Origin of the sequence: Streptomyces sp. NPDC058464 (assembly GCF_042721035.1) — a bacterium.
GTDB lineage: Bacteria > Actinomycetota > Actinomycetes > Streptomycetales > Streptomycetaceae > Streptomyces.
In genome coordinates this window covers 1-57,671 of sequence record NZ_JBHXMA010000025.1, presented here as the reverse complement: position 1 = coordinate 57,671, position 57,671 = coordinate 1, and the positions used below count along the sequence as shown (strand labels likewise).

42 protein-coding genes and 1 pseudogene (1 of these 43 running past the window's edge) are annotated in these 57,671 nt (G+C 70.8%); 20 read left to right on the top strand and 23 right to left on the bottom strand.

Annotation, left to right across the window (positions count from 1 at the left end):
• The 5 genes from ACFWPQ_RS29940 to ACFWPQ_RS29920 form a co-directional block, all read right to left on the bottom strand.
• Positions 1 to 815: the 5' portion of a LacI family DNA-binding transcriptional regulator gene (locus tag ACFWPQ_RS29940; protein ID WP_384041398.1), read on the bottom strand. It extends 250 nt beyond the left edge of the window; only the first 815 of its 1,065 coding nucleotides appear in the window; the start codon lies at positions 813 to 815; its stop codon lies beyond the left edge, outside the window.
• A gap of 199 nt (positions 816 to 1,014) precedes the next feature.
• On the bottom strand, positions 1,015 to 2,628 hold the full coding sequence (locus ACFWPQ_RS29935; protein WP_384041395.1) for a family 43 glycosylhydrolase: 1,614 nt from the start codon (positions 2,626 to 2,628) through the stop codon (positions 1,015 to 1,017).
• Positions 2,625 to 3,530 carry a carbohydrate ABC transporter permease gene (locus tag ACFWPQ_RS29930; RefSeq protein ID WP_384041392.1) on the bottom strand — a complete coding sequence of 302 codons (906 nt, stop codon included), beginning with the start codon at positions 3,528 to 3,530 and terminating at the stop codon, positions 2,625 to 2,627. Before ACFWPQ_RS29930 ends, ACFWPQ_RS29935 begins: the two co-directional genes overlap by 4 nt.
• Positions 3,530 to 4,414 carry a carbohydrate ABC transporter permease gene (locus ACFWPQ_RS29925; protein ID WP_384041389.1) on the bottom strand — a complete coding sequence of 295 codons (885 nt, stop codon included), beginning with the start codon at positions 4,412 to 4,414 and terminating at the stop codon, positions 3,530 to 3,532. The genes ACFWPQ_RS29930 and ACFWPQ_RS29925 overlap by 1 nt, the downstream gene beginning before the upstream one ends.
• A gap of 13 nt (positions 4,415 to 4,427) precedes the next feature.
• Positions 4,428 to 5,756, bottom strand: coding sequence for an ABC transporter substrate-binding protein (locus tag ACFWPQ_RS29920; protein WP_384041386.1), 1,329 nt, complete (start codon positions 5,754 to 5,756; stop codon positions 4,428 to 4,430).
• A 330-nt stretch (positions 5,757 to 6,086) separates the two neighbouring features.
• Here ACFWPQ_RS29920 and ACFWPQ_RS29915 point away from each other — a divergent pair, with 330 nt between their 5' ends.
• The 7 genes from ACFWPQ_RS29915 (at position 6,087) to ACFWPQ_RS29885 (ending at position 17,278) form a co-directional block, all read left to right on the top strand.
• A complete protein-coding gene (locus ACFWPQ_RS29915) occupies positions 6,087 to 7,436 on the top strand; it encodes an extracellular solute-binding protein (RefSeq protein WP_384041383.1) in 1,350 nt (449 codons plus the stop codon).
• Positions 7,433 to 8,431, top strand: coding sequence for a carbohydrate ABC transporter permease (locus ACFWPQ_RS29910; protein WP_384041380.1), 999 nt, complete (start codon positions 7,433 to 7,435; stop codon positions 8,429 to 8,431). Before ACFWPQ_RS29915 ends, ACFWPQ_RS29910 begins: the two co-directional genes overlap by 4 nt.
• Positions 8,428 to 9,291, top strand: coding sequence for a carbohydrate ABC transporter permease (locus ACFWPQ_RS29905; RefSeq protein ID WP_384041377.1), 864 nt, complete (start codon positions 8,428 to 8,430; stop codon positions 9,289 to 9,291). Before ACFWPQ_RS29910 ends, ACFWPQ_RS29905 begins: the two co-directional genes overlap by 4 nt.
• A gap of 33 nt (positions 9,292 to 9,324) precedes the next feature.
• On the top strand, positions 9,325 to 10,857 hold the full coding sequence (locus tag ACFWPQ_RS29900; protein ID WP_384041374.1) for a glycosyl hydrolase family 28 protein: 1,533 nt from the start codon (positions 9,325 to 9,327) through the stop codon (positions 10,855 to 10,857).
• A 257-nt stretch (positions 10,858 to 11,114) separates the two neighbouring features.
• Positions 11,115 to 14,321, top strand: a complete 3,207-nt coding sequence (locus ACFWPQ_RS29895) for an alginate lyase family protein (RefSeq protein WP_384041371.1) — start codon at positions 11,115 to 11,117, stop codon at positions 14,319 to 14,321.
• A gap of 26 nt (positions 14,322 to 14,347) precedes the next feature.
• Positions 14,348 to 15,598 carry an alginate lyase family protein gene (locus ACFWPQ_RS29890; RefSeq protein WP_384041368.1) on the top strand — a complete coding sequence of 417 codons (1,251 nt, stop codon included), beginning with the start codon at positions 14,348 to 14,350 and terminating at the stop codon, positions 15,596 to 15,598.
• Positions 15,599 to 15,718: 120 nt separating this feature from the next.
• On the top strand, positions 15,719 to 17,278 hold the full coding sequence (locus ACFWPQ_RS29885; RefSeq protein ID WP_384041365.1) for a carboxylesterase/lipase family protein: 1,560 nt from the start codon (positions 15,719 to 15,721) through the stop codon (positions 17,276 to 17,278).
• Here the strand turns inward: ACFWPQ_RS29885 and ACFWPQ_RS29880 are convergent.
• A complete protein-coding gene (locus ACFWPQ_RS29880; RefSeq protein WP_384041362.1) occupies positions 17,252 to 18,310 on the bottom strand; it encodes a LacI family DNA-binding transcriptional regulator in 1,059 nt (352 codons plus the stop codon). The two genes, ACFWPQ_RS29885 and ACFWPQ_RS29880, sit on opposite strands and share 27 nt — an antisense overlap.
• Positions 18,311 to 18,473: 163 nt before the next feature.
• On the opposite strand from ACFWPQ_RS29880, the gene ACFWPQ_RS29875 reads away from it, so the two are divergent.
• The gene (locus ACFWPQ_RS29875; RefSeq protein ID WP_384041359.1) at positions 18,474 to 18,743 is read left to right on the top strand and encodes a hypothetical protein; all 270 of its coding nucleotides are present in this window, start codon (positions 18,474 to 18,476) and stop codon (positions 18,741 to 18,743) included.
• Positions 18,744 to 19,240: 497 nt separating this feature from the next.
• Here ACFWPQ_RS29875 and ACFWPQ_RS29870 read toward each other — a convergent pair whose 3' ends face one another.
• The 4 genes and pseudogenes from ACFWPQ_RS29870 to mmuM all read right to left on the bottom strand — a co-directional run bounded on the left by ACFWPQ_RS29870 (position 19,241) and on the right by mmuM (position 25,669).
• Positions 19,241 to 23,536 (bottom strand): tetratricopeptide repeat protein, encoded by a 4,296-nt coding sequence (locus tag ACFWPQ_RS29870; RefSeq protein WP_384041356.1) that lies wholly within the window; start codon positions 23,534 to 23,536, stop codon positions 19,241 to 19,243.
• Between the two features lies 1 nt (position 23,537).
• Positions 23,538 to 23,921: a CU044_2847 family protein gene (locus ACFWPQ_RS29865; RefSeq protein ID WP_384041353.1), complete on the bottom strand. Its 384-nt coding sequence runs from the start codon at positions 23,919 to 23,921 to the stop codon at positions 23,538 to 23,540.
• A gap of 317 nt (positions 23,922 to 24,238) precedes the next feature.
• Positions 24,239 to 24,640, bottom strand: a pseudogene (locus ACFWPQ_RS29860) (helix-hairpin-helix domain-containing protein); the annotation flags it as partial.
• A gap of 111 nt (positions 24,641 to 24,751) precedes the next feature.
• Positions 24,752 to 25,669: a homocysteine S-methyltransferase gene (gene mmuM / locus ACFWPQ_RS29855; RefSeq protein WP_384041350.1), complete on the bottom strand. Its 918-nt coding sequence runs from the start codon at positions 25,667 to 25,669 to the stop codon at positions 24,752 to 24,754.
• Between the two features lie 153 nt (positions 25,670 to 25,822).
• Here mmuM and ACFWPQ_RS29850 point away from each other — a divergent pair, with 153 nt between their 5' ends.
• Entirely contained in the window at positions 25,823 to 26,764 is a 942-nt protein-coding gene (locus ACFWPQ_RS29850; protein WP_384041347.1) for a PhzF family phenazine biosynthesis protein, read from the top strand.
• Here ACFWPQ_RS29850 and ACFWPQ_RS29845 read toward each other — a convergent pair.
• Together ACFWPQ_RS29845 and ACFWPQ_RS29840 are read right to left on the bottom strand one after the other, a co-directional pair.
• Complete coding sequence (locus ACFWPQ_RS29845; protein WP_384041345.1) at positions 26,742 to 28,073, bottom strand: MFS transporter; 1,332 nt, start codon at positions 28,071 to 28,073, stop codon at positions 26,742 to 26,744. The genes ACFWPQ_RS29850 and ACFWPQ_RS29845 overlap by 23 nt on opposite strands.
• A gap of 398 nt (positions 28,074 to 28,471) precedes the next feature.
• Positions 28,472 to 29,233: a DeoR/GlpR family DNA-binding transcription regulator gene (locus tag ACFWPQ_RS29840; RefSeq protein WP_384041342.1), complete on the bottom strand. Its 762-nt coding sequence runs from the start codon at positions 29,231 to 29,233 to the stop codon at positions 28,472 to 28,474.
• Positions 29,234 to 29,322: 89 nt separating this feature from the next.
• Between ACFWPQ_RS29840 and ACFWPQ_RS29835 the strand changes: the two genes are divergently transcribed.
• Both ACFWPQ_RS29835 and ACFWPQ_RS29830 read left to right on the top strand, forming a co-directional pair.
• The gene (locus ACFWPQ_RS29835; protein WP_384041339.1) at positions 29,323 to 30,522 is read left to right on the top strand and encodes an MFS transporter; all 1,200 of its coding nucleotides are present in this window, start codon (positions 29,323 to 29,325) and stop codon (positions 30,520 to 30,522) included.
• A gap of 179 nt (positions 30,523 to 30,701) precedes the next feature.
• Positions 30,702 to 31,814, top strand: a complete 1,113-nt coding sequence (locus ACFWPQ_RS29830; protein WP_384041336.1) for an aminoglycoside phosphotransferase — start codon at positions 30,702 to 30,704, stop codon at positions 31,812 to 31,814.
• A gap of 65 nt (positions 31,815 to 31,879) precedes the next feature.
• Here ACFWPQ_RS29830 and ACFWPQ_RS29825 read toward each other — a convergent pair whose 3' ends face one another.
• Positions 31,880 to 33,994 (bottom strand): autotransporter, encoded by a 2,115-nt coding sequence (locus tag ACFWPQ_RS29825; protein WP_384041333.1) that lies wholly within the window; start codon positions 33,992 to 33,994, stop codon positions 31,880 to 31,882.
• A 207-nt stretch (positions 33,995 to 34,201) separates the two neighbouring features.
• Between ACFWPQ_RS29825 and ACFWPQ_RS29820 the strand changes: the two genes are divergently transcribed.
• Complete coding sequence (locus ACFWPQ_RS29820) at positions 34,202 to 35,611, top strand: RICIN domain-containing protein (RefSeq protein WP_384041330.1); 1,410 nt, start codon at positions 34,202 to 34,204, stop codon at positions 35,609 to 35,611.
• A gap of 18 nt (positions 35,612 to 35,629) precedes the next feature.
• On the opposite strand, the gene ACFWPQ_RS29815 is transcribed toward ACFWPQ_RS29820, so the two are convergent.
• Positions 35,630 to 37,309 (bottom strand): rhamnogalacturonan lyase B N-terminal domain-containing protein, encoded by a 1,680-nt coding sequence (locus ACFWPQ_RS29815; RefSeq protein ID WP_384041329.1) that lies wholly within the window; start codon positions 37,307 to 37,309, stop codon positions 35,630 to 35,632.
• A 187-nt stretch (positions 37,310 to 37,496) separates the two neighbouring features.
• Between ACFWPQ_RS29815 and ACFWPQ_RS29810 the strand changes: the two genes are divergently transcribed.
• A complete protein-coding gene (locus ACFWPQ_RS29810; RefSeq protein WP_384041326.1) occupies positions 37,497 to 38,555 on the top strand; it encodes a rhamnogalacturonan acetylesterase in 1,059 nt (352 codons plus the stop codon).
• A gap of 123 nt (positions 38,556 to 38,678) precedes the next feature.
• Entirely contained in the window at positions 38,679 to 40,376 is a 1,698-nt protein-coding gene (locus tag ACFWPQ_RS29805; RefSeq protein ID WP_384041324.1) for a DUF2264 domain-containing protein, read from the top strand.
• 63 nt (positions 40,377 to 40,439) lie between these two features.
• Here ACFWPQ_RS29805 and ACFWPQ_RS29800 read toward each other — a convergent pair whose 3' ends face one another.
• The 4 genes from ACFWPQ_RS29800 to ACFWPQ_RS29785 all read right to left on the bottom strand — a co-directional run bounded on the left by ACFWPQ_RS29800 (position 40,440) and on the right by ACFWPQ_RS29785 (position 44,341).
• Positions 40,440 to 41,822 carry a hypothetical protein gene (locus ACFWPQ_RS29800; protein ID WP_384041321.1) on the bottom strand — a complete coding sequence of 461 codons (1,383 nt, stop codon included), beginning with the start codon at positions 41,820 to 41,822 and terminating at the stop codon, positions 40,440 to 40,442.
• A 54-nt stretch (positions 41,823 to 41,876) separates the two neighbouring features.
• The gene (locus ACFWPQ_RS29795; RefSeq protein ID WP_384041318.1) at positions 41,877 to 42,845 is read right to left on the bottom strand and encodes an alpha/beta hydrolase; all 969 of its coding nucleotides are present in this window, start codon (positions 42,843 to 42,845) and stop codon (positions 41,877 to 41,879) included.
• 232 nt (positions 42,846 to 43,077) lie between these two features.
• The gene (locus ACFWPQ_RS29790) at positions 43,078 to 43,758 is read right to left on the bottom strand and encodes an alpha/beta fold hydrolase (protein WP_384041315.1); all 681 of its coding nucleotides are present in this window, start codon (positions 43,756 to 43,758) and stop codon (positions 43,078 to 43,080) included.
• A complete protein-coding gene (locus ACFWPQ_RS29785) occupies positions 43,751 to 44,341 on the bottom strand; it encodes a TetR/AcrR family transcriptional regulator (protein ID WP_384041312.1) in 591 nt (196 codons plus the stop codon). The genes ACFWPQ_RS29790 and ACFWPQ_RS29785 overlap by 8 nt, the downstream gene beginning before the upstream one ends.
• A 128-nt stretch (positions 44,342 to 44,469) precedes the next feature.
• On the opposite strand from ACFWPQ_RS29785, the gene ACFWPQ_RS29780 reads away from it, so the two are divergent.
• Positions 44,470 to 45,729 (top strand): MFS transporter, encoded by a 1,260-nt coding sequence (locus ACFWPQ_RS29780; RefSeq protein WP_384041310.1) that lies wholly within the window; start codon positions 44,470 to 44,472, stop codon positions 45,727 to 45,729.
• Positions 45,730 to 45,744: 15 nt separating this feature from the next.
• On the opposite strand, the gene ACFWPQ_RS29775 is transcribed toward ACFWPQ_RS29780, so the two are convergent.
• From ACFWPQ_RS29775 to ACFWPQ_RS29755, 5 genes are all read right to left on the bottom strand, one after another.
• A complete protein-coding gene (locus tag ACFWPQ_RS29775; RefSeq protein WP_384041307.1) occupies positions 45,745 to 46,545 on the bottom strand; it encodes an ABC transporter permease in 801 nt (266 codons plus the stop codon).
• Positions 46,546 to 46,550: 5 nt separating this feature from the next.
• On the bottom strand, positions 46,551 to 47,357 hold the full coding sequence (locus tag ACFWPQ_RS29770) for an ABC-2 family transporter protein (RefSeq protein ID WP_361294671.1): 807 nt from the start codon (positions 47,355 to 47,357) through the stop codon (positions 46,551 to 46,553).
• On the bottom strand, positions 47,357 to 48,364 hold the full coding sequence (locus ACFWPQ_RS29765) for an ATP-binding cassette domain-containing protein (protein ID WP_384041304.1): 1,008 nt from the start codon (positions 48,362 to 48,364) through the stop codon (positions 47,357 to 47,359). The genes ACFWPQ_RS29770 and ACFWPQ_RS29765 overlap by 1 nt, the downstream gene beginning before the upstream one ends.
• 172 nt (positions 48,365 to 48,536) lie before the next feature.
• Positions 48,537 to 49,772, bottom strand: a complete 1,236-nt coding sequence (locus tag ACFWPQ_RS29760) for an ROK family transcriptional regulator (protein WP_384041301.1) — start codon at positions 49,770 to 49,772, stop codon at positions 48,537 to 48,539.
• Between the two features lie 119 nt (positions 49,773 to 49,891).
• Positions 49,892 to 51,145 carry an FAD-binding protein gene (locus ACFWPQ_RS29755; protein WP_384041298.1) on the bottom strand — a complete coding sequence of 418 codons (1,254 nt, stop codon included), beginning with the start codon at positions 51,143 to 51,145 and terminating at the stop codon, positions 49,892 to 49,894.
• Between the two features lie 162 nt (positions 51,146 to 51,307).
• On the opposite strand from ACFWPQ_RS29755, the gene ACFWPQ_RS29750 reads away from it, so the two are divergent.
• The 5 genes from ACFWPQ_RS29750 to ACFWPQ_RS29730 all read left to right on the top strand — a co-directional run bounded on the left by ACFWPQ_RS29750 (position 51,308) and on the right by ACFWPQ_RS29730 (position 57,576).
• Positions 51,308 to 52,315 carry a hydroxyacid dehydrogenase gene (locus ACFWPQ_RS29750; protein ID WP_384041295.1) on the top strand — a complete coding sequence of 336 codons (1,008 nt, stop codon included), beginning with the start codon at positions 51,308 to 51,310 and terminating at the stop codon, positions 52,313 to 52,315.
• 72 nt (positions 52,316 to 52,387) lie between these two features.
• A complete protein-coding gene (locus tag ACFWPQ_RS29745) occupies positions 52,388 to 53,455 on the top strand; it encodes a LacI family DNA-binding transcriptional regulator (protein ID WP_384041292.1) in 1,068 nt (355 codons plus the stop codon).
• 157 nt (positions 53,456 to 53,612) lie between these two features.
• Complete coding sequence (locus ACFWPQ_RS29740) at positions 53,613 to 54,287, top strand: pyridoxamine 5'-phosphate oxidase family protein (protein ID WP_384041289.1); 675 nt, start codon at positions 53,613 to 53,615, stop codon at positions 54,285 to 54,287.
• Between the two features lie 58 nt (positions 54,288 to 54,345).
• Positions 54,346 to 55,674 carry a radical SAM protein gene (locus ACFWPQ_RS29735; protein ID WP_384041286.1) on the top strand — a complete coding sequence of 443 codons (1,329 nt, stop codon included), beginning with the start codon at positions 54,346 to 54,348 and terminating at the stop codon, positions 55,672 to 55,674.
• A 393-nt stretch (positions 55,675 to 56,067) separates the two neighbouring features.
• Complete coding sequence (locus ACFWPQ_RS29730; RefSeq protein WP_384041283.1) at positions 56,068 to 57,576, top strand: cellulose binding domain-containing protein; 1,509 nt, start codon at positions 56,068 to 56,070, stop codon at positions 57,574 to 57,576.
• Positions 57,577 to 57,671: the final 95 nt, after the last annotated feature.

Sequence of the window (57,671 nt, the reverse complement as noted above, 5' to 3'; positions counted from 1 at the left end):
TCGGCCAGCGCCGCGTACACCCCGAGCGCCATCCGGTCCGAGCAGACGAACACGGCGGTCGGCGGCTCCGGCAGGTCGAGCAGCTCGTGCATACGGTGCCGGGCCGTCTCCTCGTCGAAGCCCGCGTGCCGGACGTACTCGACCCGATGGCGCAGCCCCGCCGAGGCGAGCGCCGAGCGGTAGCCGGCCACCCGGGCGCCGCTGCACATCCGGCGCCGGTTGCCGGCGATCACCGCGATCCGCTCATGGCCGAGGGCCAGCAGGTGCTCGGTGGCGGTGACCCCGCCCTGCCAGTTCGCCGCCCCGACGGAGACCACGCCCGCCGGGGGCTCGTGGACCGGGTCGATCAGTACGTACGGGATGCGGTGGTGGTCCAGCCAGGCGTACTGCGCCTGGGTCAGCTCGGCCAGGTTGAACAGCACCCCGGACGAGCCGCGTGCGGTGAGCTTGTCCAGCCAGCCGCGCTCCGGGCGGCCCGCCCGGGCCCGGGCCGGCCCCGCCGACACCACGATCTCGAGACCCGCCTCGTACGCCGCCTCCTCCACCCCGTGCAGCACCGCCCCCGACCACGAGCTGTCCAGCGCCTGCACGACCAGGTCGATCAGTGCGGGTGCCTTCGTCGCGTCGAACCGCGGTCGGCGGACGTAGCCGAGTCGTTCGAGGGCCTCGGTGACCCGGCGGCGGGTCTCGGGGGCCACGTCGTCCCTGCCGTTCACCACCTTCGACGCGGTCGGTACGGAGACGCCCGCCTCGCGGGCCACCACCGCCAGCGTCGGACCGGCCGCCGCCACGCTCGTACCTCCGGCACGGACCATGGGGAACCCGCCTCTCCGGCCCGCCCTTGGGCCAACGAAAGTAACGAAAGTTGCGACCAACGCTGCTTCCGCGGTCTGTGTGCAAGCCGTGCAGTAAGCGCTTCCTACGATAGGTGCGCGTCAACTCGGCGTGAAGACCTGGGAATTCACGGGATCGGCGGGTTCCGGACTTTCGAAACTTCGAACAGAGGTGGTCGTATTAGGCGGGTGTGCAGATGACTCGGAAATCTGTGAAGTCCGCGGTGAAAGAGGCGTCGACGAGGTCTACGGCGTGGATTGCCGCCATTGCGCCGGTGAAGCGGAGGCGGGAGCCGTGGTCGTCGGACAGGCGGGTGAAGTCGAGGGGCGGGCCGATGGGGGAGCGGGCGTCGTCGGTGAGGTGCCAGAACTGGGCGTCGGCGCCGTCGACGGTGACGCCGAGGGTGAGGGGGGCGGCCGCTTCGACCTCCACCTCGGTTACGCGGTGGGTCTCGTTCTCGTCCCGTGCGGTGAGGGCGAGGACCGTTCGGCCGGCGTGCCGCCACTGCTGGCCGTGCTGTGCTTCGCCCTCCGGCTCCGACCAGGTGAGGTCCAGGGCGTAGTAGGCCGAGGTGTTGTACCAGAGGAGCAGGCCGGCCGACTGGGTGAAGGTGGTCGGGGTTGCCTGGAGGGTGACCTGGGCCTCGGTGTGGTGTTCGGTGATGCGGCGGGCCAGGAGGTGGTGGGACCAGAGGGAGTCGGGGCCGTGGTGGCCGCGGAGGCGAAGCCAGCCGGGGCGGGTGGTGGGGTCTGTCCAGGAGGGGGTGGCTGGAGAGCGGAGGGTGTAGTAGGGGGGTGCGTTGTCGGCTGCGGGGCGGTGGGGGCTGGTCGCGCAGTTCCCCGCGCCCCTTACGGGGCGCTCCAGTTCGGGTAGCTCAATCGTGAGCGCGGGACGGGTGTCCCCGTGCCCGAGTCTCGGCCAGCCCTCCGCGTCCCACGTCACCGCCTGGATCGCGGTCTCCCGGCCGAGTGGGCATCGCAAGCCCTCCGGTGTCTTGAGCGGTCGTGCTGCCAGGTGGCTCAAGTACCACTCACCCTCCGCCGTCTCCACCAACTCCGCATGCCCCGCCTTCTGCAACGGCCACTCCGGGTCTTCCCTCGCCGTCAGCAGTGGCCGTTCGTCGAGGTCGTACGGGCCGGTGAGGTCGCGGCTGCGGGCCACCCGTACCCCGTGTTCGAAGCCCGTGCCGCCCTCGGCCAGGACCAGGACGTACCAGCCGTCCCGCCTAAGCAGCTTCGGGCCCTCGATCAGCCGGTCGTGCTGGAGGAGGAGGTGGGTGGTGCCGACGGGAGTGAGCGTCTCCCGGTCCAGTTCCGTGGCGACGATGCCCGCGAAGCGCCGGCCGCCCGGGCGGTGGTCGTTCTGGAGGTTGAGGAGCCAGAGGTGGCCGTTCTCGTGGTGGAGCGCGGGGTCGAAGCCGTGGCTCGGGACGCGCCGCGGGGGACTCCAGGGGCCGGACACCTCGGTGGCCGTACTGACGTAGGTGTCGGCGTCGAAGTACGGGGTGCCGACCGAGCGGACGAGGGAGTACGTCACCCAGAAGCGTTCCCCGTCCCAGCTCAGGGACGGGGCCCAGATGCCGCCCGAGTCGGGGACGCCGGCCAGGGAGCCGCCGGGGGCCGCGCCCTCGACGTGGCCCGCGTACTCCCAGTGGGCCAGGTCGCGGGAGCGGTGGATCGGGATCGTCGGGAACCACTCGAAGGAGCTGTTGGCGACGTAGTACCAGTCGCCGGCGCGGACCAGGGAGGGGTCGGGGGCGAAGCCGCGGATCACCGGGTTGTGGAGCTCGGTCACTTCAGGGCTCCCAGGGTGACTCCGGAGCGCCAGTATCGGCGCATCGCGATCATCATGACGGCCATCGGGACGATGGAGAGCAGGGCACCGGTGAGGACCAGGGCGGTCAGGTCGACGCCGGATTCCAGGCGTTTGCCGGACCAGTTGTACAGGCCCAGGTTGAGGGTCCAGTTCTGTTCGCCGCGGAGCACGGCGAGGGGGAGGAAGAAGGCGTTCCAGGTGTTGACGAAGGCCAGCAGGAAGACCGTGGCGCCGCCGGTGGTCATCATGCGCAGGACGATGGAGAAGAAGATGCGCAGTTCGCCCGCGCCGTCGATGCGGGCGGCTTCGAGGAGCTCGTAGGGGACGGTGGCCTCGGTGTAGACCTTCGCCAGGTAGACGCTGAACGGGTTGATCAGGCAGGGGATCAGCATCGCCCAGGGGGTGTCCACCAGGCCGATCTTCGAGAAGAGGAGATAGAGGGGGAGGGTGAGCAGGGCGATCGGGACCAGGAAGGAACCGACCACGCAGGCGAAGACCAGGTCGCGGCCGGGGAACCGGAAGCGGGCCAGACCGTAGCCGGTGGCGAGGGCGATGAGCGTGCCGCCGAGGGAGCCGACTCCGGCGTAGAGGAAGGAGTTGGCGGTCCAGCGCAGGAAGATGCCGTTCTCGTAGGTGAACAGCTGGTTCAGGTTGGTCCAGAGGTGCCAGCCGGAGAACCAGAGGCCGTTGCTCTGGTAGAGGGCGGTGCGGTCCTTCGTCGCGGCGACGACCAGCCACCAGACCGGGAAGAGGCTGTACGTGCTCGCCAGGGCCAGGCCGACCAGGAGGAAACGCTGGCCGCCCCGGGAACGGGCCGCCGGATCGGGCTTGTTGATGCGGCGGACGGCGTGGGTCCTGGTGCGTTCCTCGGTGAGTGCCATCAGTCGGCCTCCTTCGCGGTCAGCCGGTAGAAGAGGAAGGAGGCGACGCCGAGGATCAGGGCCAGCAGGACCGAAAGGGCGGCCGCGTAGTGGTAGTTGCCCGCGTTGAACGCCTGGTTGTAGATCACCATGATCGGGGTGAAGCTGTCGCTCACCGTCTGGGGCGTGACGTTCCGGAACAGGGCCGGCTCGTTGAAGATCTGGAGCATCTGGATGATCGACAGCATGCCGGTGAGGACCAACGCGCCGCGCACGTAGGGGACTTTGATGCTCAGCGCGATGCGGCGCTCCGAGGCGCCGTCCAGCCGCGCCGCCTCGAAGAGTTCACGCGGGACGCCCTGCAGCGCCGAGTAGATGATCACCATGTTGTAGCCGATGCCGTGCCAGGTCAGCAGGTTGCCGATGGACGGCCACACCATCGACGGCGCGAAGAAGTTCCAGTCGAGGCCGAACACCTTGCCCAGAGGGGTGAGGGGGCCGACGTCCGGGCTGTAGAGGTTGATCCAGACGAGTGCGGCGACCACTCCCGGGATCATGTACGGGACCAGGAGCAGGATGCGGAATCGGCCCGCCGCCCGGGAGGTCAGCGTGTCCAGGAAGAGCGCGAGGAGCAGGCTGATCAGCAGCATCACGGGGATCTGGACGCAGGCGAACACGAGCACGCGCAGGACCGAGTCGAGGAACGCCGGGTCCGTCAGGCCCTGGTGGTAGTTGGCCAGGCCCGAGAACTCGTCGGTGGTGCCGCCGAGGCCGAGGCCGGAGGACCGGGAGCGGTACAGCGACTCGTAGCCGGCGTACCCGATCGGGATCAGGTAGAGGAAGACGAAGCCGAGCTGGAAGGGCACCGTGAAGGCGGCGCCCTTCCAGCGCTGGGAGCGGACCATCCGGGCGCCCGCCTCAGCCCTCGACGCTGATGCCGCGGGACTTGAGGTCGGCGACCGTCCACTGCTGCATGTGGGCGAGGAGGTCGGTGACCTTCTGCTGCTTGCTGACCACCTTCGCCCAGCCGCTCTGCAGCTCCGTGAACATGGCGGTCCAGTCGGGGCCGAAGGTCCAGTCGGTGGTGACCGTGTTCAGGCTGTCGGTGACGACCTTCTTCGCCGGGTCGTAGTTCGAGCCGAGGAGCTTCTGGGAGATCGCCTCGTCGACGTAGGCGTTGCTGTCGGCGAGGGCAGGCATCACGCCGTTGCCGGTGGTCGGGCTGGCCATCGTCTTCACCGCGCCGGAGTCGGTGGACATCCACAACGCGGCCTCGGCGGCCTGCTGTCGGTGCGCGCACTGCTTGGTGACGAGGGTGACGCTGCCGGTGAGGTTGGTGCCGGCCGGGGTCTTCGCGGCCTCGCCGGTGAAGGTCGGCCAGGGGGCGAGGGCCCACTTGCCGAAGGACTTGGTGAAGTTCTGCACCATCCCGGCCATCTGCCAGGTGGAGATCTGCCGGGTCGCGGTGCCGCCGTTGTCGTAGTTGCGCTGCACGGCCGCGTAGTCGGCGAAGGACAGCGTGGAGTCGAGGCCGTTGTCGATGATCTGCTGGATCACGTCGGCGGCCTTCAGGGTGCCCGCGTCCTGGAAGTTCACCTTCCAGGAGTCGCCGTCGATGGCGTACCAGTGGGCGCCTGCCTGCATGGCGAGCACTTCGAGGGTGCTGGGGTCCTCACCGGCGAAGTTGGTGATCTTGACGCCGTGCTTCTTGAGCGTCTTGCCCGCGGCGATGAACTCGTCCCAGGTGGTGGGGGCCTTGAGGCCGTACTTCTGGAAGACGTCCGTGCGGTAGATGGTGAAGTTCGGCGCGGAGCTGGTGGGGACGCCGTACAGCTTGCCCTGCACCTGTGCGGCCGACCAGGAACCGGAGTTGAACTTGTCCTTGGCGGACCCGACGTACGGCGTGATGTCGGCGAGGGCGCCCTGGGCGACCCAACTCGTCACGTACTCGGCGGTGTTCTGCACCAGGCACGGTGCGTTGCCGGCCTTCACCGCGTTGGTGAGCTGCTTCTGCATGGTCAGCTGGTCGGTGACCTTCGTGTACTTCAACCGGACGTCCTTGTGAGCGGCGTTGAACGCCTTCACCACGGCGTCCTGGCCGTTCGCCCAGCCCCAGAAGGGCAGGGTGACCGGGCCGGAGGCCGAATCGGAGCCGCCGGAGCCGGAGTCCGATCCGCCGCAGGCGGAGAGCAGACCTGTCAGCGCGAGGCCCGCGATCGCGGCGCGGACCAACCTGGTGGAGTTCATTGACCGTGTTCCTTCGGAGGTGGGCGCTCTCGGGGAGGAGGGCGGCGGCTCGGCAGTGCCTTAGAAACCGGTTTCCACGGGACAGTAGGACGGCTCGGCCGCTCCCAGCAAGGGGTATGAGTCGGAATCTTTCGGCGTGCGGTCGGTCGAACGGTCCGTGAGCAGCAACCGGTACGCAAGAACAACCGGTTGCCGCTGAAGGGTTTTCGAAAGTTCGTCGCGCCTCTTGACGATGCTCCCGTACGGGTTGAAGCTCCCCTCACCGCTCATAGCAACCGGTTGCCAACCGAGCCGACATCCGGTCACCTCCCTTCAGAGAGTGGGTAGTTCATGCAGACGCACGCCCGTGCCCCGGTCAGCCGGCGCCGTTTTCTCGCCCTGTCGGCGGCGGGTGCCGCGGCCGGTGCCGCGTCGCTCGGCGGCTGTGCGCTCCAGGTGTCCACCGGGGTCAGCAGCTCGGGCGAGACCGTCACCATGATGGTCAAGGCCGACGACCTCAGCCCCGACCTGGTCAAGCAGGCCAAGAAGGACACCGGCGTCACGATCGAGCGGGTGGACTACGACATCACCAAGCTGATCGCGATGCTCACCAGCGGCAGCCCGCCGGACCTGGTGCGCGGGGTGGGCGCCGTGGACGCGGCGTACTTCGCGGCCCGGGACGTGATGCAGGAGCTGGACGAGTACTTCGCCGCCAGCAGCGTCCTCCGGCTCGACGACCTGGATCCCGTCAACGACCTGTGGCGCTACGACGGCAAGGTCCAGGGCAAGGGCCCTCGTTACGGCATGGCGAAGGACTTCTCCCAGGACTCCATGTTCTGGTTCAACACCGCCGCCTTCGACAAGAGGAACGTCAGCTACCCGTCGGAGACCGAGCCCGTCACCTTCGACGCGTGGCTGGACGACGCCCGGCGGCTCGCCCAGCGGTCCAAGGGGCAGACCACCGTCTTCGGCGGCAGCTACAACGGCCTGGTCAAGCTCACCCTCATGGCGACCATGACCGCCTCCGCCGGCGGCAGCCTCTTCAGCGACGACTTCTCCAGGGTCGACTTCACCACCCCCGAGGCTCGCAAGGCGCTGGCCTGGTACATCGACTACTGCGGGTTCAGGGTCGGGCCCAGCCCGGTCCTGCCCGACCCCAACGGCTGGGACGGGCCGACCTACCAGGCCGGACGGCTGGCCATGTCGAACTCCGGCTACTGGATGGGCGGGATGATCGGCACCGACAAGAAGCTGGCCCAGGTCTCCCGGCTCGCTCCCGCCCCGGTCTTCGCGGGCGGCCCGCGCATCAGCGCCTGCCAGGGCGGCACCGGCCTGTGGATGCCGAGGAAGGCGAAGAACAAGGACGCCGCCTGGCGGGTCTTCGAGTGGTTCTTCGGCGAGGCCCCGGCCAAGGCGCGCGCTTCCAGTGGCTGGGGCATCCCCACCCTGAAGTCCCTGCGGCCGCTGATGCCGGCCAAGGAGGAGTACCAGAAACGGACCCTGCGGGCGCAGGAGAACGAGCTCAGGCACTTCTCGGTGGTCTCCCTGTCGCCGTACATCTCGGGGGACGCCTTCGAGGCGCTCTTCAACCAGGTCGCCACGCCCGCGATGAAGGGCGAGATGTCCGTCGACAGCCTCGCCGGACACCTGAACTCGACCATCAACCAGCAGCTCAAGCGCGGTAAGGAGCAGGTGGGATGACCGTCGATCAGGTCTCCTCGGTCGCGGACCGGCCGAGGTCGACCGCGGGCGCCGGCCGGGCCGGGTCCGCCGAGCGCACCGGGCCCTCGATGACGGTCCGCAGGCACCGCGCCTTCTACATGTTCACCTCCCCGTGGATCATCGGGTTCGCGCTGCTGACCATCACCCCGATGGCCTACGCGCTGTGGCTGAGTTTCACGACGTACGACGGCATCTCCCCGAACTGGCACTACGTCGGTCTCGGCAACTACCGCGAGCTGATGGGCGATTCGGCCACCTGGGACGCACTGGGCCGGGCGGGTCTGTTCGCGCTGCTCTCGGTGCCGTTGTCGATCGTCGCCGGGCTCGGGCTCGCCGTCCTGGTCAACCGCCCGGTCAGGGGACGCGGGCTGTTCCGTACCCTGCTCTATCTGCCGGCCGTGGTCCCGCCGGTCGGCGCGGGGATCGCCTTCAAGAACCTCTTCGACCAGAACTCCGGTGCCGCCAACGGGGTGCTGACCTTCTTCGGCTTCGACGCGATCGGCTGGCTGGCGGATCCGTACGCACGCTACGTGCTCGTCATGACGGTCCTCTGGGCGGCCGGCAACATCATGATCATCTCGTTGGCGGGGCTCCAGGACGTGCCCCGCGAACTCCACGAGGCGGCCCGTATCGACGGGGCGAGCGCCTGGCGGACCTTCCGCAGCATCACCGTGCCGCTGCTGTCGCCGGTGCTGCTCTTCCAGACCGTGACCGGGGTGATCGCCTCGGTGCAGACCATCATGCCGATGCTGCTGGCCCCGCTCTCCACCACGGGTGGCCTGACCACGATCCCGCAGTCCAACTACACATACATGATCCACGTGTTCTCCGAGTACTTCGCGCTCGGCCGCTACGGATACGCCTCCGCACTGCTGTGGGTGCTCTTCGTCCTGATCCTCATCGCGACCGGACTCATCTTCAGGTTCACCTCCGGTGTGGTGTTCTACAACGTCGACCCGGAGGCGAAGAAGTGACCGCCACCAGCGTGAACCCCAAGTCCCCGGCCCGCGTGCGGATACGCGCCAACCGGCTCGTCCTGTACACGGTCCTCGTCGTCGTCACCGGCCTGTTCCTCGGCCCGTTCGGCTGGCTGGTCCTCACCGGCCTCAAGGCCCCCGCCGAACTGGCCGCCGCCCCCGTGCACTGGCTGCCCACCCACTTCCAGTGGCACAACTTCGCCGACGCCTACCGGCTCATCGACTTCCTCGGCTACGCCCGCAACTCCCTGATCATCGCCACCGTCTACGCGACCCTCGTCACCCTCAGCTCCGCCTGGGTCGGCTTCGGCTTCGCCCGGCTCACCGCACCCGGCAAGAAGACCCTGTTCGGCATCCTCATCGGCTCGATGATGCTGCCCCAGATGATCACCCTGCTGCCGACCTACCTGATCTTCGCCAAGCTCGGCATGGTCGACACCTACTGGCCCTGGGTGCTGTGGGGCCTGTCCTCCGCCCCCTACCTGGTCTTCCTCTTCCGGCAGTTCTTCGCCGGACTGCCCCGCGAACTGGAGGAGGCGGCCATCGTCGACGGCTGCGGTTACGCCGGGATGTTCTGGCGGATCTTCCTGCCGCAGTCCTGGCCGGTGCTCTCCGCGAGCTTCGTCATCGCCTTCACCTGGACCTGGGGTGACTACATCGCGCCGCAGCTCCTGCTGTCCACCGACCGCTCCACCCTCGCCGTCGCCGTGATGACCACCTACGTCTCCTCGGCCGGCACCCCCATCACCAACCTCCAGGCCGCCGCCTCCGTGATGTACGTCGTCCCCATCCTGCTGGTCTTCCTGGTCGCCCAGCGCGGCTTCGTGGCTGGCCTGTCGACGTCCGGCCTCAAGTAGCCCGCCCCGCACACCCGTTGCAAGGAGTCACGCATGACCGCGCCCTTCTCCCGCCGCACCGCCCTGCAGGCCGCGGGAGCCACCGTGCTCGCCGCCGGCCTCTCGGGCGGGCTGACCGCCACCGCCGCCCACGCCGACGACGGCGACGGGTCCCGTCCGAAGCTGGTCACCTACCCCCGCCCGTCGGCCGTACCGACCAACACCAGCTTCCAGGTCCGGGTCCGCACCGCCCCCGACGGCGACTGGCAGACCCTCGACATCTACCGGCCGCAGCTGGAGGAGATCAACGCCACCACCGGCTCCGGCAAGGTCTACAACTCCTCGATGGTGTACTTCGACTTCCAGTGCTCCGTCGAAGTCGAGGTGACCTACCTCAAGGGCGGCACCACCAAGGCCCGGGTGAGACCCGACTCGTACGGCATCACGCCCGAACTCCTCGGCGACACGCTGCGGTTCACCCTCGACGAGCCCAAGGACCTGGTCGTCCAGATCAACGACGAGATCTTCGACTGCCTGCACGTCATCACCAACCGGATCGAGCACCGCACCCCGGCCGCCGACGACCCGGACGTCATCTACTTCGGCCCCGGCGTGCAGACCGTCACCGGCGGCGTCCTCACCGTCCCCAGCGGCAAGACCGTCTACCTCGCCGGCGGCGCCGTCCTCAAGGCCACCGTCTACTTCAAGGACGTCGAGAAGGCCGCCCTCCGCGGGCACGGCATGATCTGGGCGAGCTCAGGACAGGGCGTGCTCTGCGAGGGCAGCAGGAACATCCGGGTCGAGGACGTCATCATCATGAACCCCGGCAACTACATCGCCACCCTCGGCGAGGCCCAGAACGTGCACATCAAGAAGGTCCGCGGCTTCAGCTCCAAGGGCAACGGCGACGGCATCGACATCTTCTCCTCCAGCGACGTCATCGTCGACGGCTGCTTCCTGCGCAACTCCGACGACTGCATCGCCATCTACGCCCACCGCTGGGACTACTACGGCGACACCCGGAACATCACCGTGCAGAACTGCTCCCTGTGGGCCGACGTCGCCCACCCGATCAACATCGGCACGCACGGCAACAGCGACGCCCCGGAGACCATAGAGAACCTGGTCATCCGCAACATCGACATCCTCGACCACCGCGAACCCCAGATGAACTACCAGGGCTGCATCGCCCTCAACCCCGGCGACTCCAACCTGATCAGGAACGTCCGCATCGAGGACGTACGGATCGAGGACTTCCGCTGGGGCCAGGTCATCTACATGAAGGTCATGTACAACACGAAGTACAACACCTCGGTCGGCCGCGGCATCGACGGCGTCTACGTCAAGAACCTCAGCTACACGGGCACACACGCCAACCCGTCGCTCTTCCTCGGCTACGACGCGGACCACGCCATCACCAACGTCACCTTCGAGAACCTGGTGATCAACGGCGTCGTCATCGCCGACTCCATGAAGAAGCCGAGCTGGTACTACACCACGGACGAGATCCAGTGGTTCTCCAACGAGCACGTCACCAACCTGAAGTTCCTCACCACCGCCGAGGCCGAGGCGGCCGCCGCGTCATGACGATCCCCGCACCTGGCTCCGCCGGAAGCGCGGGGAGGGGCCGTGGGGCTGCTGCGGCTCCGTCGTGGCTGGTCGCGCAGTTTCTCGCGCCCCTTCGGGGCGCTACCGCTGCCGAACCGCAGCCAACTGCAGCGGGTCCTGTCAGCCGCCGGGGATTCCTCGGCGGCTCCGCGGCCCTGCTGCTGGCGACGGGCGCGAGCGGACTGCTCGTGCCCGGCCGGGCGGCGGCCCAGGAACAGGCTCAGGATCAGGCCGGGATGGCCTTCTCCCACCCCGGTCTGCTGCACTCCGCCGACGACCTCGCCCGGATGAAGGCAGCGGTCGCCGCCAGGCAATCCCCGGTCTACGACGGCTACCTGGCGCTCGCGGCCCACGCCCGTTCCTCCGCGACCTACGCCGTGCAGAACACGGGCCAGATCACCACCTGGGGTCGCGGCCCCGCCAACTACCAGAACCAGGCCGTCGCCGACTCGGCCGCCGCCTACCAGAACGCCCTCGTCTGGTCCGTCACCGGCGACACGGCGCACGCCGACAAGGCCCGCGACATCCTCAACGCCTGGTCCGCCTCGCTCACCGCCGTCACCGGAGCCGACGGCCCGCTCGGCGCCGGGCTCCAGGCCTTCAAGTTCGCCAACGCGGCCGAACTCCTGCGCCACACCGGCTACGACGGCTGGAGCGAGGCCGACATCGCGCGCTGCGAGGAGTCCTTCCTGCGCGTCTGGTATCCGGCCCTGTCCTGCTACACGCTCTACGCCAACGGCAACTGGGACCTGACGTCCCTTCAGTCCCTGCTGGCCATCGGCGTGTTCTGCGAGCAGCCCACCCTTTTCCACGACGCGCTGCGCTTCGCCGCGGCCGGCGCGGGCAACGGCAGCGTCCTGCACCGCATCGTCACCGACGCGGGCCAGGGTCAGGAGAGCGGCCGGGACCAGGGCCACGAACAGCTCGCGGTCGGCCTGCTCGCCGACGCCGCCCAGGTCGCCTGGAACCAGGGCGTCGACCTCTGGGGCTTCGACGGCAACCGCATCCTCGCCAACGTCGAGTACGCCGCCCGCTACAACCTCGGCGGCGACGTCCCCTTCGTCCCCGACCTCGACCGCACCGGCAAGTACCTCAAGCTCGCCGTCTCGGCCACCTCGCGCGGCACCCTGCCGCCGATCTACGAGATGGCGTACGCCCACTACGCGGGCGTACGCGGCCTCGACACCCCTTACACGAAGAACGCCGTCTTCCGCGGCACCGGCGGCGCCCGCGTCGTCGAGGGCAGCAACGACGACCTGCCCAGCTGGGGCACCTTCACCTACGCCGGCGCGACGGCGACCGCCCCGAGCGTGCCGACGCCACCGGCCGGTGTCACGGCGGTGGGGGAGGACCGGTCCGTCACCGTGACCTGGCTGCCGTCGACCTGGGCCGACTCCTACACGGTCCTGCGGGCGAGCGCCGCTGACGGCCGGTACGAGGAGATCGCGTCCGGGGTCGGCGAGCCGACGTACACCGACCTGCGCGTGCATGCCGGACGGACGTACTACTACACCGTCGCCGCCACCAACTCACTCGGCGAGAGCGGGAGTTCGACATGGGCGGCGGCCTCCGCCGGACTCCCCGGGCCCTGGACTGCGCAGGACGTCGGGCAGGTGAGGATCCCCGGCTCCGCGGCCTTCGACGGCGAGCGCTTCGTGCTGGAGGCGAGCGGCACCGACGACACCTACCGCCTCGTCCACCTGCCGCTGCGCGGCGACGGCGCGGTCACCGCGCGGATCGTGTGGCCGCTCAGCTCGCAGTACTCGAAGATCGGTGTGACGGTCCGGGCCTCGCTCGACGCGGACGCGGCGCATGCCTCCATGCTGATCCAGGGGCTGCCGCTGCACACCTGGAGCGGGGTGTGGACGGTCAGGCCCGTGGCCGGTGCGGAGGTCTCCGCGACCGGTAGTACGCCCGTGCCGCCCTCCCAGCAGCAGGCGATCACGGTCAACGCGGCCTTCCCGCTCTCCAACCTGGGCACGCTGCCCGAGTCGGCGACACCCCTGGAGGCGCCCTACGTCGAAGGCGCGGGCGACGGCTACCGGCTGCGGGCGCCCTACTGGGTGCGCGTGACCCGCAAGGGCGCGCGGTGCACGGGCGCCATCTCGCCGGACGGCGTCCACTGGACCGAAGTCGGCGCCGCCGAGGTCGAGTTGGGACGCACCGCGTACGCGGGTCTCGCGCTCACCGCCTGCCTCGGCGTCGACGAGGACTATGCGGAGACCGGTACCGGCGCTTTCGACAACGTCAGCGTGGTCTCCTCGTCAGGTGCGGTGTGGTGCGTGCCGCGTCCCGCCCGTGCCGTCACCGACCTGCGGGCCGTCACCGGCGCCGACGCCGTCGAGCTCGCCTGGAGCGACCCGGACCTGTCCGCCCGGTACTCCGTGCTGCGCGCCACCCGCGCCGAGGGGCCGTACCAGACCCTCGCCACCGGCGTCGGCCCGGTCGGCTTCGGCACCCGCGTCCGGCACGCCGACGCGACCGGGGCGCCGGGAACGACGTACCACTACACGGTGGTGAAGACCAACGCCGGTGGCCGCGGGCCGCGTTCGGCGCCGGCGCAGGCCGCGATGCCCACCCCGTCCGTGCCCCGACTGACCTCGGCCAGCACCGCGTTCGCCAACCAGGGCGAAGGTTTCCGGCATCTGCTGCGGGCCGCGCACGAGCCCGTGCTGTTCACGGCGGACGGGTTGCCGGACGGGCTCCGGCTCGACCGGCGCACCGGTCTGGTCTCCGGAACCCCCACCGCGACAGGCGAGTTCACGGTCACGACCACCGCGGCCAACGCCTCCGGGGCCACGACCGGCACCCTCGCACTCACGGTCGGCACTGCGCCGCCCGATCCGTGGACGTACGGGGACCTCGGCGACACCGTGCTCGACGACCGCGCCCTCGGGACTCTGGGCGTGGTCGCGATCACCACGCCGGGCAGCACGTCGTACGCCGACGGCACCTTCACCGTGCGGGGCGCGGGCGTCGACCTGAACGCCAACGGCCAAGGGATGACGGGGCAGTTCGTACGGCAGTCCATCAGCGGCGACTGCGAGATCGTCGCCCGGCTCGTCTCCCGTACCGGCGTGAGCGCCGACCGGGTGGGGCTGCTGATGGCGAAGTCGCTGTCGCCGTTCGACCAGGCCGCCGGAGTCGTCGTGACCGGCGGGAGCACCGCGCAGCTCATGCTCCGCAGGACCGTGGCCGGAGCCTCCGCCTTCACCGGCGGCGCGGCCGTCACCCTGCCCGCCCTGCTGCGGCTGAAGCGCGTCGGGACCGCCTTCGCCGCAGCCCTGTCCACCGATGACGGCGTCACCTGGACCCCCCTCGCCGACGGAGAGATCCCGGCCTTCGGTGACGCCCCCTACCACGTGGGCCTCGTGGTCTGCTCGCGCAGCCAACCGGTCCGCTGCACCACCGAGTTCGACGAGGTGAGCATCACGCCCACCTGAGCCAGACGGATTGGAGATGCACAGCGATGAGCCGCACTTCCCCCCACGAGCATTTCCGCAGAACAGAGTTGAGCCGCCGCGGTCTGCTGAGGACCGCCGGCGGCCTCACCGCCGCCCTCGCCCTCGGCGGCGCCACCGTCGCCACGACCGCGCACGCGGCCCCGACCACGTTCACCCACCCCGGCATGCTCCACAACGCCGGTGACATCAACCGGGCCAAGGTCAGGGTCGCGGCGGGAACCGACCCCTGGCTGTCCGGCTGGAACAAGCTGACCGCCAACTCCCACTCCCAGTCGACCTGGACCAACCGGGCGACCGCCACGATCATCCGCGGCGGCGACGGGCAGAACTACAGCCTGCTCTACGGCGACATCGCCGCCGCCTACCAGAACGCCCTGCGCTGGCAGGTCGGCGGCACCGAGGCCAACGCGGTCTGCGCCGCGAACATCCTCAACGCCTGGTCGACCACACTGACGACGGTCACCGGGAACGCCGACCGGTTCCTCGCGGCCGGCCTCTACGGCTGGCAGTTCGCCAACGCCTGCGAGCTGATGCGCGACTACGACGGCTTCGACCTCGCCGCCGCCCAGGAGATGCTGGCCAACGTCTTCTACCCGCTCAACAACAGCTTCCTGACCAACCACAACGACGCCTGCATCACCAACTACTGGGCCAACTGGGACCTGTGCAACATGGCCTCCGTCCTGGCCATCGGCATCCTCAACGAGGACAGCGCCAAGTACGACCAGGCCGTCACCTACTTCAAGTCGGGTGCGGGCAACGGCTCCATCGAGCACGCGGTCCCGTACCTGTACACCGACTCCGACGGCTACGCGCTGGGGCAGTGGCAGGAGTCCGGCCGCGACCAGGGCCACACCGTCATGGGCATGGGCCAGATGGGCGCAGTCTGCGAGATGGCCTGGAACCAGGGCGACGACCTGTACTCCTACGACGACAAGAGGTTCATGAAGGCCGCCCAGTACGTCGCCAAGTACAACATCGGCGACGACGTCCCCTTCACCACCTACACCTGGGGCACCGGGCAGAGCTGCGCCCAGTCGTCCCAGACCGTCGTCTCCGCCAGCTCCCGGGGCCAGGTCCGCCCGGTGTGGGCGATGCTCCACTTCCACTACAACCGGCGCCTGTACCTCGACGACAAGTACATCTCCGCCATGTACTACGACCTGGTCGCCCCCGAGGGCGGGGGAGGTGACTACGGCTCCGACAGCGGCGGCTACGACCAGCTCGGCTTCGGCACCCTGATGTACGCCAAGTAGCCGCGCGTATCCGCCCACGTGTCCGCCCGACCGCCGTGTGTGCCGGAATACCCGGAGCAGATGTGGTGCTCTTGTCGTACCGGCGTACTGGCACACGCGGCGGGAGGAGCTGGTGGGCGGATGACGGCGGACCGGACGGAGCCGAAGGACCCCGTGGCCGACACCCCGTACGGGGCGGTGCGCGGCAGGTGGGAGCGCGGGGTCGCCGTGTTCCGCGGCATCCCCTATGCCGCCCCGCCCTTCGGGGCGCACCGGTTCCGTCCGCCCGTGCCGCCCGAGCCCTGGGACGGCGTCCGGGATGCGGGCGCCTTCGGGCCGACGGCGCCCAAACCGCCGTACTCGGAGGCGTTCGCCCAGTATCTGTCCGACCCGGTGATTCCCGGCGACGACTGCCTCAACCTCAACGTGTGGACCCCGGAACCGGGCCCCGGTGCCCGGCTCCCGGTCCTCGTCTGGCTGCACGGCGGCGCCCTGACGAGGGGATCCTCGGCCGTACCGGTGTACGACGGGCATGCGTTCGCCCGTGACGGGGTCGTCTTCGTCTCGATGAACTACCGGCTGGGCGTGGAGGGCTACGGCCTGTTCCCCGACACCCCGCCCAACCCCGGCCTGCGCGACCAACTCGCCGCCCTGCGCTGGGTCCATGACACCGTCGCGGCCTTCGGCGGCGACCCGGCCCGCATCACCCTCTGCGGCCAGTCGGCCGGAGCCATCAGCGCCGGCGCCCTGCTCGCCGCACCCCAGGCGCAGGGCCTGATCCGCCGGGCCGTCCTGCAGAGCGGCCCGCCGGAGGCCTCGGAACGGGACAAGGTACGGCGCATGGTCCGGCGGATGGCCAGCCGCCTCAGGATCCCCGCGACCGCCCAGGCCTTCGCCGAGGTCGACCGGGAGCTGCTGCTGCGCACCCAGGCCGAGGTGGGCCGGCTCAGCAGCCCCGTCCTCGGCGGCCCCGCCTTCGGAATCGTGGTCGACGGCGACCTCGTCCCCCGCGACCCGCTCCAGGCCCTCCTCGACGGCGAGGCGGCGCGGGGCGTCGACCTCCTGATGGGCTGGACCCGCGACGAGTACCGGCTCTGGCTGGTCCCCGGAGGGCTCGTCGACCACATCGACCGGCTCGGCCCGGTCGCCCTCGCCGGTGCCATGGCCCGCTGCCATGTCGGCCACGAGGTGCCGCGCGGCTACCGTGCCCTGCAACCCGGGGCCGGCCCCGCCGAGATCGTCGGCCAGATGGTCACCGACCACCTGCTCCGCCGCCCGCTGCACCGGCTGGCCGCGGCCCGCCCGGGCTCCTCCTACCTCTACGAGTTCGCCTGGCCCTCCAACCGCCCCGGCCTCGGCGCCTGCCACGCCCTGGAACTGGGCTTCGTCTTCGACACCGGCGAGGTGTCCGACGCGGTCCGGCTGGCCGGTGAGGGCGCCCCGCAGGACCTCGCCGACGCCATCCACGGTGCCTGGGTCCGCTTCGCCGCCACCGGCGACCCCGGCTGGCAGCCCTGGGACGACACCCACCCGGTCCGCGTCCTCGGCGACGGCGAGCCCCACACCGTGCCCGGTCTGCGGGACGAGGAGTTCGCCCTCTGGAACCCGGGCGTGCCACCGCCGCACCCCGAACGAACGGCCGAACTGGCCCTGGCGGTGCGCAGGCTGCGCCGCTCAGTGGCCGCCGTGCGTCGCCACTGAGTCCCGTACCACCACGTGCGTCCCCAGCAGCAGGTGCTCGTCGGCCGACTCCCCACCGTGGCCGAGCGCGGTCCGCACGGCGAGCCGCCCCAGCTCCTCGTAGGGCACGTGCACGGTGGTCAGGGCGGGGTGCAGATCTCGGGCGAACGGTATGTCGTCGTACCCGGCCAGCGACACGTCCCCCGGCACCGCCAGGCCCGCCTCGTGCAGCGCGGTCAGCGCCCCCGCCGCCACCATGTCGGTGGCGGCGACCACCGCGCTGAACTCCAGTCCCAATGCCAGGGCCTGCCGTATCAGCCGGTGCCCGGAGTCCCGGGTGAAGTCACCGTGCAGCAGCAGCGCGGGGTCGGGCTCAAGACCCCTGGCCCGGTGCGCGGCCAGATATCCCCGCTCCCGCCCCATCGCCGTCGTGTGGTCCGGCTTCCCGCCCAGGAACAGCACCCGCCGGTGCCCCTGCGCGAGGACATGGGCGACCAGGGCGTAGGCGCCGCCCTCGTTGTCGTACTCGATGACCGTCACCGGCGCGCCGGGCCCGAGCGGCGGCCGCCCGCAGAGCACGAGCCGCGACCCGGCGGAGGCGAGCGAGTCGGCGACCCGACGCGTCCGCTCCCGGTACTCGGGCGTGTCCGCCGCCCCGCCCACCAGGATCACGGCGGCGGCCCGCTGGGCCCGCATCATCCCGATGAACTCCAGCTCGCGCCGCACGTCCCCGTCGGTGCTGCACACGAGACTCAGATGCCCGAGCCGCGCCGCCTCCCGCTCCACGCCGTACGCCATGTGCGCGAAGGACGGCCCGGTGATGTCCTCCAGCACGAAGGCGAGCGTGGGCGTACCGACCCCGGCGACCGCCTTCGCCCGGGCGTCGGCGACGTAGTCCATCTCACGAACGGCCCGCAGGACCCGGGTACGGGTGGCCGCACTGACCGGATACTCGCCCCCCAGCACCCGGGACACGGTGGACGCGGACACCCCGGCACGCGCGGCGACATCACGAATGGTGCTCCGCCCGTCTTCCCCGCTCTTCTTGGTCAACCCCACCCCCACCAACCGGTTCCCACGGGGACCTTAGCGCCCTGCCACGGATACAGGGAACGGGGGCCGCGGCGCCCGTCAGGGGTACCGGCAAACGGGGACTGCGCGCCACGGTCAGGATGTTGATGGCAGCTAGTTGGATCACGGCGGCTGTTCGGTGGGGATGGGTTTCGTAGTCGTCATCGAGGCGGCGATGGTGGATGAGTCAGCCGAGGGTGCGTTCGATGAGCCAGCGGCGGGCCTGGACCTGGAAGCCGCGCATGGCGGGGTCGCCTTGGATGATTTCGAGGTCGATGCCGAGGTGGGCGGCTTGTTCCACGGCTTTGGTTTTGTAGCCGTTGTCGGCCCGGGCTTTGGCGCTGATGGGGTGGCGGTCGCGGACTTGGGTGCCGGCGGCGTTCAGCAGGAGGCCGAGTGTGTCGTGACGATGTGACGCTTGCGGCCGGTGTTTTTTGGCAAGATGCCGCCGACTTCCCAGAGGGCTGAGGTAGGCGTAGATGCTCTGGTGGGGAGGGAAGTCGTGGGGCAGGCAGCGCCAGGGATGCCGTTGTGGGCCTGACGCCGGGCTTCGAGGGTGGGGCTGATGAGTTTCCCAGCGGGCGTTGGACAGGTCGCTGGGGTAGGGCGTGAGGGTTGCGTGGTGCCTGTGCGTGCGGTGGCGGTCGGCCGGGGCAGAGCGTGTGCGGGAGTTTCGGTTGCGCCGGGGCGTGCGTTCTCGTTTTCCGGTGAACCGGTAGATTTCCAAACGAGACAGGAGTTCTTGTGCGGAAACCGGCGCATAACTGGTGTGCTAATTTTTGCAGAGGTAATTTTTTCGGCGGATCGACTGAGTTGATGCTCGCGATTGACCTCCGGAACGCACCATCAACCATCTGATAGATGAATCAAACCCTCATTAAGGAACAGGTTTGATCGGCTGCCTAGCACTACTCAACTGATCTGTTCCTCATTATTGAGCCACTCCAAGATGGCCTCGACCATCTCCTGGTCCATTTGTTCGCGGAGGATCGCTGCGATCTGCTCGGCGCCCAAAACCCCGTGGCATTCCCAGAGTTGCTGCAAAGCGGGCGCGACTTTCGGTGACTGTAGACGGATAAGTATGGCCAGAGCCATCCCGGACCAGGATGTCGCGCCTTCCCAGTCTCCCGTTCGTTGCGCGAGGATGCCGAGCTGCCCGTAGATATTGGCGGAACTGGCCTGGTTGCCGAGGCGTTGGAAGACCTTGAGGGCCTGCTCGTACAGGCGCCTCGCCTCCCCGTACTCACCCTGCTGCTGCGCGAGCATGCCGAGCTGCCCGTAGGTGTTGGCGGAACCGGCCTGGTTGCCGAGGCGCTGGGAGGTCTGGAGGGCTTGCTCGTACAGGCGCCTCGCCTCCTGATACTCGCCCTGCTGCTGCGCGAGGATGCCGAGCTGGTGGTAGGTGCCGGCGGCGCCGGCCTGATCACCGAGGCGCTGGAAGACCTTGAGGGATTGCTCGTACAGGCGCCTCGCCTCCTCATACTCGCCCTGCTGCTGCGCGAGCATGCCGAGCTGCCCATAGGTGTTGGCGGAGCCGGCCTGGTCACCGAGGCGTTGCTTAATCTTGAGGGATTGCTCGTACAGGTTCCTAGCCTCCTCATACTCACCCTGCAGAAAGGCAAGATTGCCGAGTTCATGGAGCCAGGCAGGGTGCCGGGAAGAGGAGACGGGCAGCCAGGTGAGGCTGGTGGTGATGAGGGCGCGGGCGCGGTTCCAGGACCCCCGGTCCCGGAGCAGCGCGAACGAGTTTTCGGTTACTTCGGCGGCTTGTTGTAGGTCGTTGGCTTGGAGGAGGTGGTGGCGGGCTTCGAGGTGGTCGTGGATGTCCGCGTCCGGATCTTGGGGCCAGGCTGCTGCATGCCAGCGCCAAAATGCGGCGGCATTGCGGTGTGCTTGCTGGAGGTCTTGGAGATCGTTGTTGTGGCGGTGGAGTTCGGTGGCGGTCCAGCGGTGGACGAAGTGGCGGCCGGTCTGCCGGTTGGTGTGGAGCAGGCCGGTGCCAGCGCATTGAGCAAGGAGTTGTTCGAGGTCGGCAGGGTGGGCGCGTGGGGGTGTGGGGAGTTTCCTGGCCTCTGCGAGATGGGGAGCGAGCTGCTCCTGCAGGTCGGTAGGGAGGGTGGTGAGGTCGACGGGTTGGTCGAGGGGGATTCCGGCGTTGGCAAGGATGTCGAGGATCCGTTGGGCGGAGGCCGGAGTGGTGGCTGCGGTGTCGTCGTCGGGGCTGGTCTGGAAGAGGAGGGCGTTGGTGTCGACGGGTTCGCGGTAGACCGCGGTGTGGCGCAGCAGGGCATGCGCGGTGGCTGACAGCCGGGCGATCAGGTCGGGCAGGAGGATGTCGTCGGCGGCGAGGGTGGCCGTTTCGGCGAGGCGCGCATCCAGTGTTCGGCTGCCTGTGCGCAGGTCGTCTGCTGCTTCCGTCCCGTTGGTGTTGGGGGCGGGCACGGCAGGGTGTGCGTGTTGACGCTTGCGGAGGGCTTGGGTGAGGCGACGGGTGATGTCGGGGTAGCGGGCAGTGCTGTTGTTGAGGAGAGCGTCGAGGTATTCCAGGGCTCGGGGGTGGCCACCGACGAGGTGCCAGACGCGGGTGAGTTGGGGTTCGGTGAGGCGGTCGAGGGCCGACAGGGACCAGGCGAGTTTGAGTGTCTCGGCGTGGGAGAGGGGGCCGAGGTGCTCGAACTGGAGGCTGTGGTGGGCGTGGTTGGGCAGGGTGAACGGGAACCGGGAGGTGATGAGGAGTTTGCTGTCGCCGGGGTCGAGGGCCCAGGCGGCAAGAAGGTCGGCCAGGTCCGGGTCCGTGATGCGCATCTCGCCGGAATCCTGTGACGCTGCCGCAGTGTCACCGCGCTGAGTGCCAAGGTCTCCGGTAGATGCAGGCGAGGGAGCGGCTGTGCTGGGGGTGAGGTTGTCCTCGAAGTTGTCGAGGCTGACCAGTACGGGGGTGTCGCCGATGGCTTTGCGCAGGTGGTTGAGGCGTTGCTGCCAGGCCAGGTCTCCGCGGCGGGCGTGGAAGAGGTGGGTGAGCTGCTGCGGTGGCAGGGCGATGCCAGATGGGCTTGCGGTGTGGGGGAGTTGCAGTGATGCATCGGGTGCGGGCAGGGGCATGAAGGGATCGCTGACGGTGGTGAAGAACTCGTCGACGGAGGTTTCCCCCGCCAGTCCGGTGTGGATCCAGGCGGGCCGCAGGTGCTGCATGCGCAGGACGAGTTCGGCGGCGAGGGTGGTCTTGCCGATGCCGCCGATGCCGTGCAGGACCAGGCCGGCGGTGGCGGTGGCGTCCAGGGTGCGGGGCCATGCTCTTTGCTCGCGGCGGCGGCCGACGAACTCGCCTTCCGGGCGGACGATGAGCCCGTCCAGCCGTGTCCGTCCCCGGTCCGCGGTCATGAGGGAGGTATCGCTGTGGTCACTGGGACCGGAGGTTGTGTTGTACAGGGTGAGTAGTGGAAGGCGGCTGGTGGCAGTGAGGACGGTAAGGGTGGACCACTCCTCGAAGGCGGCCACCTGCTGTTCGCGTGGGCTGCTTGAGCCGGCGAGGTCGGCGTGGACGGTGCGGCGGGCTTGGGCGACGGCTTCGAGCAGGTCGGGGGAGTCCTGGCTGGTGAGGTCGCCGTAGACGCGGGCGAAGAAGCGGGTCGCATAGATGTCGGTGATGGAGGTGTCGGTGGCGATCACAGCGGCTGCTCCGCGGGCGGCCAAGCCGGCGGCGAAGGAGGGACGGTCACCGTCGTCGACGGCGGTGTGACAGGCCGACAGGGCGATGACAGGGGGCATCTTGCCTGCGGGGATGGCCGCGGTGACAAAGGTGTCAGCGTCTACCAGGCGGGAAGTACCGTCGTCGTGTTCGACTTCGAGTTCTCCGGGGCGTCCGTGGCCGGACAGGTGCAGGATGTGGAAGCGTTCTTGGGCGAGTGCGGCTCGGATGGCCGTGGTGGTGGCGAACTGCACGATCTTGACGTGGGCGTGGCCTGCACGGGCTGACCGTACGGAGGCCAGGACATTGCGCAGTTCGCGCTCGTAGTCGAGGACCTGGCCGGCACTGTCGTCCGGTCCCGAGACGGCCACCAGGATCCGCAGCGGTCCCGGTAAGCGAGGCGGAGCAGTGGCAGTGGTTCTGCGGTAGAGCGTGACATATGGCCGCAGGGCCAGTGCGAGCCCGGTGACCGGGTGAAGAAGGATCTCCCAGGGCAGTCGCCCGTACCCTCCGTCGGCCTGGACCGCCAGCCGGACCAGTTTGTGTTCCTGCTCTGCCTGCAACAGCACGTCGGCCAGTGCCTCGGCGACCTGCCCGGTGAGGAACGCGTCGGTGAGCAGTCGGCCGGCCCGGTGGACGGCTGCCGCAACCGGCGTCGTCTGTGCCGTCCCGTCTCCGCGGTAGACCGGTTCGCTGTCCGAGGTTGCGGAGTCCTGCGCCGCATGTGCGCCCTGCGTCGCCCTTGCCTGGCGGATCTCCCGCAGCGCGGTGAGCACGGTCTCGTTCACCCCGCGGTGCGTGCCGGTGACAGGCTGCAGGCAGGCCCCGCTCAGGCGTACTTCGTCCGAGCCGATGTGCAGGGTCAGGTCAATGCCGTCGGTGGGCAGCACCGGCACCGTGAATTCGAGAGTCGCCAGGCCTTGCAGGAGCGGGGCCAGGTTCTCGGTGCGGGCGATCCAGATGCTGTGCTGGAGCCATCCGTCCGCGCTGTTGTAGCGGGCGGACAGGACACCGATCACCTTGTCGTCGCCGGCACGGCGGACTGGAGCCCCGCTCATGCCGGGAAGAACATCCTGGGCCCGTGCCCGGCCCAACGGCACCGCGTCATCGCGTACCGTGCCACCCTCGCAGGTTCCCCGCGCATCCAGGAAACGGTATTCGTGCACATCGCTGACCTCGGGCGCACCGGTGATCACAAGGGGCGTCCCGTATTCCTGCCCGTCGGTACGCTCCCATCCCACCACCGACTGCGGCAGCGCCTGCTGCGCGCGGATGACCGCAAGATCGTGCACCGGATCGACACGGGCCACCACAGCGTCGAAGGCGCCGCCCCCGGAAAGGGGATCGACCCGCACACTCGCCCCCACCGCGCCGGCCTCCACGCAGTCCAGGACGTGCCAGGCGGTGACCAGCAGCCCGGGAGCAACCTGAAAGCACGTGCCGATCGGGCCATCCTCATGAAGGACCCGCCCCAGATACCCGGGAACCCGGTCCAGCGGCGTCGTGGTGTGCACGCTCACCTCAGGATCCCGCCGTTCCCGGGGCACCGGCAGCCGACGGCGCGCCCGCGGGCGGGGAGGGGACGGGACGGTTGTAGGTGAGCTTCACCCGGAGGGTGGCCTCGCCCGCCGAGCCCGCCACGATGACGTTGCCCTGCGCCGAGAACTTCAGCCCGAACTCCACTTCCAGCGCGTCCGGCCGGGCCGCCCGCCGTCCCGCCTGGTCCAGCACCGCGATCGTCGAGGTTGCCACCTCCACGATCGCATTCTGCGCGCGTACGAAGGCATCACGCACGCCCTGCGCCGCGTCCCCCACCCTCGATGTGGCCTGCGTACCACTCACAGGAACCGTCTCCACCAGGAGCTCGGTCTCCCCCACCTGAACCGTGATCGACCCGCCAGCCATGCATCCCCCAGAAGCAGCACAAGATCCCGACATCAAACAGGCAGAGCAACTCTTACCAAACACGCCACCGACCCGGGACGAAAAACGCATAAATAGCATTAATTACAGGTGGTGTTGTGATAGCAACAGCGCATCACCCCGCTGCTCACGCTGCGACGACGACCCGCTGCTGAACGGTTCCCCGACCGATAAGTTCGAACTGGCCAATCCTCAGTCGCAACCGCGTTGCCCGCGACCGCAGACTGTCCATGACCAGACCGAGCGGAACAGCATCGAAGAGCTGATCGACTCGGTTCATCGTGCCGGTGACGACGACGATCATCGTCGCCAGAGGCGGGCGGGGTGGTGCCGGGCTCGTTCATGTTGACGCCCTCAGTGGTGAACTTATCGATGAGCGGGCGGAGTTCGGCCAGTTCCGCGACGATCGAGAGGGCCCTCTCGCCCCCGATGCCGTCGACTTGCTGCATCGTCTCGGTGTCGGCGGCGCGAATGTTGTCCATGGTGGCGAAGTGGCAGGCGATGCGGCGGGATATGAACCGGCCGGTGCCACGCACCCCGAGCGCGCACAGCACCCGCGACAGCGACTGCCGCCTGGCCACGGTGATCCCTGCGAGCAAGTTGTCGCGGGTCTCGCCCGTCCGGTCCAGGGCGAGCATCTGCTCGCCGGTGAGGGCGAACAGGTCGGCGAGGTCGGTGACTAGGCCTGTTTCGACGAGCTGTCAGCGGCGCAGGGCGGTGTCGATCTGCGGCTCCGCCGCGTGGGCGCGACCAGCCCAGAACGACCCGCAGCCGCCGACCACACCGCAGCCACCCATGGCGAACAGGCGCCCTCAAACCACCCGAGCAATCCCGGCAATCGCCTCCGGCCCCACCCGACAGCACCCCCCGATCAACCGAGCCCCCGCCGCCCGCCACCCCTCCACCTGCCCGGCGTCGAACAGCGACCGCCCCGTCCACGCCCGTGCCTCCGCGTCCCACACCTCACCGCTGTTGGGATAGACGACCACCGGCTTCCCGGTGACCCGCGCCGCCACCTCCACCGCCCCGTCCACATCCTCCGGCGCACAGCAGTTCACCCCCACCGCGATCACCTCGTCCACCCCCGCCGCCAGGGCGAACGCCTCCTCCAGCGGCTGCCCCGCCCGGGTCCGCCCACCCGCCACGCTGTACGACAGCCAGGCCGGCACCCCCAGCCCCCGCACCGCCCGCAGCAGCGCCGCCGCCTCGTCCGCGTCCGGCACGGTCTCCAGCGCCAGCACATCCGGCCCCGCCGCGGCCAGCACCTCCAGCCGCGGCCGGTGGAACCGCTCCAGCTCGTCGACGCTCAGCCCGTACCGCCCCCGGTACTCGGAGCCGTCCGCGAGCATCGCCCCGTACGGCCCGACCGAGGCGGCCACCCACAGTGGCCTTACGATCCCTTCGGCCCGCGCCCGCCGTACCGCGTCCCGCCCCAGCTCCACGCTCAGCGCGAGCAGCCGGGCGGCCTCCTCGCGGGGGATCCCGCGCTTGCCGAAGCCCTCGAACGTGGCCTGGTAGCTGGCGGTGATCGCGACATCCGCGCCTGCCCTGAAGTACGCGAGGTGCGCGTCGCTCACCGCGTCGGGCCGGTCGGCCAGCAGCCGCGCCGACCACAGCTCGTCGCTCAGGTCGTGCCCGGCGGACGCCAGCTGGTTGGACATGCCGCCGTCGAGCACGACCGTCCCGGCGGCGAGGGCGTCGGCGAGGCTGGGGGAGATGTCGCTGGTCATGCCTCCGACGCTAGCCGACCCGGCGGCGGAACGACCGACCGCGTCCACGGTGCGGGCAGGCCCTGAATGCAGCCCCCTGAAGGCAGACCCCTACGGGCAGACCCCTGCGAGCACGCCGTCGTCCTGCCGCCGTCCTGCTCTACGCTCGCTGCCGTGAACGTCACCATCGTCCGTGCCTGCCTGCGCGACGGCCGCGGGGGCAGCCCCACCGCGGTCCTGGACGACACCCCGCTCACCGACGACGAGCGCCGCGAGGTGCCGGTCCGGGCCGGTACGTCCCATGCCGTGTTCCTCTCGGCCGACCGGGACGGCGGCGGGGCGACGCTGCGCTTCTTCACCGCCGAGGGCGAACTGCCCGGCTGCGGCCACGGCACGGTCGCCGCGCTGGCCGTCCTGGCCGCGCGCACCGGCACCCGCGAGGTCACCCTGCGGACGCGGGGCGGCACCCTCGCGGGCCGGGCGATCCGGCACGACGGGAACGACGGGAACGACGGGAACGACGGGAACGACGGGAACGACGGGAACGACGGGAACGACGGGAACGACGGGAACGGCGGCCTGGAAGCCTGGTTCACGCCGGGACCGGTCGGCCTGCGGGCGCCCGAGGCCGGCGAGCACGAGGACGTCCTCACCGCCCTGGGCGTCGCCGCGGACACGCCCGGCTGTGTCGTCGCCACTCTGGGGCGGCCGCGACTCCTCGTCCCGCTGCCCACCCGGTCCGCCGTCGCCGCGGTGACCCCGGACCTCGACCGCCTCCGCACCGCCTGCGACCGGCTGGCCCTGCTGGGCTGCTACCTGTACTCGGCCCCGGCATCGGACGGCCGGGTGGCGGCCCGTATGTTCGCCCCGTCGATCGGCGTCCCCGAGGACATCGCCAACGCCAACAGCACGGCCTGCCTGGCCGCCCACCTCGCCCGCACCGGCCTTGGCCGGCTCACTGCCGACATGGGCGACGCACTCGGCGCACCGGCCTCCGTCACGGCCGTCGTCCATGCCGACGGGGACGGTCCGAAGTTCCTCGTGGGCGGTGCGGCGGTGATCACCCGCGAACCGAAGGGCCGTTCCGCAGTGTTCACACCCGGTTCGGGTCGGTAGGCGGATCCGAGGAGGACGCCTGCGACTTCCTGGTGGACCGGTCCATCAGGAAGAGCCCGATGACGGCGATGAGCGCGAACGCGGCCGGCATGAGGAAGACGTGGGGCAGACCCACCGCCGCGACTCCCAGTCCTCCGACGGACCCTCCCAGTGCGGAGCTGAGCGCGGTGGAGCTCATGAAGATCGCGGAAGCGGTGGCCACGGCGCTGGGGAGCAGGCGCTGGGCCACAATGATCCCGAGTGCCGCGAAGACTCCCCACACCCCGCCCATGAGGATCTGCCCGGCGAAGAGTCCGGGCGCGCTGCCGGTGGTGGCGAAGCAGATGTTGGCGGCGACGCCGAAGCCGGCCGCGACGACCATGAGCCGCATCGTCCCGATTCTTCGGGCGACGAGGACAGCGAACGGCATCAGCACCAGTTCCACCAGCGGCTGGATGCCGATGATCGCGCCTTCGAGCCCGGAGGGGAAGCGGAGACGCTCGAGCATATAGATCGGTAGATATGCGTATTTGACTGGCTCGCCGGCGTACACGCACACATACAGCGCCGTGAACAGCAGCAGTGGCCGCATCGTCCGCACCCTCGTCCGAAGGGGGGCATCCGGTCGCACCGTGTGCGGCGACGGGCCCGCGGGCGCCGGTTTCGGCGGTGTCCGGAGCACGCCCAGCGGGACGAGCTGCACCAGGGCGAGCAGTGCCGTGGCGAACAGCATGGGCCGCAGTCCGTAACGGGCCGCGAGGAGGGCTCCGGCGGACGGTCCGACGATCCAGCCGGCCGTCAGCGCCATCCGCACGATGGAGACCACCCCGTCGCCGGCCACGCTGGGACGGACGCTCAGCTCGTCGTGGATGGCGGCGAAGATCTGGGAGGCGGCGCCACCGGCGAAACCGAGGACGACGGCGCTGATGACGAAGGGCATCCACAACTGCGTCGCGCAGGCGATGCCCGCCCAGCCCAGGAAGCCCGCGACAGCACATGCGCGAAACAGCCCCAGCCGTCCTCCGGTGCGGTCCGACCGCGCACCGACCAGGTAGCCGGCCACCGGCGCGGTCAGGCTGGTGAGGTAGAACAGGCCGGCGGTGGTCAGCGAGCCGCCCAGCTCCCTGGTCAGGAACAGGGCGATCTGCGGCGCGGCCGCGGACTGCCCCAGCCCCGCCAGGAACAGGGCGATGGTCGCGCCGCGGTACAGGGGCGAGGCCAGCACCAGTCGGAGTGCGGAGTCCCGTGCCGCCTGCCCGCCCGCCACCGCCCCCGGGACCAGGTCTGCGATGGAATCAGGCTGCTGCCCGATGTCGTCATGGTGGCTCATGCGCCGGCTGATGTCCTCCCCGCGGGCGTTCCGGCGCCCGCCTCACCCAACAATGTCTCCGACGGATGCGGGCGACGGCCCGCCGGCCAAGGCGACGGCCCGCCGGCCGAGGCGACGGCCGGGCATGCCACGGACCTGGCCGCGGCAGCGGGCCGCATCCTCGTGGTCCTCGTGTGAGATGCCCTTGGCGTGCGTGCGGGCGACCCGGTCGACGACGGACTCCGGCCACGCAGGCGGCCGTTGCCGCCGGGGCGGCTGCTGCCGGTGGCGAGGCCGACGGTTGCGCCGGGCCGTCGATGAGCCTCATGGGCCGGTCGAGCCGCTCGGGGGTGGCGGTGCCATCGCCGTGGGTCTCGATCGCGACGGCCGTGCCGCACACTTCCGCGACCAGCCCCTCGTCAGACTGTCCTGACGACGGTACCCGTGCCTTCGAGCGCGGCGACTTCTTCGGCGGGCGCCGCGGAGTCGGTGACGAGGGTGTGCAGGAGCGCGGATGGGCCGACGTAGGCGAGGGCGGTGCGGCCGAGCTTGCCGGCGTCCGCGGCGGCGATGACGCGGCGTGCCGAGGCGATGCCTGCCTTCTTCACCGCGGCGTCATCGAGGTCGTAGGCGGTCAGGCCCTCGGCCGCGCTCAGGCCGCAACAGCCGATGACCGCGGTGTCGAAGCGCAGTGCCGACAGGGAGGCGAGCGTGAGAGGGCCGGTGAGGGCCCCCTCGGCGGCGCGGGGCCGTCCGCCGGGCACCATCAGGGTGGTCGGGCCCGGCGTCTCGCCGAACAGGCGGATGGCCTGTAGTGACAGGGGCATCACCGTGACCGGACGTCGTTGCAGGAGGCGGGCCACCTCGAGGCAGGTGGTGCCGCTGTCCAGGAGGACGGTCTCGCCGTCGGCGATGAGCGAGGACACCTCGGCCGCGATCCGGCGTTTGGCGTCCACGGCCTCGCGGGCGCGCAGCGCGAAGGGCGGCTCCTCGCCCCTGAGCAGCAGGGTGCGCGCGCCGCCCCGGATGCGTTCGAGAACGCCTTGCGCGGCCAGCGTGTCGAGGTCGCGCCGGATGGTCATCTCCGAGGCGCCGGTCAGCTCGGCGAGGTCCTGGACCGTGGCGCTGCCCGACTCTCCGACGGCCTGGGCGATCAGGCCGTGCCGGTCTGTGTTGGTCATGACGCGATTGAACACCACACGAAATGAACATTCAATGTGTTCACTAGGTCGACTTTCGCACATAAAAAATGTTCGTTACGGTGATCGGCATGGAACGTTCGCTGCGAGCCGCCCGTGTGGCGACCTTCGTCTACTTCGTCCTCTGCGGCACCCTGATGGGCACTTGGGTGGTGCACATCCCCGCCATCGAGGAGCGCGTGGGCATCAGCCACGCGACGCTGGGGGGCCTGCTCGTGCTGCTCGGGCTCGGGGCCTTCATCGGCATGCAGGTGGCCGGACAGCTGGTCGACCGCCTCGGGGCCCGCGTGGTGGTCCCCGCCACCGGCGTCCTGTGCAGCGCGACCCTGGTGCTGCCCGGCCTGTCCCGTGATCCCTGGACGCTGGCAGGCGCCCTGCTGGTCTTCGGCTTCACCAACGGCTGCCTGGACGTGAGCATGAACGCCCACGCCGTGTACGTGGAAAAGGCGTACGGCCGGCCCGTCATGTCGGCCTTCCACGCCATGTTCTCCGTCGGCGGCGTCATCGCCTCGCTCGTCGCAGCGGGTGCCGCGAGCACCCGGACGAGCCCGGCCGCGGCCATGGGCGCCCTGGGAGCCACAGGCGTCGTGATCGCACTGGCGTGGGCACGCGGTCTGCTGCCGGCCACGCCGCCACCCGCCGCCACCGGCTCCGCGGAAGAGGAGCAGGCACCGGCCGCAGAGCCACACAGCACTTCCGGGCGCATGGGGACCCTCGCCTGCCTCGCCCTCGTCGTCATGCTGTGCGAGGGGGCCGCGAACGACTGGAGCGCCGTGCACCTGAAGGACGTCATCGGCGCAGCCGCGAGCACCGCCGCCTTCGCATACGGCACCTACGCGGCGGCGATGACCATCGGCCGGCTGCTCGCCGACCGACTCGTCGCCCGGCTCGGGTCCATGGCCGTCCTGCGCTACGGCTCGGCGACAGCCGCCGTCGGCATCACGATCGTGGCCGTCTCCCCCTGGACATGGTCCGCGTTCGCCGGGTGGGCGCTGTTCGGCCTGGGACTCTCCGGCTGCGTCCCCCAGTTGTTCAGCGCGGCCGGGCACGCCGACCCCGCCGCTGCCGGTGCCAACGTCTCCCGTGTGGCCGGCCTCGGCTACGTCGGCATGCTCGCCGGCCCGGCCGTCATCGGCTGGATGACCCATCTCGTCGCACTGAACCACGCCTTCGTGCTGCTGACCCTGCTGTGTGCGATCACCGCTGCGGCCGCGGGAGTCCTGCGCACCGAATCCGATCGCACGCGCGAGATGGCCCACGGCGGCCACTGACCGCCTGTGCGGCATGGCCCCTGACACCGTGCCGCACAGGCCTCTCCTCTCGCCCCCGGGCCGGCGGACCGGTGGAGGACGTGCTTCCTGGGGCCGGGCCGCACAAGCTCACCGGGCACGCCGTGATCAAGCCAGGAGACCGTGAAGACCGGTCACGGGGCGGCGCCTAGCCTTGGACCATGCCTGAAACGACGCTCTCGGACACCGAGGCCCGCGAGGTGCTCGGCGCGGACGGAGCCGTGTTCGACGCCCTCGTCCACAACCCGAAGAACGGCGTCACCGGTGGTGTGTGGCGGGTGAGCGCCGGCCGCCGCTCGGCCGTTCTGAAAGTGCTCACCCGCAACAAGGAGGCCACCGAACGCTGGGCCGCCTCGGACGAGCCCCGGCACTGGAACTACTGGCGGCGCGAGGCGTACGTCTACGAGTCGGGTCTGGCCCATGTCTGGCAGCCCCACGGGATCCGCGCGCCCGGGCTGCTTGCCTTGGTCGAACGGCCGGACGGGGACGTCGCGTTGTGGCTGGAGGACGTGCCGGGAGAGCCGGCCACCGCATGGCCGCTCGCCCGGCACGTCGAGCATGCCCACCGCCTCGGCGCCGCCCAGGGGGCCGCACGGCCCGGCGACCACCCGTGGCTGAGCCGCCGCTTCCTGCGCCAGTACATCGGCGGCAACACCCTGGGTGAGGAGCTCCTCGACGACGCCGAGGCCTGGCGACAGCCCCTGGTCCGCGACCACTTCCCGCCCGGCCTGCGCCGCGAGATGGTCCGGCTGCACCACGACCGCGAGTGGTTCCTCCAGGTGCTGGAGGCCCTGCCGCGGGCCTTCTGCCACCTCGACATGTGGCCCGCGAACCTCCGCTCCGACGGCCCCGCCACCGTCGCCCTCGACTGGTCGTTCGCCGGGGACGGCGCCCTGGGAGAGGACCTGGGCAACTACCTCCCCGACTCCGTCTTCGACCTCTTCGTCCCGGCCGCCCGGCTGCCCGGGTACGCGGCGGCCGCTTACGACGCCTACCTCCAGGGCCTGCGCGAGTCCGGCCGGGACGTCGACGAGCGGCTGGTACGGCTCGCGGTGTGCGCCTCGGCGGTGAAGTACGACTGGCTCACCGCCCTGATGCTGGCCCGCGCCGGCGAGGAGCAGCTGGACTACGGGGGCGGACGGCCGATCTCCGCCGAACTTCGGTACCGGGAACGGGGGTTGGCACTCGCCTTCCTCGCGGACTGGGCGGCCGAGGCGCGCGTCTCGGCCCCGGAGCTCGGCTTCCCGGAGCCGCCCAGCGGGCGTCGCCGGTAGCCGGTACCGGCAGGCGACACCGGTAGCCGGTACCGGCAGGCGTCGGCAGGCGGCGCCGCGGTCGGTCAGGCCGCGTGCCGCCTGTTCTTCCGGCGGCCCTTGCGCCGCGTCCGCCGGCTCGCCGGGACCATCAGGCCACCGAGGAGGCCGAGCGCGAGGGCGTAGGGCCACCAGCCGAAGGAGTCCGCCGAGTCGGCGGCGGTGCGGGTGGTCACGGCCGGGGGAGCGGACGCCGGGTCGGCGGTGTCCGCCTTCGTCGAGGCCCTGGCGGCCTCCGCGTTCAGGACCACGTCGTTGCCGTCGCCGCCCCGGTAGGTGATCCGGTAGACCGTGTCGGCGAGCTTGACCTCGGTGCCCTCGTGCAGGCCGTCGAAGCTGCCGGTCGTGCGGGTCGTGCCGGTGTGGTCGATCAGGGTGATGCGGCGGGCCGGAGCGTCGCCCGCGGCGGACAGGTCCAGCGCGCCGGCCAGGGCGAGGCGCCCCGTCACCTTCAACGGCTTCTTCCGCAGAACCAGTTCGCCCCGCTTGTGCTGGGTGTAGTCCCCCTTCACCGTCAGTCCGCTGGTCACCAGGCTGTCGTTGGTGACCGACCCCAGCACGGTGCCCGTCCCGGAGAGCGTGGTCAGCACGCGTAGCCCCGCCGTGCCCGGGTCCAGGCGGGCCCCGGCCGAGGTGAGCCGGACGGCCTCGCTGTGCGCGAGCGTCGCCCCGGAGCGCAGGGCGAGGGTGCCCCGACTGACGGTGGTCGTCCCCGTGTACGTCACCGCGCCGCCGGTGAGCGTGGTGGTGGCCGCCCCCGACTGCACGAGGGACCCGGAGCCGCCCACGTACGCCAGGTGGATCGGGGTCGAGGTGTTGCGGACGACCAGGGTGCCGTCGTTGTCGACGCGCCGGCGTTCGGTGCCCGTCAGGAGCGAGCCGTCGCCGCCCTTCCTGCCCGAACCCAGGTGCAGCACCGCGCCGTTGCGGATCGTCGTCGAGCCGTCGTAGTCCTGGGCGGCCGCGAAGGTCACGTCGTTCCCGCGGGTCCCCGCGATCACGACGTCCCCGGCGCCGGGCGCGGCCAGCGTGTCGTGGTAGCGGCCGCCGCCGATCGGGGCGCCCAGGGTCACCGGGCCGTCGTAGTCGAAGGTGAGCGTGGAGCGGCGGCCGCTCGCCTCGTGCAGGTTGACGTAGACGGTGTCCTTCGTCCCCGGCATGAAGATGCGATGGGTGGTCCCGTCGCCCCAGTGCACGTCGGCGCCCTCGATGTTGGTGCCGCGCTTGTTCAACTGGTGAGGCAATGCCGTCCAGTTGAGGGACGCGTCGCTCAGGGACGGGTTCGTGTCGCCGCCGCGGTCGCTGTAGCTGTACTGGCCGGTGAGGACCACCTTGCTGCCCGGCCGCGAGTGGACGTTGACGTCACTGCCGTACTCGCGCTGGTAGAAGTCCTGGCGCAGGGTGATCGTCTGACCCAGCGGGGTGTCGATGATCCAGGAGCCCTGGTTGAGGATGGCGCGCGCGTCGGGGAGCGCCACCGGGTACTCCGGGCGGCCGACGGCCATGCCGGTGCCGTTGTCGATGACGCCCGAGAAGGGGTGGGTGCCCGCCAGGTCCAGCGTGCCCCACATGTTGCGGGGCTGGGTCACCAGGCCCGAACCGCTGATCGTGCCGATGTTGAAGGTGCGGGTCAGGGAGAGGCGCAGGGTGCCGTCGACGCGGATGTTGAGCTGGTTGAGCTGGTAGCCGGGGGTGTCGTACGGGAAGTGGCCGATCAGGCCGGTGCCGCCGCCCGTGCCGTACTGCAGGGTCGTACCGCGCTCGACCGTGATCGCGGGCGGGTCCGGGTTGGTGACCGTCGTATACGGGTGGTTGCCGCCCTGGGTGCGGACGACCTGCCGCTGCCGGGACTTCGGCAGGGTGAAGTCGCTGTCCCTGGTGAGGATCAGGGTGCCGCCGCCGCGCACGGTGAGCGTGCCCTCGCCGCGGAGGACGCCGTCGTACGTGGTCGTCCCGGCCGGCACGGTGACGACCGTGTCGCCGGTGACGGTCACGTCCCGGTCGGCGAGGACGTCGGCGGTGACGTCCCGGGCACCGGAGGCCGGGGCGGCGGGGGCGGCGGCGGACGCCGGGGGAGCGGAGGCCAGAAGGGCGGCGAGGGCGCCGACGGCCGCTGCGGTGGTGTGGAGATGGCTGTGCACATCAGGGGAGACGCTTGCGGACGGCCCGCGATAACAGAAAAACAGCCCTCGGCACGGATCCGTCGGAAATCGCTTTCCCTCTTGTCGCGTCAGACCCGTTGACCCACGCGTAACACACCCTTACCTTTTCGGCGATCACAACGTTCGTCATGACAGATGCAGTTCGGTAGGTCGAACGGCTTTCCTTCCCCCGAGGAGCGTGTGTAGATGAGACGTGCGTACGCGATCCTGCTGTCCCTCTGTCTGGCGGTGATCGGCGCCCTGGCCACCGCGGGACCGGCCGCGGCCGCCTCCCAGACGGTCACCAACGGCACCCAGTTCACCGACACTTCGGGGAACGTCGTGCACGCCCACGGCGGCGGGGTCATCAAGGTCGGCAGCTACTACTACTGGTTCGGCGAGGACCGCAACTCCGACAACACCTTCAAGTACGTGGATGCCTACCGTTCCACCGACCTGAAGACCTGGGAGTTCCGCAACCACGTCCTCACCCAGTCCTCCGCCTCCGAACTCGGCACCGCCTACATCGAGCGCCCGAAGGTCATCTACAACGCCTCCACCGGCAAGTTCGTGATGTGGATGCACAAGGAGAACGGCGTCGACTACAGCGAGGCCAAGGCCGCGGTCGCCGTCTCCGACACCGTCGACGGGAACTACACCTACCAGGGCAGCTTCCAGCCGCTCGGCCAGTACATGTCCCGGGACATCACGACCTTCGTCGACACCGACGGCACGGCCTACATGGTCTCCGCCGCCAACGAGAACTACGACCTGCAGATCTACAAGCTCACCAGCGACTACACCGCCATCGACAGCCTGGTCGCCAACCCCTGGGCCGGCGGCCACCGCGAGGCCCCGGCGCTCTTCAAGCGCAACGGCGTCTACTTCATGCTCACTTCGGGCGCGACCGGCTGGAGCGCCAACCAGCAGGAGTACGCCACCGCGACCTCCCTCGCCGGCCCCTGGACCTCCTGGACCAACGTCGGCGACTCCACGGCCTACAACTCCCAGACCGCGTACGTCCTCCCGATCACCGGCACCTCGGGCACCTCGTACCTCTACATGGGCGACCGCTGGGGCAACTCCTTCGGCGGCACGGTCAACGACTCCCGTTACGTCTGGCTGCCGTTGACCTTCCCGACCTCCACCTCGATGTCGATGTCCTGGTACCCGGAGGTGTCGATCGACACGGCGGCCGGCACGGTCGGCGGCACCAGCGCCACCTACAACACCCTGATCGCCCGGCACAGCAGCAAGTGCGCCGACGTGCCGAGCCAGTCCCTCTGGGAGGGCGTCGCGATCAGCCAGTACACCTGCAACAGTGGGACCAACCAGAAGTGGTGGTTCAAGGACCTGGGCACCGGCTACTACGAACTGATGGGCCGGGGCAGCTCGCTGTGCCTCCAGGAGAACTCCACCGACGTCACCCAGGAGGACTGCACCGGCGCCACCGCCCAGCAGTGGTCGGTCGTCACCTCCGGCTCCTACGTCAACATCAAGGCCCGTACCAGCGGTGAGTGCCTGGACGTGAGCGGCGCGTCCACCGCCAACTCGGCCGCGATCATCACGTACACGTGCAACAGCGGCACGAACCAGCAGTGGACCCGCGGGACCTGATGACGCTTCAGAGATGAGTTACGCCAGCAGGTCGATCGCGTCGATCGAGGTGCCGGCGCTGAGGAAGGACGTTGTCCCCGAGCCGCTCGCCACGTAGATCTTCAGCGTGTTGTAGGCGCTGGTGTCCGTCAGCCAGGCGGACGCCGGAACGCTGTAGGTGAACGTGTAGTTGTTGCCCCGGTACGAGCCCACGGTCAGTGACCGGGTGCTCGGCTGGGTGGGCGGGGAGGGGACGGCCGAGGTCCAGGTGTCGTTGACGACGACCTGCGGCCTGCCGTTCGCGTAGGCCGTCGTCACGCCGATCCTGAGGGTGTGCGCGGCGGCGGCCTGGGCGGCCGTGAGCTTGAAGTACACGATGATCCCGCTGTTGACGTCCTTCCACAGGTAGCAGGGGAACGCCGAGGTCTCGGTGCCGCTGCCGATGACCACGTTCCCGGTCCAGGACGCGGCCCGGACGTCCGACGGGTGCGCGTACGTCATCAGGTCGGCGTTCTTGAACCCGCCCGGAGTGCCGTCCCAGTTGTTGATCCGCCAGATCGCGGACGCGTTGCCGGGATCGTTGGAGGACGGGACGGCGATGGTGTTGAGGGTGGTGGTCGCGCCGGCGGAAACGCTCACCGAGCCGGTGTAGACCGCCAGTTCGCCCTTGAAGACGGTGAGCGTGTACGTCCCGGGCAGCACGCCCGCGATCGAGAACCAGCCGTCCGACGAACGCGCCGAACCCCAGTACTGGGCCGCCGAGTTGGCGAGTCCCACCGTGTACGCGTACGCCGTGTCCCGTCCCGAGATGCCGACGCCGGCCACCCGCCCGCGTCCGCTCGCGGCCACGTACCCGGAGATGCCCAGCGAGTCCGCCCAGGAGGTGGTGAGGGTGCCCGGGTACAGGGACGAGGAGGGCGCGCCGCCGTCCGTGAGGGCGATGACGTACGGGCCCTGGAGGCCGTAGCGCTCCGCCTCGGTCTGGTTCTCGCCGTAGTACAGGATCTCGTACAGGCCGCCGCCGTCGGCGCTCTGGTGGCGCAGCAGCGAGCGGTAGAACGGGCCGCCGGAGGCCTTCTCGTGGTTGCTGCGCACGACCCACAGGCCGACGCTGCCGGTCGTCCAGCCGATGTAGCTGTAGTCCATCACCCGCAGCTTCGAGTAGTGCTTGGCGCGGGTCTGGCCGTCGGACTTCTCGAAGACGTCCGCGGACTCGATGACGGTGGGCGCGTAGGTGTAGGAGTCCGGCTCGTCGTTGAGGAACAGGCCGGCCTTGACGCGCACGATGTACCGGGTGGCGGAGACGGACGAGTCGGCCTTGTTGGTCCACAGGTAGACGTTGTTCTCGCCGCTGCGGGCCGCGTAGTAGTGCTTCAGCGTGCCGTACGCGACGGAGACCAGGATCGTCGAACCCGACTGGGCGATGGTCACCGTGGAGGTGCCGAGGCCCGACTCGACGTGCGAGTTCTTGCCGCCGTAGCCCTGGTACTCGGTGCCCTTGTAGACCAGCGAGGTCAGGTCGCCGTTGGTCTTGCTGACCTTGAAGACGAGACTGGCTCCGGTGTCCACGACGTAGTTGGAGCCGTCGTCCGACCAGCCGAAGCTCGCGGCCGAGGCGGTGGTGGCGAGCGGTCCGGCGAGGGCGGCGGTACCGGCGGCGGCCGCGCTGCCGAGGACGAAGGTGCGGCGTCCGAGCGGTCTCCCGGTGGATCCGGACATGGGGGTGCCTCCTTCGGTGGGGCGGGTTGCGGGTGTCTGTGAGAGTGACAGTTGAATCGATTTCGCGAAAGGGCTTTCACTTTCCTGGAGTTGGCAATCCCGTGAAAACGGTCCAAGGTCTAGAAAGCGCTTGTGGATGACGGTACGGTCCCCGCCAGACCCTGTCACCGCGACGGAGGAGTCCCGGGTGAGACGTTTCAACGGTGTTCGTGTCGCCGCGCTCGCGGCGGTCGTCCTCGGCACCTGCCTGACGACCGCTCCCGCCGCCCGGGCCCACGACCGGCAGCCGCCGCTCGGTATCGGCAACTGCACCGCCACCGCCTGCCACTTCGACGTGCCGCCGGGCGACTACGACGTGACCGTCCGGCTCGGCGCCGCCGCCGCGTCCAGCACGAGCATCAGCGGCGAGACCCGGCGCTCCCTCCTCCCCGAGACGGCCGTGGCCGCCGGCCGGCACGTCACGCGCGGCTTCACCGTGAACGTCCGCACCCCCGAGGGCGAGCCGACGGGCCCGGACGGAACCCCGGGCCTGGACCTCAACATCGGCGGCTCCGCTCCCGCACTCGCCGACATCCGGGTCACCCCTGCCTCCCGGCACACCCGGCAGATCCTCCTGGTCGGCGACTCCACGGTCTGCGACCAGCCCGCCGACCCCTACTCCGGCTGGGGCCAGCAGCTCCCGCAGTTCCTGCGCAAGGGCGTCGCCGTCGCCAACTACGCGGACTCCGGCGAAAGTACGACGACCTATCTCCAGAACCCCCAACTCTGGGGTAACGTCGAGCAGTTGATCCGCCCGGGTGACCTGGTCCTGATCCAGCTGGCGCACAACGACAAGACGACGGACGAGGCGACCTACCGCGCGAACCTGGAGACACTGGTGGCGGGCGTACGGGAGAAGGGCGGGCGGCCGGTGCTGGTCACACCCATCGTGCGCCGCTGGTTCAATGCCGACGGCACGCTGAACAACGACATCGCGCTTCTGGTCAACGGGCTCGGCGTCAATCATCCTGAGGTGATCCGCTCGGTCGCCGCCGCCGAGGACGTTCCGCTGATCGACCTCACGGCGAAGACCAAGGCGCTGGTCGAGTCCCTCGGCGTGGAGGGCTCCAAGGCGCTGTACCTGTACAACGAGAAGAAGGACAACACGCACACCTCCGGGTACGGCGCCACCGTCTACGCGGGCCTGGTGCGTGATGAGCTTCTCGCCCGGCACCTGGTGCCCCGGGGCACCGTGCGGGCGGGATGAGCCCCTGGGGCGCCCCGACCGGAACCGGGGCGCCCCAGGTTCCAACGCCACGAGCGCCTGGAACGGTACGAGTGCTTCGCGCGGTACGAGTGCTTCGAACGGTACGAGCGAGAAAGAGCCCCGATGCAGCTGCCTCCCGAGGACCGCCGTTCCAGCCCGCGCACCGGCTACACCCGTGCCCACTGGGAGACAGCGGCCGACGCGCTGCTCGCCGCCGTCGAGCCGTACGCCACCCCGGACCGTGCCCTCTACCACCTCCCCGGCGACCACCAGAGCTGGTCGGGGCGGCTCTCCGACGGTCTGGAGGGCTACGCCCGCACCCTGCTCCTCGCCGCCTTCCGGCGCGACGAGACCGTGCTCCAGCGGTACGCGGACGGACTCGCGGCCGGCGTGGCGGGCGTCTGGCCGCGCATCGAGGACCGCAGCCAGCCGCTGGTCGAGGCCGCCTCGGTCGCCCTCGCCCTGCGCCTGACCCGCCCGCTGCTGTGGGACCGGCTCGACGACGCCGTACGGCAACGGGCGGCGGCCTGGCTCGCCGACGCGCTGACCGCCGAACCCTGGCCCTGCAACTGGGAGCTGTTCCCGGTGACGGTCGGCGGCTTCCTGGCCGAGGTCGGCCACGAGCCCGAGGCCGCGCACAAGGCGGTCGACCACGGCCTGGCCCGGATCGAGGACTGGTACGTCTCGGACGGCTGGTACACGGACGGCGACGGCCGCAAGTTCGACTACTACAACGGCTGGGCGATGCACCTCTACCCGGTGCTGCACGCCTGGCTGGCCGACGACGAGCAACTGCTCGACCTGTACGGCGGCCGCCTGGAACGCCATCTCGCGGACTACGCACGCCTGTTCGGCGGCGACGGCGCCCCGATGCACCAGGGCCGCTCCCTGACCTACCGCTTCGCGACCACGGCCCCGCTGTGGCTCGGCGCGCTCACCGGCCGTACCCCCCTGTCCCCCGGGGAGACCCGGCGACTGGCCTCCGGGGCACTGAAGTACTTCCTCGACCGGGACGCCCTGGACGACCGGGGCCTGCTGACCCTCGGCTGGCACGGCCCCGACCCCGCCGTCCTGCAGGGCTATTCGGGCCCCGCCTCCCCGTACTGGGCGAGCAAGGGCTTCCTCGGCCTGCTGCTCCCGCCGGACCACGAGGTGTGGACGGCACCGGAGGAACCGGCCCCCGCGGAACGCGCCGACGCGGTCACCCCGATCACCCCGGCCAACTGGCTCCTCCAGTCCACGAGTTCGGACGGAATCGTCCGCCTCCACAACCACGGCAGCGAGGACGTCCGCTACGACCCGTACTACACCCGCCTCGGCTACTCGACCGTGACCGGGCCCGCCGCCTCGTACGACAACAGCGTGATCGTCGGCGACGACCCGAGCCGCACGCACATCGAGCCGCTGGGCGTGGGGGAGGGCTGGGCCGCCTCGCGGCACTCGGCCGGCGCGGGCGCCCGGGTGACGAGCGCGGTGCTCGTGCACGGGGCCGTGGAGGTGCGGGCCTTCCGGGTGACGGGGGCGCCGCCCGGAACCCCGGTGCGGGTGACCGGCTGGGCCGCACCGGAGGGTCTCCGGGCCGAACTGCTGCCCGCCGTGGGCCTCGACGACGCGCTCAGCGGGGTCACGGAGGAGGCCGCGACCCTGTTCGTCGCGCTGAGCCGGCTCACCGGCGCGCCGGACGCCGCACCGCTCGGCGAGACGGTGACCGTACGCGCCGAGGGCGACCGGGAGTTGACGGTGCTGTGGAGCGGCGGACCCGGCCTCCGGGTCAGGTGGCAGGCGTCCGGCGTGGAGGTGGAGCACACCGCGCAGGGCTGAGCCGCTTCCGGTGTCGGCGTCGGCATCGTGCGCTGGGCGTGGAAAGGGGCACGGCGGCCCCCGTCACGGGGTGAGGCGGGCGATCCGCAGCGTCGTCGTGGTCGGTGAGGCACCGGTCAGCGGGCTGCCGTAGCCCGGCGTGACGGGTGGGTAGGCCCAGGTGAGGGAGCCGTCCTTGAGGACCGCGATGTCACCGGTGAACCGCGCGCTCACCACCTTGCCGGCTCCGACGAACCTGCCGTTCCAGTCGACCAGCCGCAGGTGCGTGCCCGTGAAGGTGCCGGTGCAGGTGCCCGCCGAGCACTTGGCGTTCTTCAGGGACTCCCAGGAGAGCAGGAGCTTGTCCTTGCCGTAGGGCGCGAGGTGCACGTTCACGTTCTCGACGGTCTTGGCACTGGTGAGGTAGACCGCCTTGCCGGGGCCGGAGTTGCGGTTCTTCAGGAACGCGACGGCGACCTGGTGGGTGGCGGTCTTCGGGGTGACCGTCCAGCCGCGGCCGCTGCTGTCGTCCGGGTTCTTCTTCGCGGAGGCGGCGCCCCGGGAGGCGAACGCGGTCGCGTACCTGCCGGTGGCGGACTTCACCAGGTCGCCGGTGCGGCCGGGGAAGGTACCCCCGCAGTAGCCCGCCCAGCACTGCTCCCGCTGGACCACCGGGGCCACGTCCGGGGCACCGATGCCGGTGGAGACGAACAGGCCCGAGCGCCAGTCGTCGAAGCAGAGCGAGGTGAAGGCGCCGGAGGTCTCGGCGTGCAGGGCGATCCCCTCGTTGTGGCTGCACCCCCAACTCCAGCCGCCGCTCAGCTTCTTGCCCCCGGCGCTGATGTACGACAGCTTGTCGCCGAAGTGCCCGTCGGCGAAGCCGCCGGCGCCGTGCACCACGAAGTAGGCGCCGTACTTGGAGCCGTTCCAGGTGAGTTGGCCGTCGAGGGTGGGGGAGGTGTCGTGGGAGGCGGTGCCGGTGAGCTTGGTGGTCCAGGTCCGTTTGCCGCCCGTGTAACGGACGATCGCGGCCGCCGTCTCCTTCCACTTGTTGGTGTCGGCGACCCGGGTGAGGAGCGCGAACCCGTTGGTGTGGGCGACCAGGCCGCCCACCTCCTTCGCGCCCTTGACCACCGTGTCGGCGCCGGACCGCTTGCCGGCCGCGGTGAGCGGGGTGACGTGGACGCCGTCGGCGGCGGGCCAGGCGACCCGCAGCGTGCCGTCGGGGGCGACCGCGGTGGCGGTGCGGTTCCACTCCCGGGTGTTGTTGTAACCCGCCGAGAGGTAGGGGTACTTGGCGTTGAGGGTCACCGCGGTGGACGTGACCTTCAGGCCCGTGGTCGTGGCCGCGCCGGCGGTGGCGTACCAGGCGCCGGCCAGCAGACCGCCGGCCGCGAGGAGTCCGACAGCGGGCTTGCGGTAGGCGTGGACCCGGCGGTGACGTGTGGTGCGTGGTGCGGAAGTCATGCCCTGTGGTTGCCGCCGGGTCCCGGAAGGTTGCCGTGCCTGGGGACGTCTCCGCTAGGGCCGGTCGGTTCCGAGGGCGTTCCCCAGGAACGTCGTGGCCTGGTCGATCGCGCCGCGGGCGGCCTCCGACTGGCTGAGCGAGTTGAGCAACATGAAGTCGTGGACCGTGCCGTCGTAGCGCACCGTGGTCACCGGGACGTCGGCCGCCCGCAGCTTGGCGGCGTACGCCTCGCCCTCGTCGCGCAGCACGTCGGCCTCGTCGACGATCAGCAGAGCGGGCGGCAGGCCGGAGAGCTGCTCGGTGGTGGCCTGGTTGGGCGAGGCGGTGATCTCCGCGCGCTTGGCCGGGTCGGTCGTGTAGGCGTCCCAGAACCACTCCATCAGCTTGCGGCTCAGGTAGTAGCCGGTGGCGAACTGGTCGTAGGAGCCGGTGTTCATGGCCGCGTCCGTGACCGGGTAGTACATCGACTGCTGTATGAACGTGATGTCACCGCGCTCCTTGGCCATGAGGGCGAGTGCGGCCGTCATGTTCCCGCCGACCGATTCCCCGGCCACCGCCATGCGCTGTGCGTCCAGCCCCTTGGCCGCTCCCTCGCGGACGACCCACTGGGCGGCGGCATAGCCCTGCTCGATGGCCACGGGGTAGTGGGCTTCGGGCGACGGCGTGTACTCCACGAAGACCACGGCCGCTTGTGCGCCGACCGCCAGCTCCCGCACCAGGCGGTCGTGGGTGCCGGCGTTGCCCAGGACCCAGCCGCCGCCGTGCATGTACAGCACGACGGGCAGCATTCCGGTGGCGCCCTGCGGTCGGACGATGCGTACCCGTACGTCGCCCACGGCGGCCGGCACGGTGATCCACTCCTCGTCGACCGGCAGTTTGTCGATCGGTGCGGCCTGGAGGTCGTCGAGGACCTTGCGCGCGGCGGCGGGATCCAGCTCGTACAGGAACGGGTGGTGCGAGGTCGCCTCGGCGAGTGCCCGTGCTTCGGGTTCGAGGACGATCGAGGAGGTCTGAGCAGCCATGGGAATGCTCCCTGGGGAATTCCGAGAACGGCATGGTCGGGACGTCCGGGAAGGGCATGGCGCCGGGCGCACAAGGCCGAAGAGCATCGCGACGCGCCGGCGTCGTGCGGTGGCCGGCGGCGCCCGCGCCCTGCGTCAGGCCCTTGGCGAAGACCTACTGTCCACCATAGTCATGCCCTCTGCGCCGCTGCATTCCAGGCGCGCGGCCGGTCGCTCTGTGTCATCCCCGGTGTCACCCGGTCCCGAGCAGCGTCTCCCTGACCCGGTCGGCGAACCCGGCCGGGTGTTCGGCGACGCCGAGGTGGCCGCCGGGGAACTCGGTGAAGGCCGCACCGGTGTGCTCGGCGACGAACTCCGCCGTGCGGTGCAGGAGTTGGCCCTTCGAGTCGGCTCCGGCCGCGATCGCGAGGCGGGGCAGAGCGGTGGGTGGGCGGTAGGTGGTGAAGGGGCGGAGGACATGGGCGAGCAGGATGGCCATCGGGGTCCCGGGGGCCGGGCGCGCGGCGTCGAGCTGCTCGATCAGCTCGGTGCGCAGCCGCTCCCCGTCCGGCAGCAGCGTGACGCAGGGGGGCTCGTGCGCGACTACGTGCCGCAGCCGGCCGGGGTGGCGGGCCAGCAGGTCGAGGGCGGCGATGCCGCCGGAGCTGGTCCCGAAGACGTACGCCGAATCGCCCGGCGTCAGTACCTCCTCCAGGACCCGGTGCGCACCCTCGCTCCAGTCCCGCACGGTCTGGTCGGCGACCGGGTCGCCCAGGTGGCCGTGGGCGAGGCCCAGCGGGTCGTACGTCACGACGGTGAAGTGCGGGGCCAGATGTTCCGTGAAGGGGCCCAGGCCCATCGGGTGCCCGGCGCCGCCGGGGAGCACGAGCAGCACGGGGCCGCTGCCGGTGACGTCGTAGTGCAGGTCAGACATGGTGGTCGGTCTCCTCGCGGGGCCAGTTCTCCAGTGCGATGTGCAGGGCGTCGATCGCCCGCTCCCAGGAGGCGCGGACGTCGCGCGGGGCGTTGAAGCCGCCCACGGCCTCCAGGGCGCAGTAGCCGTGGAAGGTGGCGCGCAACAGGCGTACGGCGTCGGTGAGATCGGGTTCGGCCAGGCCGTAGCCGCGCAGCATGCCGTAGGTGATCTCCACCGTGCGGCGCATGGCGGGGGCGTCGGCGTCGACGAGGGCGGGGTCGATACGGATCTGGGTGGCCGAGTAGCGGCCGGGGTGGGTCAGGGCGTACGCGCGGTAGGCGTCGGCGTAGGCGGCCAGGGCGTCCCGTCCGGACCGTCCGGCCACGGCGACGGCGATCCGGTCGATCATCTCGCCGCCCGCCAGGAGCGCGAGCCGGTGGCGCAGGTCCTGGAGGTTGCGGACGTGTGCGTAGAGGCTCGCGTCCCGTACGCCGAAGCGCCGGGCCAGCGCGGACAGCGAGACCTGCTCGAAACCGGCCTCGTCGGCCAGCTCGGCCGCCGCCGCGACGAGCCGGTCGGCGGTGATTCCGGCACGGGCCATGTGATACCTCCCCTGGATTCCCTAGACAGAATCCTAGGGTCTCTAGGTTTTGGTCGTCATGCGATTTATCGCGAGGCGTCCGGCCGGGGTACCGGCATAGGGTTGCCGGGGAGACGGGAGGGGGAGCCGTGGCGAATGAGGCGCGGCGCGTGGAACGGGCGGCGCGCGAGCGGACGGCGGACGGTCGACCGCTCTGGAAAGACCGGGACTTCGGGTTCTTCTGGCTCGCCCAGACACTCTCCGTCCTCGGTGACTCCTTCAGCCTGATCGCGCTGCCCCTGCTGGTCCTCCAGGCGACCGGTTCGGTGGCCCGGATGGGTCTGCTCACCGGCGTCGGCGGGGTCGCGATGGTGCTGGCGGCGGTCTTCGCCGGCGTGGTCGTGGACCGGGTCGACCGGCGCAAGCTCCTCATCGCCTGCGACCTGGTCCGCATGGTCCTCTACGGCCTGGTCCCGCTCGTCTGGCTCGCCGGACCGCGGCTCTGGCTCCTGTACGTGGTCCTGCCCCTGTGCGAGGCCGTCGGCATGCTCTTCGCCGTCGGGTACGTCACCGTCGTCCGCGGACTCGTCGGGCCCGGCCGACTCACCGAGGCGAACGGCCGGTTGAACGCCACCGCGGCCGCGGCCGGCGTGCTGGGACCGCTCGGCGCGGGCCTGGTGGCCGCCCGGACCGGGCCCGCCGACGCGGTGGCCGTGGACGCGGTCAGCTACGCGGTCTCGGCGGGCTGTCTCCTCTTCGTGCGGGTCCGGGAGCGCGCCGCGGACGACGGGCCGGTCAAGGACACGGGCCTGTGGCGGGACCTGCGCACCGGGCTCTCGTACCTGTTCCGCCACCCCGTCCTGCGCTCGCTCGCCGCTCTCCTCGCCGTGTTCAGCTTCCTCAGCCTCGGTGTCACCGACCTGGTCATCTACCACCTCAAGCACGACCTCGGGCACGACGACGGCACGGTGGGGACGGTGATGGCCGTCGGCGCGGTCGGCACGATCGCCGGGGCGCTGCTGGTCGCCCGGGTCCGGCGGCGGCTGGGTTTCGGGCCCACCTGGATCGTCGCCACCGCGGTGTGCGGACTGGCCTTCGCCGGGCTCGGCCGGGCGCACACGGTCCCCGCCGTGGCCGTCCTGAGCGCGCTCTACCTGGCCTGTCTGGGCATGGCGGGCACCTGCTCCATGTCACTGCGTCAGGAGATCACCCCCGAACCCCTCCTGGGCCGGGTCACCTCCGCCTACTGGACCCTCCAGTACTCGGTCGCCCCGGTCGGCGCCGCCGTCCTCACCTGGGCGGCCGAACAGTACGGCACCGCCCGCGTGGCCGCCGTGGCCGGAGCCTGCTGCACCCTCGTCGCCGTCGTCGGCCTGTGCACCCCGGTCCGGGGCGCGCGGCACGGCTGACGCCTGCACGGAACGTCAGCCGTTCACCCCCGTGTAGTGCCCCAGCGCCCACCGCCACAGCCACCGCGCGGCCAGGTAGGCGAGCAGGCCCAGGAGCGGGGAGGCGGCCGCCAGCCAGTAGGGGGCGCCGGTGGAGTGGCCGTGGCCGGTGAGGACGGCCGCCGGGAAGTAGGCGACGAAGGCGAGCGGGAGGCCGTAGGTGAGGAAGCCGCCGACCGCCCTCGGGAGGACGTTGAGGGGATAGCTGCCGAAGGTGCCGAGGAGCTCCTCCAGCCAGCGGCCCCAGTAGTCCGCGGCCGGGAAGCGCAGCGAGGCCGACGCGACGACGGTGAAGAGGGCGGCCTCCAGGAGCATGCCGCCCAGGACCGCCGCGACCAGGTACGCGATCCGGCCCGCCGTCCAGTCCAGGTGGCTGCGGCCGAGCGCGCCCGCCATCAGGCCCACCGCCACCGTCAGGTCGCCGATCGCGTTGGTCGGGAAGAACTCCAGCTGGACCTGGCGGTAGACCGGGAGCGGACGGAGCAGATACGCGTCGATCTTGCCCTCCTGGATGTGCCGGCCCAGGCCGTGCACCCGGCCCAGGAACAGCACGAACAGGCCGTGGGCGAGCATCCGGGTCGCCGGGATGAGCAGGACGTCCGAGCTGTCCCAGCCGCCCATCCCGGCGAACCGGGTCAGCAGCACGGTCGCGAACACGATCACCGACACCTGCCAGACCGCGCCGATCGCGATCATCATCAGGAACTCGGTGCGGTACTCCAGCTGGGCACGGAAGTTGAGCTGCGTGACCCGCCAGACGATCCGTACGGCGTTCATGGGACTCAGCCTCCCTGGGAGACGACTCGACGGGCGGCGCGCCGCCACAGGAAACGGGTGAGGAAGCGCAGCGCCACCAGCCAGCCGGCCTGGACGCCGAGCTGGAAGCCCGCCTCGGAGAGCGGGATGCGGCCCACGTACAGCGACAGCGGCACGTTGAGCGTGGCCTGGAACGGCAGGAAGGAGCTGAGGACCAGGAACCAGTGCGGGAAGAACCAGAGCGGGGCGTACACCCCGGACATCAGGTTCTGCGCGAAGATCAGGATCAGCAGGGCGGCCGTGTTGCGCAGCGTCCAGAAGCACAACTGGTCGATGAGCAGCATGACGTAGTGCAGGACCCACTGGCCGAGGAGCAGGCTGAGCGCGAACACCCCCGCCACGGCCGCCGATTCGGGCGGCACCACGACACCGGCCGCCAGGCAGATCGCGTAACCCGTCAACGCCCAGGCGAGTCCGTAGAGTTGCTCGCCCAGGGCGCGCAGCGCGTAGTAGCGGTGCGGGGACAGCGGGCGCAGGTACCAGTAGACGACCGTGCCGTAGTACATGTGCTGCGCGACCGAGTCCCGGCCCGCGTACTGGTCCAGCTCCCGCAGCCGGGAGGCGAGCACGGCCAGCACGGCGAAGGTGACCGCCTGGTCCCGGGAGAGCCCGGCCGTCGTACCGGTCTGGGCGTACAGGCCGTGCCACAGCGACGCGACCAGCACCACCTGCACGGTCAGCCGCAGCAGGGCGGCGGTGATGCGGGGCGGGGTGTACAGCTCGCCGAGCGGGGTGACCCGGGCGGTGCGCCAGGCGTAGGTCAGGGTCGTCATCACGCCGCCTCGGCCTTCGCCCTGGCCTCGGCGTAGGCCGCGCGCATCACGTCCTCCAGGTCCGCCTCGTCCACCGCCACACCGGTCACCTCGTACCGCTCGATGACCAGCTTCAGCGCCTGGTGGACGGTGGGCGCGGCCGGACCGTCCGGGCCGAACACGACCTGGGGCCCGTCATGGCTCACCAGCGCGATGCCCGGCAGCGGGCCGACCGGGGTGTGCGGGTCTGCAAGGGTCGCCCGCACCTGCCAGGTCGAGCCGAAGTCCCGGCGGACCTCGTCCAGCGTGCCGTCGAGGACCAGCCGCCCGTGGTTGACCAGCACCACGCGCTCCGCGAGCCGCTCCACCTCGGTCATGTCGTGCGTGGTCAGCAGCACGGTACGGCCGCGCTCGGCCACCTGGTACCGCAGGAACTCGCGGACCTGCTCCTTCACCACCACGTCCATGCCGATGGTCGGCTCGTCCAGGAAGACGACCGGCGGATCGTGCAGCAGGGCGGCCGCCAGGTCGCAGCGGACGCGCTGGCCCAGCGAGAGGTGCCGCACCCGGGTGTCCCAGAAGTCGGAGAGTTCGAGAAGTTCGTCGAACTCCTTTAGCCGTGCCGCATGTTCGGCCTTCGGTACCTCGTAGATGTCCCGCAGGATCGCGAACGACTCCCGCACCGGCAGGTCCCACCACAGCTGGGTCCGCTGCCCGAACACCGCGCCGATGTTCCGCGCGTTGCGCTCCCGCTCCCGGTACGGCACCACGCCCGCGACCCGGGCCTCGCCGGAGGTCGGAGTGAGGATGCCGGTGAGCATCTTGATGGTGGTCGACTTGCCCGCGCCGTTCGGGCCCAGCAGGGCGAGGAGTTCGCCGGGGGCGACGTCGAAGGTGATGTCGGAGACCGCGTGCTTCTCCACGCGCTCGGGGTTGACCAGGGATCGCAGGGCGCCCGCGAAGCCCGGGCGCCGGACGGTGGTGTGGAAGGTGCGGGACAGGCCGCGGACCTCGATGTTTCCGGCCACGCTGGGGCCCCTCTCGTTCCGTGCACGACGTACGGCCGGTCGGCTTGTGAGGCCGACCGGCCGCGGATACGCCACGACGGTCGCAGAGCGCCGAGGGGCCCGGCAATGGATTAATCGAGCCGCGATTTGGACTGTTCGATCACCGGGAGACGCGGGTCGGCGGCGCGGTCGGTCACCGGGAGGCGGGCACGGTGCGGCCCGGGCGTCCCCCGTTGCGCAGGCCCACCGACCGCAGCGCGCCCTCCAGCGCGAACGTGGCCGCGCCCAGGCAGACCGGGTCGGTGGGGATGGGGGAGAGGACGATCTCGGTGGCGGCGAACGGCCGCCCGAGCGCGTGCCGCCGGACGGCCTCCCGCACCTCCGCCAGCAGCGGCTCGCCCAGGCGGCGGGCCACCCAGCTGCTGAGCACGACCAGTTCGGGGTTGAGCAGGTTCACCAGGTTGGCGATACCGGCGCCGATGTAGCGGGCCGTGTTCCGTACGACCTCGACCGCGACGGGATCACCGTCCGCCACGCCCCGGGCCAGCGCGTCCACGGTGGCCGTCTGGTCCTCCGGGTGCAGCAGCGGGCTCCGCGGGCTCGCCTCCCGCAGGTTCAGCATGATCCCGGGGGCGCCGACGTACGTCTCGACGCAGCCGTGGTTGCCGCAGTGGCACAGCCGGCCGTCCAGGACGAGCGTCGTATGCCCCCACTCGCCCGCGCTGTTGCTCACCCCGCGGTGCAGCCCGCCGCCGAGCGCGAGCCCGGCGCCGACCCCCGTTCCGAGGTTCACCACCACGGTGTCCCCGCGTCCGCGTGCCGCCCCGAACCACTGCTCGGCCACCGCACAGGCCCGCAGCGGATTGTCCAGGTACAGGGGATACGCGATATGCCCGGACAGCAGGCGCAGCAACGGCACGTCGTGCCAGTCCCAGTTGGGCGCGTACTCGGCGATGCCGGTGGCCCGGTCCACCTGCCCCGGCACGCTCACCCCGACGCCCAGCACCCGCGCGCCCTCGATCCCGGCCTGCGCCACCACCGCGCCGACCGCCGCGGCCACCTGGCCCACCACCTGCTCCGGCCGGTTCTGGCCGGGGCGCACGTCCTCCTCGGCGCGGGCCAGCACGTTCAGCGCGAGGTCGAACAGCTCGACGTGGACGTACGTCTCCGCGATGTCGACGCCGATCAGCGCGCCCCCCGAGGCGTTGACCGCGACGAGTCCCCGGGGGCGGCCGCCCGCGGAGTCCTCGAAGCCGACCTCCGTGATCATCCGCAGTTCCAGCAGCTCCCCGACGAGGGTGGCGACCGTGGCCAGGCTCAGCCCGGTGACGGCCGCCAGCTCCTGCCGGGAGGTGGGAGACTCGGCGATGATGTGCCGCAGTACCTCGTAGCGGTTCGCGGTGCGGATGTCACGTGATGTGTGCTTCACGCGGCGCAAGGCTATGGCCTGGGAAGCGCTTTCGACAAGCCATTACATTAAGGGTTGGATTAAGTCCGGCCGTCGTGGGTCGGTCATGGCCGGTCGTGGTCCGCCATGGTCGGTCGTGATCAGTCGTGCAGGACATCTGCCACGAAGGGGTTGCTGAACTTCCCGTCGGAGTCGAGGTCCCGGGCCAGGGCGCGGAAGTCGGCGAGCCGCGGGTAGCGGCCGCGCAGCACCTCGCCCGGCACGGCGTGCACCTTGCCCCAGTGCGGCCGCGGGTCGAACGGCGCCAGCGCCTCCTCCAGCCGGCGCACCACGGGCAGCACCGTCGTCAGGTCGTCCACCCAGGTGAAGTGCAGGGCGACGGAGTCGCGGCCGTGGGCGGGGCTGAGCCACTGCGGATCGGCCGCGATCGTCCGTACCTCGCAGGTCTGCAGGACGGGCGAGACCGTCTGCCGGATCCCGTCGACGGCGTGCAGCGCGTCCACGGCCGCCGCCCTCGGCAGCAGGTACTCCGACTGGAGCTCGTCCCCGCTGCTCGGCGTGAACTCCGCCCGGAAGTGCGGGAGCCGCTCGTGCCAGGGCCCGGGCACCCCGAACTGCTGGGTGCAGTTGCCCGCCGGCATGCCCGGCACCGGGTGCATCGCCTCGGTGGCCGGTGCGGCCCACCCGAAGTCCACGGCCGGCCGGTCGGTGCGCCGTTTCACCCACACCTGCCGGAAGCCCGGCTCCCGCCAGTCGGTGAACAGGCTCACGCTGTAGGCGGCCCCGGCGACCGCGGGGAAGTCCAGGCCGTCCAGCGGCAGTTCGGTGTATACAGTCTGCGCCATGTCATATGCCGCCTCCAGGTCCAGGGTGAGCGCGGTGACGGCACCCAGCGCCCCCAGCGAGGTCACCGCCCCGTCGAAGCCCGTGTCCCCGCGCGCGATGCTGACCGTGGAACCGTCGGCGACGACCAGCTCCACCTCCCGTACCGGAGCCGCGAGCGACCCGTTGGCCACGCCCGAGCCATGGGTGCCGGTGGCGACCGAACCGGCCACCGAGATGTGCGGCAGTGAGGCCATGTTGGGCAGCGCGAGGCCCCGCGCATGCACCGCGCGGGCCAGTTCGGCGTACCGCACCCCGCCCGCGACCCGGACCGTACGGGCCGCCGTGTCCACCTCGATCACCGGCGGCAGCCCGGCGATCGAGACCAGCACTCCCTCCGGGCCCGGGTCGGCGATGCGGTTGAAGGAGTGCCCGCTGCCCAGCACCCGTACCCGCGCACTGCCGGCGACCAGCGACCGGAGCCGGTCGAGGGAGTCCGGGCGGTGGAACTCCTTCGCGGTGTAGGTGATGTTGCGCGCCCAGTTGGTGACCGTCTGCGCCGGATCCGTCATCTCTGCCGTCCCATTCCTGTCGTCCCTCGGGGAATGCCCGTCGTTCTTCGGGAAGTGTCCGTCCCCTCCGGGGAGTGCCTGTCCATTGACCCTCTCATTCGCCGAGACCTACGGTAGAGACCGGTTGCTATCCGCGCGTCACCGAGCCGGAAGGTCACTTCCTTGCCCGAGCGTCCCCAGGCACTGTTCGCCATGACGGCCCAGAACGTGCCGCACATCTTTCCGCCGGAGGTGCTCGCGCGACTGCGCGAGTACGTAGAAATCGATCCCACTCTGGTGGCGCAGGACTTCGCCGATCCCCGGGTACGGGAGGCGCTCGCCCGCACCGAGGTCCTGGTCACCGGCTGGGGCTGCCCGGTCCTGGACGCGGCCGCCCTGGACGCCGCGCCGAAACTGCGGGCGGTGCTGCACGCGGCCGGCTCGGTCAAGGGCTTCACCACGCCCGAGGTCTGGCGGCGCGGCATCGTCGTCTCCTCGGCCGCCGCCGCCAACGCGCTGCCGGTCGCCGAGTACACCCTCGCGATGATCCTGCTCGCCGGGAAGGACGTCTTCGCCTTCCGCGACCTGCTGCGCACCCGACGCGCCTTCCCGTACGGCGGCATCGTCCCCGGCATCGGCAACTTCCACCGCAGGGTCGGCATCGTCGGCGCCTCCCGCATCGGCCGCCGCCTCCTCGAACTGCTGCGCCCGTACGACCTGTCGGCCGGCCTCGCCGACCCCTACGTGGACGAGGCGGAGGCCGCCCGGCTCGGTGTACCCCTGCTCCCTCTCGACGAGCTGCTGCGCACCTCGGACATCGTCACCGTGCACGCCCCCCAGACCCCGGAGACCCGGCACCTCCTCGGCGCCCGCGAACTCGCCCTGATGCCGGACGGATCGGTACTGATCAACACCGCGCGCGGTTCCCTCGTCGACCACGACGCCCTGATCGAGGAGCTGCGTACCGGCCGTCTCACCGCGATCCTCGACGTGACCGACCCCGAGCCGCTGCCCGCCGACTCCCCTCTCTTCGACCTTCCGGGCGCCTTCCTCACCCCGCACCTGGCCGGCTCGCAGGGCAACGAGCTGGCGAGGCTCGGGCTCACCGCCGCGGAGGAGGCCGGCCGGCTGCTGACCGGCGACGGCCTGCTGTACGCGATCGACCACTCGGTCCTCGAGCGGGCCGCGTGACGGCCCGTCCGCCGGGTGCCTCCGGCCGTCTCGTAGGGTGATCCGAACACATGACGAAGGGGGGGCCGGGCGGTGACGAAGAGGACGCAGCCGGCGCCGAACGGGGACGCTTCGACGGTGCGGGACGTGGCCGCGCGGGCCGGGGTCTCCGCGTCGACCGTCTCCCGGGTCCTCGGCGGCACCTACCCGGTCGCCGCCACCACCCGCGCCAAGGTCCTCAAGGCGATGCGCGAGCTGGACTACGTGGTCAACGCGCACGCCCGCGCGCTCGGCGGCGCCACCAACAAGACCGTCGCCTTCGTCGTGGACGACGTCACCGGTCCCTTCTACGCGCACATCGCCCGCGGGGTCGAGGAGCAGGCCTCGGCGGAGGGCCGTCTCTGCATGCTCTGCACCACGCACGGCGACCCGCGGCGCATCCTCGCCGTCGTCGAGACCATGCGGGAGCAGCGGGCCGACGCGGTGATCGTGGTGGGCGGCGCCCTGGAGGACAAGGCCTACCACGACCGGATGACCCACTTCGCGCACGCCCTGGACCGGTCCGGCTCCCGGCTGGTCCTCGTCGGCAGGCCGCCACTCGGTCCCGGCGTCCCGGCCACGGTCGTCGACTACGACAACGAGGGCGGCGCCTTCGCCCTCACCACCCACCTCCTGTCCGGCGGCCACCGGCGCATCGCCTACCTGGGCCGGGTCCCCGGCCTGTCCACCAGCGTCCAGCGCATCGCCGGCTTCACCCGCGCCCATGAACTCCTCGGCCTCGCCCCCGACCCGGACCTGATCCTCGACGGCGTCTTCTCCCGCTCCTACGGCTACCAGGCGACCCGCGAACTCCTCGCCTCCGGGCGGGAGTTCACGGCGGTCTTCGCTGCCACCGACATGATCGCCACGGGCGTGATCCAGGCCGTACGGGAGTCCGGCCGCCGCATCCCCGACGACATCGCCGTGGCCGGCTACGACGACATCCCGGTCGCCCGGGACGTCTACCCGACACTCACCACGGTCCACGTACCCCAGGAGGAACTGGGCCGCGCCGCCGTCCGCATCGCCCTGCACCGCGACGAGCTCCCGGACGGGCAGCATCTGGTGCTGGGGACGCATGTGGTGCTGCGGGAGTCGACACGCCGGGCCGCCGGCGGTTGACGGGGGTAGCGGTGGCGGTGGCGGTCGACGGCAGTTGGCGGTGGCGGTGGCGGTCGAGCGGTCGGCGTGCTCTGCGGATTTCGTTGCCTATGTGCGATTCTATGTCGTAACCGGCAATAATGTGGCGATTCGGCTGCGATATCGGTAGCGTGCGGACATGGCCTCCGACCCGCTCTCCCCGCGCCTTCCCGTGACCGACCGCACCCGCCATCGCCGGCTGCGCGAGCAGGGCAGTCTCGACCGGGCCGAGCTGGAGGCGATTCTCGACGCCGGGTTCGTCTGCCATCTGGGGGTGGTGGTCGAGGGGCGCCCGCTGGTCGTGCCGACGGTGTACGGGCGGGACGGGCGGCAGCTCTATCTGCACGGCTCGGTCGCCAGCCGCAGCCTCGCGGGCGGGACCCCGGTCTGTGTCACCGTGACGCACGTCGACGGCCTGGTGCTGGCGCGGTCCGTCTTCGAGCACGGCGTCAACTACCGCAGCGCGATGGTCCACGGCACCGCCCGCAAGGTGACCGACCCCGAGGAGAAGCTGACGGGCCTGCGCCTCCTCTCCGAACACGCGGCCCCGGGCCAGTGGTCGTACGCCCGCCGCCCGAACCGCAGGGAGCTGGCCGCCACCACCCTCCTCGCCCTCTCCCTGGAGGAGGCCTCCGTGAAGATCCGCACCGGAGCGCCGGACGACGGCGACGGGCCGGACGCGGAGCTGGGGCTCTGGGCCGGTGTTCTGCCGCTGACCTCGGCCTGGGGTGCGCCGGTGACGGATCCCGCACTGTCCCCGAACACCCCCGTACCGGGACACATCGCGCGCCGAGAGGGGACCCGGCACGGCTGACGGCCGGGCGGGGGCATACCGTGAGGAGCCGAACGCCTGAGCCGGGAGGAGACACGGGATGGGCAGCCGTACCGCGCTGGTCGAGGATCTGATGGAGAGGTTCCCGCACGTACCGAGGGAAGCCGTCTTCAAGGAGGACCTGCTCCGGGGCGGTGTGGCCTTCGACCCGTCCGCGCTGAGCGATACCACCAACGAGGCAGCCGGCGAGGTCAAGCCGAAGTCCTACTTCATCTTCTCCTTCGACCACGGCACCCTGCCCGAGCTGGGCGAGGCCGCGCTGCGCCGGCCGCCGGAGGAGATCATCCTCACCGGCGGGCCGTACGACCTGCGCCGGACCGTGGTGTCGGTGCGGGTGAACCCCACCTCGCCCTACCGCGTCGCCGCCGACGACGAGGGCGTGCTCGGGCTCTACCTCGACGGGAAGCGGATCGCCGACGTCGGTGTGCCGCCGATGCCGGAGTACTACCGGCACAAGCTCTCCAACGGGAAGTCCGTGATGGAGGTCGCCCCGACCATCCAGTGGGGCTACCTGATCTACCTCACCGTCTTCCGGGTCTGCCAGTACTTCGGCGCCAAGGAGGAGTGCCAGTACTGCGACATCAACCACAACTGGCGCCAGCACAAGGCGGCCGGACGGCCGTACACGGGGGTGAAGGACGTCGAGGAGGTCCTCGAAGCCCTGGAGATCATCGACCGGTACGACACCGCGAAGGCGTCCACCGCCTACACGCTGACCGGCGGCGCGATCACCAAGACCGTCTCCGGACGGGACGAGGCCGACTTCTACGGGCACTATGCCAAGGCCATCGAGGAGCGGTTCCCGGGACGGTGGATCGGCAAGGTCGTCGCGCAGGCGCTGCCGCGGGACGACGTGCAGCGGTTCAAGGACTACGGCGTGCAGATCTACCACCCCAACTACGAGGTGTGGGACGAGTACCTCTTCAAGATGTACTGCCCGGGCAAGGAGCGGTACGTCGGCCGGGACGAGTGGCACAGGCGGATCCTGGACTCGGCCGAGATCTTCGGCGCGCGGAACGTGATCCCCAACTTCGTGGCCGGTGTGGAGATGGCCGAGCCGTTCGGCTTCAAGACGGTCGACGAGGCGATCGAGTCGACCACCGAGGGGCTGCGCTTCTTCATGTCGCACGGCATCACGCCCCGCTTCACCACCTGGTGCCCGGAGCCGACCACCCCGCTCGGCAAGGCCAACCCGCAGGGCGCCCCGCTGGAGTACCACATCCGGCTGCTGCAGGCCTACCGCCAGACGATGGAGGACTTCGGCCTCTCCTCCCCGCCCGGCTACGGCGAGCCCGGACCCGGCCGTGCGGTCTTCTCCGTCAGCTCCTTCATGGACAGCCTGCCTGCGGCGGAGCCGACGAAGGTGTGACTCCCGGCGGGCCGCCGCAAGTGACTGAAGGGAACGGTGAGTCGAAACGCGGTCGCTGTCCGTACTAGGGGCCGGAGTTGTGGACCACGGTGGACACGAACGCGTTCTCCGGCCGGGCTACTATCCACGGTCAGGTGCCCGCTTCGGCCTCGATGCGCGGGGGCGGGTGGCGGCCGGGGGTGGCCGGGCAGCTGAGTGCAGCGGTTGACACAACACCGGGGACCGGTGGTACGGGTGACGGCGAGGATCCGTGGCACGACCACCGGTAACCGGTTTTGAATATGCCGCTTGTCAGTTGTGCAGGAGACGTGAAAAGCTCGGGCCTGCCGCGAGGTTCCCCCCAACTCCGTTGCCGATACGGTGAGTTGACCTCGCTTTGGATGCAGGAGACCCATGCCCGACCTGCCGACCCCTCAGGACGCCGCCGAGGCAGCGCTGTTCTCCGAATGCTGGGACGCAGTGCTCTCCTACGCCGACCTGTGCACGTCCGGCTCTCTGACGGCCAATCAACTGGCCACCGAGGCTTTCACGCTCGGTATGCGTGAGGCCCGCGCATCGGACTTCGAGCCGGTCCGCAGCTCCGGACGGCGCGCCGCGCGGCTGCCGATGATCCCGCTGCTCCTCACCGCCGTGCGCAACACGGCGGCCGCCTGGGAGGCCGAAGGGCTCGGGCACCAGCTCGACCCGGACCTGCGGCTGTGGCTCAACTCCGAGAAGGCCGCGCGCTACACGGGTCTGCCGTTGCAGCGGCCCGTCGCGCTGCGCGGCCTGCGGGACATGCAGGAGGCGGACGCCGAACTGCTGTGGCTGGCCGAGGTGGAGGCGTTGCCGCTGCCCTCCGTGGCACGCCGGCTCGGTCTCGACCCGGTCGTCGTCGCCCAGGAACTGGAGCAGGTGCGCGGACTCTTCCGCGACCGCTGCCACCGCGCCCACCTCGACACGCCGATGGCCGCCGAGTGCCGCAGCTACGCCCGGCTCCTCGACGCGGTCACCCGGTCCTCCTCCGCCGACACGCCCGAGGACCTCTCCCGGCACCTCGCCACCTGTGTGCAGTGCGCCGAGGCCGCCGCCTGTCTGCGGCTGCACGGCGGCGGACTGCCCGCGGCACTCGCCGGCGGGATCATCGGCTGGGGCGGCCTCGCCTACCTGGAGCGCCGCCGCCGCGCCGCCGAGGTACGGCTCGGCGCGGGCCGCCCGGCCACCGCCGACGTCGACGGCGGCGACCCCAAGGAGGGCGGCGGCCGGGGCAAGGTGCTGCGGCACGGCCTGCTCGGCGCGGCGGTGCTGATCTCCCTGGTGGCACTCGGCGTGTCGATGATGCCGATGGGCGGCGGTTCCGGCGACGACGCGGCCTCCGCCTCCCAGGACGACCGGCAGCCGGTCGCCGACCCCGGCTCCGTCCTTCCGTCCGCCGATCCGACCCCCACGCACACCGCCTCCGCCGCCCCCTCCGCCTCGGCCACCGCCGCCGGCAAGCAGGACCACAAGAACCCCGACCCGGAGCCCCAGGGCACCTCCTCGGCCACGGCGAGCACCGGCGGCCACCACGCCACCCACTCCGCCAGCCCAACGCCCTCCTCCGAGGCGGCCGCCTGCCAGGTCTCCTACGACCTGGTCAACCAGTGGACCGACGGCTTCCAGTCCACCGTCACCGTCACCACCAGCCAGGCGCTGACCGGCTGGCGGGTCCAGTGGTCCTTCGGGGACGGCCAGCGGGTCACGCAGATGTGGGACGCGACCGTCAGCCAGAACGGCGGCGTGGTCACCGCCGACGCCGCGGACTACAACCAGTCGGTCGCCGCGAACGGCACCCTGTCCTTCGGTTTCCTCGGTACCTGGAGCGGCCGGAACTCGGCACCGTACGGCTTCACGCTGAACGGCGAGTCCTGCTCGTCGAACTGAGCCCCCCGAACGACCGGCGGCCGGGGGGGGCCCCGGGGGGGGGGGCGGCCCGCCCCCCGGCGGGAGCCCGGGCCCGCCCGGGCCCCGGGGGACAG

Excerpts from the sequence above, each read along its gene's own strand:
- ACFWPQ_RS29930 (WP_384041392.1), bottom strand. The coding sequence starts at position 3,530 with ATGGCACTCACCGAGGAACGCACCAGGACCCACGCCGTCCGCCGCATC.
- ACFWPQ_RS29925 (WP_384041389.1), bottom strand. The coding sequence starts at position 4,414 with ATGGTCCGCTCCCAGCGCTGGAAGGGCGCCGCCTTCACGGTGCCCTTC.
- ACFWPQ_RS29920 (WP_384041386.1), bottom strand. The coding sequence starts at position 5,756 with ATGAACTCCACCAGGTTGGTCCGCGCCGCGATCGCGGGCCTCGCGCTG.
- ACFWPQ_RS29915 (WP_384041383.1), top strand. The coding sequence starts at position 6,087 with ATGCAGACGCACGCCCGTGCCCCGGTCAGCCGGCGCCGTTTTCTCGCC.
- ACFWPQ_RS29910 (WP_384041380.1), top strand. The coding sequence starts at position 7,433 with ATGACCGTCGATCAGGTCTCCTCGGTCGCGGACCGGCCGAGGTCGACC.
- ACFWPQ_RS29900 (WP_384041374.1), top strand. The coding sequence starts at position 9,325 with ATGACCGCGCCCTTCTCCCGCCGCACCGCCCTGCAGGCCGCGGGAGCC.
- ACFWPQ_RS29895 (WP_384041371.1), top strand. The coding sequence starts at position 11,115 with ATGGCCTTCTCCCACCCCGGTCTGCTGCACTCCGCCGACGACCTCGCC.
- ACFWPQ_RS29890 (WP_384041368.1), top strand. The coding sequence starts at position 14,348 with ATGAGCCGCACTTCCCCCCACGAGCATTTCCGCAGAACAGAGTTGAGC.
- ACFWPQ_RS29885 (WP_384041365.1), top strand. The coding sequence starts at position 15,719 with ATGACGGCGGACCGGACGGAGCCGAAGGACCCCGTGGCCGACACCCCG.
- ACFWPQ_RS29875 (WP_384041359.1), top strand. The coding sequence starts at position 18,474 with ATGGGTTTCGTAGTCGTCATCGAGGCGGCGATGGTGGATGAGTCAGCC.
- ACFWPQ_RS29865 (WP_384041353.1), bottom strand. The coding sequence starts at position 23,921 with ATGGCTGGCGGGTCGATCACGGTTCAGGTGGGGGAGACCGAGCTCCTG.
- mmuM (WP_384041350.1), bottom strand. The coding sequence starts at position 25,669 with ATGACCAGCGACATCTCCCCCAGCCTCGCCGACGCCCTCGCCGCCGGG.
- ACFWPQ_RS29845 (WP_384041345.1), bottom strand. The coding sequence starts at position 28,073 with ATGAGCCACCATGACGACATCGGGCAGCAGCCTGATTCCATCGCAGAC.
- ACFWPQ_RS29840 (WP_384041342.1), bottom strand. The coding sequence starts at position 29,233 with ATGACCAACACAGACCGGCACGGCCTGATCGCCCAGGCCGTCGGAGAG.
- ACFWPQ_RS29835 (WP_384041339.1), top strand. The coding sequence starts at position 29,323 with ATGGAACGTTCGCTGCGAGCCGCCCGTGTGGCGACCTTCGTCTACTTC.
- ACFWPQ_RS29830 (WP_384041336.1), top strand. The coding sequence starts at position 30,702 with ATGCCTGAAACGACGCTCTCGGACACCGAGGCCCGCGAGGTGCTCGGC.
- ACFWPQ_RS29820 (WP_384041330.1), top strand. The coding sequence starts at position 34,202 with ATGAGACGTGCGTACGCGATCCTGCTGTCCCTCTGTCTGGCGGTGATC.
- ACFWPQ_RS29815 (WP_384041329.1), bottom strand. The coding sequence starts at position 37,309 with ATGTCCGGATCCACCGGGAGACCGCTCGGACGCCGCACCTTCGTCCTC.
- ACFWPQ_RS29805 (WP_384041324.1), top strand. The coding sequence starts at position 38,679 with ATGCAGCTGCCTCCCGAGGACCGCCGTTCCAGCCCGCGCACCGGCTAC.
- ACFWPQ_RS29800 (WP_384041321.1), bottom strand. The coding sequence starts at position 41,822 with ATGACTTCCGCACCACGCACCACACGTCACCGCCGGGTCCACGCCTAC.
- ACFWPQ_RS29795 (WP_384041318.1), bottom strand. The coding sequence starts at position 42,845 with ATGGCTGCTCAGACCTCCTCGATCGTCCTCGAACCCGAAGCACGGGCA.
- ACFWPQ_RS29790 (WP_384041315.1), bottom strand. The coding sequence starts at position 43,758 with ATGTCTGACCTGCACTACGACGTCACCGGCAGCGGCCCCGTGCTGCTC.
- ACFWPQ_RS29785 (WP_384041312.1), bottom strand. The coding sequence starts at position 44,341 with ATGGCCCGTGCCGGAATCACCGCCGACCGGCTCGTCGCGGCGGCGGCC.
- ACFWPQ_RS29775 (WP_384041307.1), bottom strand. The coding sequence starts at position 46,545 with ATGAACGCCGTACGGATCGTCTGGCGGGTCACGCAGCTCAACTTCCGT.
- ACFWPQ_RS29770 (WP_361294671.1), bottom strand. The coding sequence starts at position 47,357 with ATGACGACCCTGACCTACGCCTGGCGCACCGCCCGGGTCACCCCGCTC.
- ACFWPQ_RS29755 (WP_384041298.1), bottom strand. The coding sequence starts at position 51,145 with ATGACGGATCCGGCGCAGACGGTCACCAACTGGGCGCGCAACATCACC.
- ACFWPQ_RS29740 (WP_384041289.1), top strand. The coding sequence starts at position 53,613 with ATGGCCTCCGACCCGCTCTCCCCGCGCCTTCCCGTGACCGACCGCACC.
- ACFWPQ_RS29735 (WP_384041286.1), top strand. The coding sequence starts at position 54,346 with ATGGGCAGCCGTACCGCGCTGGTCGAGGATCTGATGGAGAGGTTCCCG.
- ACFWPQ_RS29730 (WP_384041283.1), top strand. The coding sequence starts at position 56,068 with ATGCCCGACCTGCCGACCCCTCAGGACGCCGCCGAGGCAGCGCTGTTC.